At 68.9% G+C, this 54,983-nt stretch carries 58 protein-coding genes and 3 tRNA genes (2 of these 61 running past the window's edge); 20 read left to right on the forward strand and 41 right to left on the reverse strand.

What is annotated here, in order from left to right; translation table 11 throughout:
* On the reverse strand, positions 1–658 hold the 5' portion of the coding sequence (locus EHW97_RS04655) for an LLM class flavin-dependent oxidoreductase (protein ID WP_124236000.1). The gene continues 434 nt to the left of window position 1, outside the view; the window shows 658 of its 1,092 coding nt (coding positions 1–658); its start codon is at positions 656–658; its stop codon lies off the left edge, out of view.
* Between the two features lie 405 nt (positions 659–1,063).
* On the opposite strand from EHW97_RS04655, the gene EHW97_RS04660 reads away from it, so the two are divergent.
* Complete coding sequence (locus tag EHW97_RS04660; RefSeq protein ID WP_124236001.1) at positions 1,064–3,595, forward strand: glycosyl hydrolase family 95 catalytic domain-containing protein; 2,532 nt, start codon at positions 1,064–1,066, stop codon at positions 3,593–3,595.
* Positions 3,596–3,641: 46 nt separating this feature from the next.
* Here EHW97_RS04660 and EHW97_RS04665 read toward each other — a convergent pair whose 3' ends face one another.
* From EHW97_RS04665 to EHW97_RS04735, 15 genes are all read right to left on the reverse strand, one after another.
* The gene (locus EHW97_RS04665; protein WP_243696303.1) at positions 3,642–3,947 is read right to left on the reverse strand and encodes a muconolactone Delta-isomerase family protein; all 306 of its coding nucleotides are present in this window, start codon (positions 3,945–3,947) and stop codon (positions 3,642–3,644) included.
* A complete protein-coding gene (locus EHW97_RS04670; protein WP_124236002.1) occupies positions 3,944–4,936 on the reverse strand; it encodes a LacI family DNA-binding transcriptional regulator in 993 nt (330 codons plus the stop codon). Before EHW97_RS04670 ends, EHW97_RS04665 begins: the two co-directional genes overlap by 4 nt.
* A 21-nt stretch (positions 4,937–4,957) precedes the next feature.
* Positions 4,958–5,416 (reverse strand): VOC family protein, encoded by a 459-nt coding sequence (locus tag EHW97_RS04675; RefSeq protein WP_124236003.1) that lies wholly within the window; start codon positions 5,414–5,416, stop codon positions 4,958–4,960.
* Complete coding sequence (locus EHW97_RS04680) at positions 5,413–6,396, reverse strand: alpha-ketoacid dehydrogenase subunit beta (RefSeq protein ID WP_124236004.1); 984 nt, start codon at positions 6,394–6,396, stop codon at positions 5,413–5,415. Before EHW97_RS04680 ends, EHW97_RS04675 begins: the two co-directional genes overlap by 4 nt.
* Complete coding sequence (locus tag EHW97_RS04685; protein WP_124236005.1) at positions 6,389–7,345, reverse strand: thiamine pyrophosphate-dependent dehydrogenase E1 component subunit alpha; 957 nt, start codon at positions 7,343–7,345, stop codon at positions 6,389–6,391. The genes EHW97_RS04680 and EHW97_RS04685 overlap by 8 nt, the downstream gene beginning before the upstream one ends.
* On the reverse strand, positions 7,342–8,727 hold the full coding sequence (locus tag EHW97_RS04690; protein WP_124236006.1) for a lyase family protein: 1,386 nt from the start codon (positions 8,725–8,727) through the stop codon (positions 7,342–7,344). Before EHW97_RS04690 ends, EHW97_RS04685 begins: the two co-directional genes overlap by 4 nt.
* On the reverse strand, positions 8,727–9,509 hold the full coding sequence (locus EHW97_RS04695) for an SDR family NAD(P)-dependent oxidoreductase (protein ID WP_124236007.1): 783 nt from the start codon (positions 9,507–9,509) through the stop codon (positions 8,727–8,729). Before EHW97_RS04695 ends, EHW97_RS04690 begins: the two co-directional genes overlap by 1 nt.
* On the reverse strand, positions 9,506–10,594 hold the full coding sequence (locus EHW97_RS04700) for a Gfo/Idh/MocA family protein (RefSeq protein WP_124236008.1): 1,089 nt from the start codon (positions 10,592–10,594) through the stop codon (positions 9,506–9,508). The genes EHW97_RS04695 and EHW97_RS04700 overlap by 4 nt, the downstream gene beginning before the upstream one ends.
* A complete protein-coding gene (locus EHW97_RS04705) occupies positions 10,591–11,454 on the reverse strand; it encodes an amidohydrolase family protein (protein ID WP_124236009.1) in 864 nt (287 codons plus the stop codon). Before EHW97_RS04705 ends, EHW97_RS04700 begins: the two co-directional genes overlap by 4 nt.
* Positions 11,451–11,783: an L-rhamnose mutarotase gene (locus EHW97_RS04710; protein WP_124236010.1), complete on the reverse strand. Its 333-nt coding sequence runs from the start codon at positions 11,781–11,783 to the stop codon at positions 11,451–11,453. Before EHW97_RS04710 ends, EHW97_RS04705 begins: the two co-directional genes overlap by 4 nt.
* Positions 11,780–13,042, reverse strand: coding sequence for an ABC transporter permease (locus EHW97_RS04715; protein WP_124236011.1), 1,263 nt, complete (start codon positions 13,040–13,042; stop codon positions 11,780–11,782). The genes EHW97_RS04710 and EHW97_RS04715 overlap by 4 nt, the downstream gene beginning before the upstream one ends.
* On the reverse strand, positions 13,035–14,564 hold the full coding sequence (locus tag EHW97_RS04720; protein ID WP_124236012.1) for a sugar ABC transporter ATP-binding protein: 1,530 nt from the start codon (positions 14,562–14,564) through the stop codon (positions 13,035–13,037). Before EHW97_RS04720 ends, EHW97_RS04715 begins: the two co-directional genes overlap by 8 nt.
* Before the next feature lie 47 nt (positions 14,565–14,611).
* On the reverse strand, positions 14,612–15,589 hold the full coding sequence (locus tag EHW97_RS04725) for a sugar ABC transporter substrate-binding protein (RefSeq protein ID WP_166367389.1): 978 nt from the start codon (positions 15,587–15,589) through the stop codon (positions 14,612–14,614).
* Positions 15,590–15,819: 230 nt separating this feature from the next.
* Positions 15,820–16,272 carry a tRNA adenosine(34) deaminase TadA gene (tadA, locus tag EHW97_RS04730; protein WP_279432300.1) on the reverse strand — a complete coding sequence of 151 codons (453 nt, stop codon included), beginning with the start codon at positions 16,270–16,272 and terminating at the stop codon, positions 15,820–15,822.
* On the reverse strand, positions 16,269–16,736 hold the full coding sequence (locus EHW97_RS04735) for a tRNA adenosine deaminase-associated protein (RefSeq protein WP_124236014.1): 468 nt from the start codon (positions 16,734–16,736) through the stop codon (positions 16,269–16,271). The genes tadA and EHW97_RS04735 overlap by 4 nt, the downstream gene beginning before the upstream one ends.
* A 115-nt stretch (positions 16,737–16,851) precedes the next feature.
* On the opposite strand from EHW97_RS04735, the gene upp reads away from it, so the two are divergent.
* From upp to EHW97_RS04750, 3 genes are all read left to right on the forward strand, one after another.
* Entirely contained in the window at positions 16,852–17,490 is a 639-nt protein-coding gene (gene upp, locus EHW97_RS04740) for a uracil phosphoribosyltransferase (RefSeq protein WP_124236015.1), read from the forward strand.
* Positions 17,491–17,559: 69 nt separating this feature from the next.
* Positions 17,560–17,910, forward strand: coding sequence for an ArsR/SmtB family transcription factor (locus EHW97_RS04745; protein WP_124236016.1), 351 nt, complete (start codon positions 17,560–17,562; stop codon positions 17,908–17,910).
* Complete coding sequence (locus EHW97_RS04750) at positions 17,907–18,434, forward strand: SRPBCC family protein (protein ID WP_124236017.1); 528 nt, start codon at positions 17,907–17,909, stop codon at positions 18,432–18,434. Before EHW97_RS04745 ends, EHW97_RS04750 begins: the two co-directional genes overlap by 4 nt.
* 118 nt (positions 18,435–18,552) lie before the next feature.
* Here EHW97_RS04750 and pntB read toward each other — a convergent pair whose 3' ends face one another.
* Complete coding sequence (gene pntB, locus EHW97_RS04755) at positions 18,553–19,941, reverse strand: Re/Si-specific NAD(P)(+) transhydrogenase subunit beta (RefSeq protein WP_124236018.1); 1,389 nt, start codon at positions 19,939–19,941, stop codon at positions 18,553–18,555.
* A gap of 7 nt (positions 19,942–19,948) precedes the next feature.
* Positions 19,949–21,487 (reverse strand): Re/Si-specific NAD(P)(+) transhydrogenase subunit alpha, encoded by a 1,539-nt coding sequence (locus tag EHW97_RS04760; protein ID WP_124236019.1) that lies wholly within the window; start codon positions 21,485–21,487, stop codon positions 19,949–19,951.
* 143 nt (positions 21,488–21,630) lie between these two features.
* Between EHW97_RS04760 and EHW97_RS04765 the strand changes: the two genes are divergently transcribed.
* Positions 21,631–22,527: an SDR family oxidoreductase gene (locus EHW97_RS04765; RefSeq protein WP_124236020.1), complete on the forward strand. Its 897-nt coding sequence runs from the start codon at positions 21,631–21,633 to the stop codon at positions 22,525–22,527.
* 1 nt (position 22,528) lies between these two features.
* Here the strand turns inward: EHW97_RS04765 and EHW97_RS04770 are convergent, their stop codons facing one another.
* Positions 22,529–23,188 (reverse strand): ACT domain-containing protein, encoded by a 660-nt coding sequence (locus tag EHW97_RS04770; protein ID WP_124236021.1) that lies wholly within the window; start codon positions 23,186–23,188, stop codon positions 22,529–22,531.
* Positions 23,189–23,328: 140 nt separating this feature from the next.
* On the opposite strand from EHW97_RS04770, the gene EHW97_RS04775 reads away from it, so the two are divergent.
* The 3 genes from EHW97_RS04775 (at position 23,329) to ku (ending at position 25,104) form a co-directional block, all read left to right on the forward strand.
* Entirely contained in the window at positions 23,329–23,802 is a 474-nt protein-coding gene (locus EHW97_RS04775; RefSeq protein ID WP_124236022.1) for a hypothetical protein, read from the forward strand.
* A 63-nt stretch (positions 23,803–23,865) separates the two neighbouring features.
* Complete coding sequence (locus EHW97_RS04780) at positions 23,866–24,198, forward strand: DUF3817 domain-containing protein (protein WP_243696304.1); 333 nt, start codon at positions 23,866–23,868, stop codon at positions 24,196–24,198.
* Between the two features lie 60 nt (positions 24,199–24,258).
* A complete protein-coding gene (gene ku, locus EHW97_RS04785) occupies positions 24,259–25,104 on the forward strand; it encodes a non-homologous end joining protein Ku (protein WP_124236023.1) in 846 nt (281 codons plus the stop codon).
* 4 nt (positions 25,105–25,108) lie between these two features.
* Here ku and EHW97_RS04790 read toward each other — a convergent pair whose 3' ends face one another.
* Positions 25,109–25,732, reverse strand: coding sequence for a GAF and ANTAR domain-containing protein (locus EHW97_RS04790; protein WP_124236024.1), 624 nt, complete (start codon positions 25,730–25,732; stop codon positions 25,109–25,111).
* A 151-nt stretch (positions 25,733–25,883) separates the two neighbouring features.
* On the opposite strand from EHW97_RS04790, the gene EHW97_RS04795 reads away from it, so the two are divergent.
* Together EHW97_RS04795 and EHW97_RS04800 are read left to right on the forward strand one after the other, a co-directional pair.
* Positions 25,884–28,217: an ATP-dependent DNA ligase gene (locus tag EHW97_RS04795; RefSeq protein ID WP_124236025.1), complete on the forward strand. Its 2,334-nt coding sequence runs from the start codon at positions 25,884–25,886 to the stop codon at positions 28,215–28,217.
* 3 nt (positions 28,218–28,220) lie between these two features.
* On the forward strand, positions 28,221–28,589 hold the full coding sequence (locus EHW97_RS04800) for a hypothetical protein (RefSeq protein ID WP_124236026.1): 369 nt from the start codon (positions 28,221–28,223) through the stop codon (positions 28,587–28,589).
* A gap of 116 nt (positions 28,590–28,705) precedes the next feature.
* Here the strand turns inward: EHW97_RS04800 and EHW97_RS04805 are convergent, their stop codons facing one another.
* The 3 genes from EHW97_RS04805 to zwf all read right to left on the reverse strand — a co-directional run bounded on the left by EHW97_RS04805 (position 28,706) and on the right by zwf (position 32,188).
* Positions 28,706–28,879: a CsbD family protein gene (locus EHW97_RS04805; protein ID WP_124236027.1), complete on the reverse strand. Its 174-nt coding sequence runs from the start codon at positions 28,877–28,879 to the stop codon at positions 28,706–28,708.
* Between the two features lie 77 nt (positions 28,880–28,956).
* Positions 28,957–30,777 (reverse strand): glycoside hydrolase family 15 protein, encoded by a 1,821-nt coding sequence (locus tag EHW97_RS04810; protein ID WP_124236028.1) that lies wholly within the window; start codon positions 30,775–30,777, stop codon positions 28,957–28,959.
* Positions 30,770–32,188, reverse strand: coding sequence for a glucose-6-phosphate dehydrogenase (zwf, locus tag EHW97_RS04815; protein ID WP_124236029.1), 1,419 nt, complete (start codon positions 32,186–32,188; stop codon positions 30,770–30,772). Before zwf ends, EHW97_RS04810 begins: the two co-directional genes overlap by 8 nt.
* A 221-nt stretch (positions 32,189–32,409) precedes the next feature.
* On the opposite strand from zwf, the gene EHW97_RS04820 reads away from it, so the two are divergent.
* A complete protein-coding gene (locus EHW97_RS04820) occupies positions 32,410–32,874 on the forward strand; it encodes an alpha amylase C-terminal domain-containing protein (RefSeq protein ID WP_208001891.1) in 465 nt (154 codons plus the stop codon).
* Positions 32,875–32,890: 16 nt separating this feature from the next.
* Complete coding sequence (locus tag EHW97_RS04825; RefSeq protein WP_124236031.1) at positions 32,891–33,475, forward strand: dihydrofolate reductase family protein; 585 nt, start codon at positions 32,891–32,893, stop codon at positions 33,473–33,475.
* A gap of 44 nt (positions 33,476–33,519) precedes the next feature.
* Here the strand turns inward: EHW97_RS04825 and EHW97_RS04830 are convergent.
* Positions 33,520–33,592 (reverse strand) — tRNA-Arg (locus tag EHW97_RS04830).
* A gap of 199 nt (positions 33,593–33,791) precedes the next feature.
* Here EHW97_RS04830 and EHW97_RS04835 point away from each other — a divergent pair.
* Together EHW97_RS04835 and EHW97_RS04840 are read left to right on the forward strand one after the other, a co-directional pair.
* Positions 33,792–34,442 (forward strand): TetR/AcrR family transcriptional regulator, encoded by a 651-nt coding sequence (locus tag EHW97_RS04835; protein ID WP_124236032.1) that lies wholly within the window; start codon positions 33,792–33,794, stop codon positions 34,440–34,442.
* An 84-nt stretch (positions 34,443–34,526) separates the two neighbouring features.
* Positions 34,527–34,613, forward strand: a tRNA-Ser gene (locus tag EHW97_RS04840).
* A gap of 426 nt (positions 34,614–35,039) precedes the next feature.
* Here the strand turns inward: EHW97_RS04840 and EHW97_RS04845 are convergent.
* The 4 genes from EHW97_RS04845 to EHW97_RS04860 all read right to left on the reverse strand — a co-directional run bounded on the left by EHW97_RS04845 (position 35,040) and on the right by EHW97_RS04860 (position 37,472).
* Positions 35,040–35,453, reverse strand: coding sequence for a hypothetical protein (locus EHW97_RS04845; protein WP_124236033.1), 414 nt, complete (start codon positions 35,451–35,453; stop codon positions 35,040–35,042).
* Positions 35,454–35,487: 34 nt separating this feature from the next.
* Positions 35,488–35,576 (reverse strand) — tRNA-Ser (locus EHW97_RS04850).
* Positions 35,577–35,634: 58 nt separating this feature from the next.
* The gene (locus EHW97_RS04855) at positions 35,635–36,690 is read right to left on the reverse strand and encodes a hypothetical protein (protein WP_124236034.1); all 1,056 of its coding nucleotides are present in this window, start codon (positions 36,688–36,690) and stop codon (positions 35,635–35,637) included.
* Positions 36,687–37,472, reverse strand: coding sequence for a carbon-nitrogen hydrolase family protein (locus EHW97_RS04860; protein ID WP_124236035.1), 786 nt, complete (start codon positions 37,470–37,472; stop codon positions 36,687–36,689). Before EHW97_RS04860 ends, EHW97_RS04855 begins: the two co-directional genes overlap by 4 nt.
* A 32-nt stretch (positions 37,473–37,504) precedes the next feature.
* On the opposite strand from EHW97_RS04860, the gene EHW97_RS04865 reads away from it, so the two are divergent.
* Together EHW97_RS04865 and EHW97_RS04870 are read left to right on the forward strand one after the other, a co-directional pair.
* On the forward strand, positions 37,505–38,488 hold the full coding sequence (locus EHW97_RS04865) for an NAD(P)H-quinone oxidoreductase (protein ID WP_124236036.1): 984 nt from the start codon (positions 37,505–37,507) through the stop codon (positions 38,486–38,488).
* Positions 38,489–38,505: 17 nt separating this feature from the next.
* Entirely contained in the window at positions 38,506–39,036 is a 531-nt protein-coding gene (locus EHW97_RS04870) for a bacterial proteasome activator family protein (RefSeq protein WP_124236037.1), read from the forward strand.
* A gap of 1 nt (position 39,037) precedes the next feature.
* Here the strand turns inward: EHW97_RS04870 and EHW97_RS04875 are convergent, their stop codons facing one another.
* The 3 genes from EHW97_RS04875 to serS are packed head-to-tail and all read right to left on the reverse strand — an operon-like array spanning position 39,038 to position 41,708.
* Complete coding sequence (locus EHW97_RS04875; RefSeq protein WP_124236038.1) at positions 39,038–39,625, reverse strand: TIGR03086 family metal-binding protein; 588 nt, start codon at positions 39,623–39,625, stop codon at positions 39,038–39,040.
* A 32-nt stretch (positions 39,626–39,657) separates the two neighbouring features.
* Positions 39,658–40,443 carry an HAD family hydrolase gene (locus EHW97_RS04880; RefSeq protein ID WP_124236039.1) on the reverse strand — a complete coding sequence of 262 codons (786 nt, stop codon included), beginning with the start codon at positions 40,441–40,443 and terminating at the stop codon, positions 39,658–39,660.
* Positions 40,440–41,708 (reverse strand): serine--tRNA ligase, encoded by a 1,269-nt coding sequence (gene serS / locus EHW97_RS04885; protein WP_124236040.1) that lies wholly within the window; start codon positions 41,706–41,708, stop codon positions 40,440–40,442. Before serS ends, EHW97_RS04880 begins: the two co-directional genes overlap by 4 nt.
* A 93-nt stretch (positions 41,709–41,801) precedes the next feature.
* Here serS and EHW97_RS04890 point away from each other — a divergent pair, with 93 nt between their 5' ends.
* A complete protein-coding gene (locus EHW97_RS04890; RefSeq protein WP_124236041.1) occupies positions 41,802–43,412 on the forward strand; it encodes a bifunctional phosphatase PAP2/diacylglycerol kinase family protein in 1,611 nt (536 codons plus the stop codon).
* A gap of 23 nt (positions 43,413–43,435) precedes the next feature.
* Here the strand turns inward: EHW97_RS04890 and EHW97_RS04895 are convergent, their stop codons facing one another.
* Positions 43,436–45,940 (reverse strand): glycoside hydrolase family 65 protein, encoded by a 2,505-nt coding sequence (locus tag EHW97_RS04895; RefSeq protein WP_124236042.1) that lies wholly within the window; start codon positions 45,938–45,940, stop codon positions 43,436–43,438.
* A complete protein-coding gene (locus tag EHW97_RS04900; RefSeq protein WP_124236043.1) occupies positions 45,937–46,647 on the reverse strand; it encodes an HAD family hydrolase in 711 nt (236 codons plus the stop codon). The genes EHW97_RS04895 and EHW97_RS04900 overlap by 4 nt, the downstream gene beginning before the upstream one ends.
* A 95-nt stretch (positions 46,648–46,742) precedes the next feature.
* On the opposite strand from EHW97_RS04900, the gene EHW97_RS04905 reads away from it, so the two are divergent.
* Positions 46,743–47,936 (forward strand): arginine deiminase, encoded by a 1,194-nt coding sequence (locus EHW97_RS04905; protein ID WP_124236044.1) that lies wholly within the window; start codon positions 46,743–46,745, stop codon positions 47,934–47,936.
* Here the strand turns inward: EHW97_RS04905 and EHW97_RS04910 are convergent.
* Both EHW97_RS04910 and EHW97_RS04915 read right to left on the reverse strand, forming a co-directional pair.
* Positions 47,923–48,759 (reverse strand): DUF5926 family protein, encoded by an 837-nt coding sequence (locus EHW97_RS04910; protein WP_243696305.1) that lies wholly within the window; start codon positions 48,757–48,759, stop codon positions 47,923–47,925. The two genes, EHW97_RS04905 and EHW97_RS04910, sit on opposite strands and share 14 nt — an antisense overlap.
* Positions 48,760–48,826: 67 nt before the next feature.
* Positions 48,827–49,219, reverse strand: coding sequence for an ATP-binding protein (locus EHW97_RS04915; protein WP_124236046.1), 393 nt, complete (start codon positions 49,217–49,219; stop codon positions 48,827–48,829).
* A 129-nt stretch (positions 49,220–49,348) separates the two neighbouring features.
* Between EHW97_RS04915 and EHW97_RS04920 the strand changes: the two genes are divergently transcribed.
* Entirely contained in the window at positions 49,349–49,669 is a 321-nt protein-coding gene (locus EHW97_RS04920; RefSeq protein WP_124236047.1) for a rhodanese-like domain-containing protein, read from the forward strand.
* Between the two features lies 1 nt (position 49,670).
* On the opposite strand, the gene EHW97_RS04925 is transcribed toward EHW97_RS04920, so the two are convergent.
* From EHW97_RS04925 to EHW97_RS04940, 4 genes are all read right to left on the reverse strand, one after another.
* On the reverse strand, positions 49,671–50,786 hold the full coding sequence (locus tag EHW97_RS04925; protein WP_124236048.1) for a CPBP family intramembrane glutamic endopeptidase: 1,116 nt from the start codon (positions 50,784–50,786) through the stop codon (positions 49,671–49,673).
* 78 nt (positions 50,787–50,864) lie between these two features.
* Complete coding sequence (locus EHW97_RS04930) at positions 50,865–51,143, reverse strand: HU family DNA-binding protein (protein WP_124236049.1); 279 nt, start codon at positions 51,141–51,143, stop codon at positions 50,865–50,867.
* A gap of 90 nt (positions 51,144–51,233) precedes the next feature.
* Positions 51,234–51,917: a leucyl/phenylalanyl-tRNA--protein transferase gene (gene aat, locus EHW97_RS04935; protein ID WP_124236050.1), complete on the reverse strand. Its 684-nt coding sequence runs from the start codon at positions 51,915–51,917 to the stop codon at positions 51,234–51,236.
* On the reverse strand, positions 51,914–52,894 hold the full coding sequence (locus tag EHW97_RS04940; protein WP_124236051.1) for a phosphotransferase: 981 nt from the start codon (positions 52,892–52,894) through the stop codon (positions 51,914–51,916). The genes aat and EHW97_RS04940 overlap by 4 nt, the downstream gene beginning before the upstream one ends.
* Positions 52,895–52,972: 78 nt before the next feature.
* Here EHW97_RS04940 and EHW97_RS04945 point away from each other — a divergent pair, with 78 nt between their 5' ends.
* The gene (locus tag EHW97_RS04945; RefSeq protein ID WP_124236052.1) at positions 52,973–53,647 is read left to right on the forward strand and encodes an EcsC family protein; all 675 of its coding nucleotides are present in this window, start codon (positions 52,973–52,975) and stop codon (positions 53,645–53,647) included.
* Positions 53,648–53,700: 53 nt separating this feature from the next.
* Here the strand turns inward: EHW97_RS04945 and EHW97_RS04950 are convergent, their stop codons facing one another.
* Entirely contained in the window at positions 53,701–54,642 is a 942-nt protein-coding gene (locus tag EHW97_RS04950; protein WP_124236053.1) for a hydroxymethylglutaryl-CoA lyase, read from the reverse strand.
* Positions 54,639–54,983, reverse strand: the final stretch of a protein-coding gene (locus EHW97_RS04955; protein WP_124236054.1) for an acetyl/propionyl/methylcrotonyl-CoA carboxylase subunit alpha. 1,503 nt of this gene lie beyond the right edge of the window; the window shows 345 of its 1,848 coding nt (coding positions 1,504–1,848); its start codon lies off the right edge, out of view; its stop codon occupies positions 54,639–54,641. The genes EHW97_RS04950 and EHW97_RS04955 overlap by 4 nt, the downstream gene beginning before the upstream one ends.

Genomic DNA, 54,983 nt, shown 5'->3' on the forward strand with positions numbered 1-54,983 from the left:
AGCGCTGCCGGTAGAAGTTGATCAGCCGGATGTAGTGCTCCTTGGGCCAGAAGATGTTGTTCGCGAAGTAGCCGTCACCGTAGTAGGCGGCCAGCTCCGCGACCTCGGGCGTGCGGATCGAGCCGTGCCACACGAACGGCGCGACGCCGTCGAGCGGCGCGGGCGTCGACGTGAAGCCCTGCAGCGGAGTGCGGAACTTGCCCTCCCAGTTGACGACCGGCTCATCCCAGAGCTTGCGCAGCAACTGGTAGTTCTCGATCGTCAGCTCGACGCCCTTGCTGATGTCCTTGCCGAACCACGGGTACACCGGGGCGGTGTTGCCGCGGCCGAGCATGAGGTCCATGCGGCCATCGACGAGGTGCTGCAGCGTCGCGTAGTCCTCGGCGATCTTCACCGGGTCGTTGGTCGTGATGAGCGTGGTCGACGTCGACAAGATGAGGTTCTTCGTCTGCGCGCCGATGTACGCCAGCGTCGTGGTGGGGCTCGACGGCACGAACGGCGGGTTGTGGTGCTCGCCGGTCGCAAAGACGTCCAGACCGATCTCGTCGGCCTTCTTGGCGATCTCGACGGTCGCCTTGATGCGCTCGTGCTCGGTGGGCGTCGTGCCGTTCACCGGATCGGGAGTGACATCACCGACGGTGAAGATGCCGATCTGCATGGCGTGCTCCTCAGTAGTTGAATCTTTAACTACTCTACCACGGTCTCGCCTGATCTCATTCCCCTTTCGCCCGTCGAGGACGCGCAGCCATTGACGCGGGCGTGGTGCACGTCACAGAATGTGCTGGTCAAACGTTTGATCACAGCGAGGAGCGCACATGAAGAGGGTTCGGGGGTTCAGACAGCCGTCCTGACCGCGGCCGGTGCAGTGGTCTGGGCGTTATGCCCAGCGGCCGCGAGCGGGGCACCAACGGACGCGACACCAGGGACGACGACCGCGTGGCGAGACGGATCCCTATCCGTCGACACCGCGGCACTGGTGAGTCGGTCGGATCTGGTCTTACAGAAGGCGCCGTGGCGCACGGACCAAGCCGTCCCTCTCGGCACCGGTTCCGTCGGCGCAGCCGTGTGGAGCCAGGACGGCTTCACGGCTCAACTCAACCGCGGAGACGTCTATCCAGACATGCAGTCGGCCGGACAGCTCGTCATCCCAGGCCTGTTCACCATGGCCGAAGCCGACGACTACTCCGGCCGGTTGTCGATGCATGACGCGACGCTGACGCAGAGCGGCGCGGGTATCACTGCGCGCACGTGGATGCCCGCCGGAAGCGAGCAATTGATCGTCGAGGTCAGCGGCGTCGATCCTCGCGAGACGCAAGAGGTCATGCTGAGACTGTGGGACGGCCGGTTCCCACAAGCGGTCGCCCGCGGGAACGTGGCTGCGCTCGCCGAGACGTTCCAGGACGAACGGAACGGTCGCGTGACCGGACAGGTCGCGGCAGTGAAGGCCGACGCCCGCGATCCGCGCGCCACGGTGGTCGACGACCGCGAGGTCAAGCTCGAGTTCTGCCCGCGCCAGGACGGAACGTTCCGTCTCGTGGTGGGCATCCCGTCCTGGGATGGCTCCAAGCTGGAGCGCACGTTGGCTCACGCGGTCCAGGAACGCGGCAACCCTCGCCAGGCGCATGAGAAGTGGTGGCGTGACTTCTGGCAGAACGCAGCCCCCATGCGCTGGGACTCCGAGGACGGCACCGCCCGGTATTTCGAGACCCTGCGAGTTCAGCAGCTCTACATGGGCGCCTCGTCACAGCGAGCGGCTGTTCCGACGAGCCACGGTGGCGTGACGAGCATCTTCTCCTCGACCCGCGACAGCATCCACTGGTCCGCCGACAGCTGGTGGCACTTCAACCTGCGGCAGCCCGTGTGGACGAACTTCGGCGCGGGTACGGCCGAACTCAACGAGTCCTACGTCAATCTCTACCTCGACCGCCTCGAGGACATGGAGGCCTGGACGCGGCAGCACTGGCCCGCGGCCGAGGGCATCTGCGTTCCCGAGTTCCTGCGTTACGACGGCACCGCCGAGGCGTGCCGTGCCGACGACGAGCCCTCTCACGTCAACCGCATCCTCAGCACCGGCGCCGAGGTGTCGCACAACCTGTGGCTGCAGTACCGGCACACCGGTGACGAGAAGCTTTTGAAGCGCAGCTACCCGCTCATGGCTCAGGTCGCACGTTTCTATCTGTCGGTGCTGGAGCCGGACGCCGACGGCATCCTTCACCTCCACCACGCGAACGCGCTGGAGGTCCAGTGGGACACCACCGACCCCACGCCGGACGTCGCCGGCATGCGAACGATGTTCCCGATCGTCGCCGATCTTGCGCAGAAGTACGGCGACCACGATCTCGCCCGCCAACTCCATGACGCCATCGAGAAGCTCCCGGAGTTGCCGACGACCGAGCGGAACGGGCAGCAGGTGATCGCGTGGTCCGCGACCGACGAACCGGCGCACAACACCCAGAATCCCGATCTGGAGGCCGTGTGGCCGTGGGGCGTTGCAGGCGCAGCGGACGAGATCGCGCACGCCACGTTCGAGAACCGCGTGCACGACCAGACGCGGGAGTGGGCGTCGGACGCTCAGTGGGCGGCCCGGCTCGGCCGCGCGGACGACATGCGCGAGCTCCTCGTGCGCGGAACCACCGACTTCCAGGCCTTCGCGAACGGCTTCAGCGCCCACAACCGTCGGGCCGACCCGCTGCGCGGCGGAGAGTTCTACGACGGTTGGAACGCGGTCGTGGCCTCCACGCTGCAGGACGCACTGGTCCGCGAGGACGACGGGACCATCACCGTCGCAGGATCGTTGCCGCAAGACTGGGACGTCACCGGGGCCGTCGAGGTTCCCGGCGGCCACCGGATCAGCGTCGAGGCCCACGACGGCCGAGCCACCCTGGTCGGAATCGAGGCCGGCAGTTCCGAGAAGGTGACGCTGGCGAACCCGTGGCCCGGCGAGGAGATCCAGCTGACCGACGGACGCGGCCGCCGTGTGCTGGCTGAGACGACCGGCCCGTCGCTCGAGCTCCAGGCGAAGGAGGGACAGTCCTACGTCGTGCAGCGATCGAGTGCGCCGCTGAGCCAGTTCCGCTTCGCAGCGCTCGGCGGTGCGAAGGCCGAGCAGGTCCAGCACCTCGGCAATCGCTCCTACGGCGTGGACTCGGGAGTGCCGCAGATCATGAGCGACGTCGTTCGGGTCCTGCAGCCGTGGGACGTGCGTCCGTTGCTTCGTGCGGCGAACGGCGCGCTCACCTACACCGATCGCAGTTACACGATCACGTCGCTGCCTGAGGCGTTGGAAGGTTCGGCCCTCATCCGCGGCATCAACGGCGACGGCAAGGTGACGTCCGCGGATTACCTCTCGCTGCAGATCGAGCGTCCTGCCACGGTGTTCGTGGCATTCGCGGCGAACGGCGAAGGAGTGTGGTGGCCCGCGTGGCTGGAGACCGACGGCTGGCAACGGACCGGGGACGTGGTGGCGACGACCGACCGGCCGATGGTGGTGTTCCGCAAGGACGTGGAGCCCGGTCGTGTGACCCTCGGCGGTAACTCCGGCGTGGAGGGGCAGGGCGGCAGCAGCTACATCACGTTCGTGTCAGCCCGGGACTGACGCCCCATCACTGAGCCCCCGCCGAGCCGGCGGGGGCTCAGTGGTGTCAGGGGCGAGCGAGGGGATCGTTGCCGTGAGGATTCAAGGCCGTCACTGTGGCCGTGATCCACGGCCACAGCGGCAGGCTCGACAGGGCGTGCTGCAACTCGGCCTCGTCGGCCGCGCGCCACAGACCGATGTTGCGCCATCCGCCCGCGGGCGGGCGCCAGAGCCGCACGAGGAAACCCTCGCTGGCGAGCTCCGTGGCTCGTCGCGCCTCAGCAGCGCGCAACGCCTCGAACTCGGCCGATCCGATATCAGCGGGGAGGTCGAGTTCCATCTCGACGAGGAACTCCCGTGGCCCGGTCGTCATCGCGGGGCAGGGCCGGTCGACGCCCGGATGGTCAGCTCCATCGGCTGCGCGACCACCTCTTCGATGGGCTCGTCGGCGGGTGTGCGTGCGAGCAGGTCGATCGCGCGCGCACCGAGCTCGTGCAACGGCATCTTGACGGTGGTGAGCGCGGGGGACACGTACTCCGCGATCTCCGCGTCGTGCACCGCGATGAGCGAGACGTCCGCCGGAATCTCGACCCCGGCTTCGCGGAGGGCCTCCATCGCGCCCAAGGCCGACGGGACGTTGGCGGCCACGACAGCGGTGAAGGCGGGTCCCGCACGCAGCGCCGACGCCATGGCCTCCCGGCCGCCCGCCGCGCTGTAGTCGCCGTTCAAGCGCACCTCGGGCACGTCCAGGCCGGCGTCGCGGAGCGCCGCCTCGAATCCCGCGCGCCGGCGCTGGGCGGTGTCCGCGTCGTCCGGTCCGCCGAGGAACACGATGCGGCTGTGGCCGAGCCCGATCAGGTGGTCGACGGCCATCCGCGACGCGCGTGCGTCGTCGAGGACGACGTATCGCCGGCCACCGGGAACGGCGCGGTTCACCAGGACATAGGGCACGGCGAGGCGGGACATGTCGAGCGTGGGGCCGCCGGCCACCAGCAGTCCGTCCACCCGGCCGCCGTCGACGGCGTCGTACCACGCCGCCGGGTCCCAGCCCGAGCCCGTCGACGTCATGACGACGCTGCCGCGGGCTGCCGCGGCCTCCTCGGCCCCGGAGATGATGTGGGCGTAGACGGGGTTGGTGAAGTCCGGGATCACGAGCCCGTACGCGCCCGCGCGCGCCGACCGCAGGCTTCGGGCGATCGCGTTCGGCCGGTAGCCGAGCATGGACGCCTGCTCGAGGATCCGCTGGCGGGTCTCTTCACGGACCCGCACCGACTCACCGCGTAGCACGCGCGAGACCAGCGAGACGTCGACCTGAGCCGCTTTGGCCACGTCAGCCAACGTGACCCGCGCTGAGGTAGCCATCGTCTCCTCCCCTCCTCGATCTCAGGCCGGGGGTGGCTGAACCAGCTCGAGCGTGATGTCGTCCGGGTCAAGAAAGTAGCACGTATAACCCCCGCGGTTACGCCCCTCGGTGATCGCCTGCGGCGGCGACACGAACCGCACGCCGCGCGCCTCGAGCCGTTCGTGTTCGGCGAGGGCATCCTCGACGCAGAACGCCATGTGCGAAGCCCCCGGCCGATGGCGGCCGGGGCCGAACGGCTCACCCTGGGGCGTCACGTACTGCACCAGCTCGAGGTCGTGCGTGGACGCGGCGCGGGGCTGCCCGGGAACGGCGAGCTGCGCGATCCGCAGCGACGCGTCCTCGTACCCGACTAGTGCCCGCGTGTACGCGTTGTCCTGGTCCTGCTGATGGACGAGTTCGAGACCGAGAACGTCGGTGTAGAAGGCGACGGAGCGGTCGATGTCCGCCACGGTGAAGCTGAAATGCCACACGCCCTTCATGACCGCACCACCTCGCGCAACGCCGTCTCGATCTCGTCCGTCTGCGGCAGGAGCGCTGCCGCGAGCTGGGGTGCGGACGGGATCCGCGAGTCCTTCAACGCGACGCGGCGCGGCGGCACGGCCAGCTGGGCACCGGATTCGACGACCCGGCTCACCACCTCGGCACCGAACCCGCCGGTCCGCGCGGCCTCGTGGACGACGACGAGTCGTCCCGTGCGCCCCACGCTCTCGAGAACCGCCTCGTCGTCGAAGGGGTTGAGCCAGACCGCCTCGATCACATCGACCCCGACCCCGTCGGCTTCGAGTCGATCAGCCGCATCGAGGACCTTCTGCGTGATGGCACCCCACGTCACGACGGTGACGTCGTCACCGCTGCGCGGACGGCGATGGCCGCCGATCGGCGCGATCGGCTGACCGACGGTGACTTCCTGCTTCGTGCCGGCGTACAGCGTGCGGTTCTCGATCACGACCGTCGGGTCATCGCATGCGATGGCCGAGAGCAGCAGGTCGTAGGAGTCCTGCGCGGTCCGCGGCATGCAGACGCGAATGCCGGGAACGTGCAGCAGCAGCGCCTCGAGATTCTGGGAGTGCTGCGCGCACGCCGCCGGTGCGGTGCCCTGCTGGGTGCGGATCGTCAGCGGCGCAGCGGTGCGCCCCTCCGAGACGTAGCGGACGTTGGCCGCCTGGTTGACGATCTGATCGAACGCCACGAGCGAGAAGTCGATCCACATGATCTCGACGATCGGCCGGCGCCCGAAGCTGGCGGCACCCACGGCGGCGCCGAGCATCGCGGTCTCGCTGATCGGGGTATCGAACACCCGGTCACCGAACCTTTTCTGCAGGCCGCGAGACACGCCGAAGACGCCTCCCGGCTTCCCGACGTCCTCGCCGTACAGCAGCGTCTCGGGCATCTCCTCGAGGGCGCGCGCGAGGGCGGCGTTCACGGCACCGCCCACGTTGAGCTTGACGATCTCAGGCATACAGGTGCTCCTTGGCGGTAGCGGGGTCGACGAGGGGGTCGGCGAGAGCGGCCGCGGCGGCACGGTCCATCTCCTCACGCGCGCGGCGCTCGCACCGGTCGAGCGTCTCCTGCCCCACGCCCGAGGCGAGGAGCGTGCGCGTCAGCGCGGCGATGGGTTCCACCTCGCGGTCGGCGTCGAGCTCACCCGCCGGCCGGTACTGCTCGGCGTCGCCGATGTAGTGGCCGACGAGGCGCTGCGTGTGCGCCTCGATGAAGGAGGGGCCGCGTCCTGCGACGGCCGACTCGACCGAGAGACGGACCGCCGTCCGGACCTGCGCGAGGTCGTTGCCGTCTACGCGGACGGCCGGGATACCGAGCGCCGTCGCGCGCTGCGACAGGTCCGGGTTGGCGACCATGTCATTGATCGGCGTCAGCTCGGAGTAGCGGTTGTTCTCGCAGATGAAGATCACGCCGAGACCGAAGGCGGCCGCGAAGTTCATCGCCTCGGTGACCGCGCCCTGATTCATGGCACCGTCGCCGAACACGGTCATCGCGATGCGGCCGCTGCCGTCGTACCGGGCGGCGAGTGCGGCGCCGACGGCGATGGGGGCGCCGGCCCCGACGATCGAGTTCTCGCCGTGGAACCCGTGCTGGGGTGCCGAGAAGTGGGCCGATCCGCCGCGTCCACCGTTGACGCCGCTGACCCGCCCCAGCACCTCGCCGAAGATCTCGCGCGGCGGCACGCCTCGGGCGACGGCCCAGCCGTGCCCCCGGTAGGTGGCGTAGAGCGCGTCGTGGGCGCGCAGTTCGCTACAGGCTCCGACCGCGACAGACTCCTGCCCGATCGCGAGGTGGACCGATCCGACCACCTGGTCGGCGAGGCGGAGCTCGCGGATCTTCTCTTCCAACGCGCGGATGCGCCACATCGCGGACAAGTCGTCGAGACCGCGGGTGATGATGTCGTTCATGCGGGGTCCTTCCAGGGTCGGGGGTGGGTCGCGAGCTCGCTTCGCCACGCGCCCACGGCGGCAGCCGCGATCTGCGACGCGTCGCCCGTCGCTGTCGTCGCGTCGAGTTCGATGGAGGGCAGGTGCGGATGATCGGCGAGCCACGCGGTCAAGACCTGCTGCAGCGTGACGCACTCCCGCCTCGCCTGCTGAGCGAGGGCGTAGACGGCGTCGTGAGCCTCTTCTCGTCCCAAGTGCGGTGCGAGGGCGATCATCGCCGACTCGCTCATGATGAGGCCGCCGTCGGCGTCGAGGTTGGCGCGCATCCGGTCCGGGTGCACCGCCAGGGTCTCGACCAGTTCGGCGGCCAGGGCGAGGGCAGAGGCCGTGTCGACGAACAGCGCCGGGATGAGGGACCACTCGATCTGCCACTCACCGGCCGACCGCTCGTGGCCGACCTCCGCCGCCCGGGACAGACCCGTGAAGGCCGTCCGGGCCGACACCGCGAAGCCGATGATCGATTCGCTGAAGATGGGGTTCGACTTCTGCGGCATCGTCGACGAAGCGCCGCGGTGGTGCCCCACCGCTTCGGTCACCTCGCCGATCTCCGTCCGCGACAGGTCTGTCACCTCCCGGGCGAGTCGAGAGGCGCTGGTGGCGCTGCCGACACACACCGCGGCCACATGGACGATCGCATCGCGCGAAGCGTGCCAGGGGACCGTCGCGTCGACGAGCCCGAGACGCTCGGCGACGATCGTGCGGATCTTCGCGGCTCGGTCACCCAGCGCGTCCGACGTTCCCCCGGCCCCGAACAGCGAGACCCGACGAACGTCGTCCCGGCACTCGAGGAGGCGAGAACGGTGGCGCGTCACCTCAGCGAGATAGACGCCGAGCTTGGCTCCCAACGTCGTCGGAACCGCCTGCTGACCGTGGGTCCGGCCGGCCATCACCGTCTCGGCATGCTCGGCCGTGAGAGCGGCGAGGGCGTCGCCGAGGCTCCTGAGCCGACGCTCGAGCACCGCCAACGCAGCGTCGAGCTGCAGCGCCAGACCGCTGTCCATGATGTCCTGCGTGGTGGCGCCGAGGTGAACGCTGCCGCGGTGCTGCGGCGCCAACGCCGCATCGAGCTGTCGGACCAGGCCGAGGATCGGGTAGCCGACGTTGCGGGCACTCTCCCAGAGGGCGTCCTCGTCGATGCTCGCCGGATCGGCGCACACCTGCTCGATCGCAGCGGCCCGTTCCGGGTCGATGATCCCGAGCCGGCCTTGCGCGTGTGCCAGTGCGGCCTCGACCTTCTTCCAGCCGTCGATCGTGTTCGAGGCGGAGAAGACGGCGGCCATCTCACGGTCGCCGTACAGCTCGGCCAGCAGGTCCAGCCCGCGGGCGGGCATGGGTGTCGTCATCAGTGCATCTCCAGTCCGCCGTCGACGTTGATCGCCTGTCCGGTCACGAAAGCCGACCCCTCGCCGGCGAGAAAAGCCACCACGCGGGCGAGTTCGTCGGGATCACCGACGCGCCCGAGTGCCGTTCGAGCGGCCAGCTCCGACAGGTACTGCTCCCCGGCACCGGGACCGAACTGCTCGTCGCGATCGCGGATGATGCCGGCCCACATGTCGGTGAGGAAGACGCCGGGGCACACGGCATTCACCCGAGCCCTCGGCCCGTACGCCAGGGCAGCGGACTTGGTGAACGACAGCAGGGCCGCCTTCGAAGCCGCATAATCGGCGGCGTTCGGGCGCCCGGAGCGTCCGGCGACCGAGGAGATCAGCACGATGCTCCCGTTCTCCATCAGATCGGCCGCTCCTTGAACCGTTGCCACCACACCGCCGAGATTGACATCCAAGGTGCGGTCCCACTGCTCCGCGGAGATCTGTGACAGCGGCGTGGTGCGCATGATGCCGACCGCGCTGACGAGCACGTTGAGCCGGGACGCGCCCGCCGCGGCCAGTGCCTTCTCGGGGAGAGCCCGGCACTGCTCACGCTCGGAGAGATCGACGCCGAGGGCGTGGACGGTGCAGCTCTCGGAGGTCACGGCCTCGGACAGTTCCGCCGCGGCCCGGTCGAGTCGCTCGGACGGCAGATCCGCCAGCACGATGTCCGTCGCATCCTCCGCGAGACGGGCGGCGCACGCGCGTCCCAGGCCACCGGCTCCGCCGGTGATGAGAACGGTGCGGGGCGCGCTCATGCGTCGACCTTCTGAGCCTCGTGGGTGGACATCGACGTGTAGAGCGCCTCGACGAGCGCGAGGGTGCCGAGGTTGTCGGCCGCCGCGGTGGGCGCCTCCGTTCCGTCGGCGATCGCGCGGAGCAACCCGGCCATCGGCCCGACGAAGGCGTCCGGGATCCAACGGCGGGTCACCGGGTACGGCAACCAACCGTCGGTGGGAAGCACGCGGCTGAACAGTTCGAGGGTGTCGGGCCTGCCGTGCGGGTAGTCATAGAGCAGTCCGAGGGTGCCGCGCACGGAGCCCTCCGACCCGTCGATCCGGAACTCGGCGCGGAAGTCCCCGGCGATGTTCTCGTGGTTGACGTGCAGCACCGCGCTGACCCCGTCGGGATAGACGAGGGTCGACATCGTGCGGGTCTCACCGCGTGCCGCCTGACCTGGCCGGGATCCGCCCACGCAGAAGACCCGTTCGGGGTCTCCGAGAATGGAGCGGATCGAATCCAGGTAGTGGATCGAGTGGTAGCTGATCTCGAGGCGATCGGAGGTCAGCAGCCAGGGCCAGTCCGACCAGTCCGTGACGATATCGGTGCGGAACTCGATGGCCGTGGGACGTCCGATCCAACCGCGCTGCACGATCGAGCGCGCCGCTGCGATGCCCTCCTCGAAACGCATCTGCTGGTTGACCGCGACGTGGACGCCGGCTGCACGCGCCAGCTCAACGAGTTCACGACCGGTCTCCAGGTCCGGGGCGAACGGCTTCTGGCAGAGCATGTGCTTGCCCCGCGCGACCGCTTGCCGCACGATCTGCGGCTGGGCGCTGGCGACCACAGCGATGTCGACGATCTCGACTGCCGGGTCGTCGAGCAGGTCCTCCAGCGACGTATGGATGGTCGGGATGCCGTGGCGAGACGCGACATCGGCCGCTCGCTCGGTGTCGAGGTCATAGATCGCGACGACCTCCAGACCGGCCGCCGCATAGGCGGGCAGGTGCGCATTGTCGACGATGGCTCCGGCGCCGATCACGCCGATCCGACGGCGTAGTTCCGGTGGCACGGCGAGGTCGACGTCGTGGGCGACGTCCGACCAGATCTCGGGTCCGCTCATGCGGGCACCTCCTGCGTGATGCGGTAGACAGCGGCTGCGGTGTCGGCCAGGATCGCGGCTCGTTCCTCGGTGGTCAGCGGCTCCAGGAGCTCACACAGAACCTCCCACCAGCGGGCGTAACCGCCGCCGAGGACGCTCACCGGCCAGTCGGTCCCGAACATCAACCGCTCGGCGCCGAAGCACTCGAGCGCGATGTCGAGGGCGGGCCGAAGATCTGCCGCGGTGTACCCCGGCGCGGCGGCGGTATCCAGGCCGGAGACCTTGGCGGTGACCTGGGGGTACGCCGCGGCGCGGCGCAGCGATGCCTCCCACTCGCGGAGATCACCTGCTGCCAGCGGCGGCTTGGCCAGGTGATCGATGACCAGTCGGAGCTCAGGAAAACGCTCAGCGAGCACGGGGACGAGCTCCAGATGACGCGGGACCACGGCGATCACGTCGTACGAGAGACCGGCCTGCTCCACTCGGGCCAGACCACGTGCCACGTCGGCTCGCACGAGCCAGTCCGGGTCCGGCTCGTCGTGGTTCTGATGACGGACTCCGACGATGCGCCGGTCGGTGGCGTACTCCTCGAGGACCTGCGCAGTCGCCGCTTCGTCGGTCAGCGGGGCCCAGGCCACGATGCCCACGACCCGCTCCCACCGGTCTGCCGCGCCGATCATCGCGCGGGTGTCGGCCAGGTTCCCGGCCGCCTGGACGAGCACGATGTCGTCCACGCCGCTGGCGGCGACCAGCGGTTCGGCGTCCTCCACCTGGAAGCTGCGGTAGATGGCTCCGGCCTCGGGCGTGAGCCAGGAGTACTCGCCGGTCTCCAGGTCCCACAGGTGTTGATGCGCGTCGATGACACGCAGACCGTCGATCATCGCTCCTCCTGTTCTCGCATCGACCAGACCAGCCGCGGCGCGCGCAGCGGCGGGATGGCGTCGACCTCCCTGAACCCCTCGACGAGTTCGGCCATCTGCTCCTGCCAGCGCACATCAGCCGGATGACCCGCGATGCGTTCCGCGACCGCCTCGTAGTCGTCGGTGTCGATGACGTGGAGCAGGTCGCGCCCATCGCGCCAGATCGCCCAGTCCCGGACTCCCGCGCTGCGCAGCAGGGCGAGGAGATCGGCGGGGATCTCCCGATGCTCCCGGTCGTAGTCCTCCTCGCGCCCCGAGATCAGCACGCTGTGCAATACCGCGGCCCTCATCGCTGCTCGCTGGAGCCCGTCGCCACGAGGTCGGCTTCGCGTTCCGCGGCCGACCCGGACGGACGGTCATTCGGCGCCGGTGCCACAGTTCGCAACTTCACACGCTGCCGCCGGCGGAGCGCGATCGTGTACATGCCGGCCGCGACGATCAGCACGACACCTTGAATGAGGCCCTGGTAGTTCGCCCCGAGGTTGAGGATGTTGAAGCCGTTGGCGAGCGTGATGAGGATCAGCGCCCCGATCAACGACTTCACGACACTGCCCAGTCCGCCGAACAGCGAGGTGCCGCCGAGGATCGCCGCCGCCAGGGCGGTCAGCTCGAACCCGTTGAGGCCCGTGGGGTTGATCGAGGTGAGCCGGGACGCGTAGAGGACACCGACGAACGCGGCGGCGACGCCGTTGAGCACGAACGGGACGACGCGATAGCGGTTGACGGCGATGCCCGACAGCCGCGCGGCCTCCGCGTTCCCGCCCGTGGCGTAGAGCCGGCGGCCGATCGTCGTGAACCGCAACACCCAGGCGGCGACTGCGACGATGACCAGCATGTAGATGGCGCGCTGGCTGAGCTCGATGGTCAGGATGAGCACTGGCGAGAGTGCGACCAGCAGAACGCCGGCACCGAGGGGTACGAGCACGTTCAGTTGCGTCACCGGTCGACCTGCGCGACGCGTGCTCCACCAGCGCCACGCGCCCCACAGCAGCAGCGCCACTCCGGCGATCAGGTACAGGTTCGGGGTCACCCAGCGAGACGCGTCCAGGGCCCGCAAGCTGTCCCGCGCGGCTCCCGTCTCAGCGGTGATCGTGCGGCCGTCGGTGAGGATGAGGACCAGACCTCGCACAGCCGTCATCGTTCCCAACGTCACGATGAAGGCGTTGATGCCGATGTATTGGACCACCACCCCGTTGAACAGGCCGACGCCGGCTCCGACGAGGAGTGCGGCCACGAAGGCCCCCCAGAAACCGAGCGACGGCATCAGGACGAGGCAGGTCGCGGCTCCGAGCGCCGCCACGGAGCCGACCGACAGGTCGAAGTTGCCCGAGATCAGCACGATCGTGGTCGTCACCGCGATGATCCCCAGCAACGCGGCCTGATCCATCACATTGGAGATGTTGTTGGGTGAGACGTAGCTCGGCCGCCCGGACATCGCGGTGGCCACGCTGAGCACGGCGACGAGCACACAGAAGGCGTAGACGACGCCGGCGTTGCTCAGCTGCAGCCAGGACGGCAGCGAGCGCCCGGCGGTACGGAGTTCAGGCATGAGTGACCTCTCGTGGGGTGGACCCCAGCCCATGCGCCAGGGTGATGAGTTCTTCCTCGGTGGTGCGATGCGCCTCGACGTCGGCGACGATCCGGCCGCCCCGGACGACGAGGACCCGTGTCGCGACCGAGAGCAGCTCCTCGAAGTCGCTGCACGCGACCACGACGGCCTGCCCTTGGGCGGCGAGCTGAGCGACGACGCCCAGCAGATCGGCCTTGGCGCCGACGTCGATACCCGCGGTGGGCTCGTCGAGCAGCCAGACCCGCGTCGGCGCGTGCATCCATTTGGCGAAGACGACCTTCTGGGCATTGCCGCCCGACAGCTCGCTCGGCAGTGCATCGGGGCCCGAGGCGACGATGCCCAGCTCCTCGATCGCCCGCTGCGCTCGTTCGCGCTCGTGACGCTCTCGCGGCAGTAGCCGGCGCAGCGAGAACCGGTCGAGGTACGGGATGCTGATGTTCTTCCACAGCGGCTGATCGACGAACAGCCCCTGCGACACGCGGTCCTCCGGCACGTAGGCGATCCCGGCGTGCACCGCCGCCCGCGGGTTGGCGGCCACCGCGTGACCGTCGACACGGACCGTGCCGGTACGAGTGGAGTCCGCCCCGAACACGGCGTTGAGGATCTCGGACCGGCCCGAGCCGAGGAGGCCGGCGAGACCGACCACCTCCCCGGCGCGGACCGTGAACGACACCTCGCTGACGCCGACCTCGGCCCCCAGCTGCTCGACCTCCAGCACGGTCTCCCGCCCCTCGCTCGCCTCAGCGACGTGGCGCTGTGCAGCCAGGAGTTCACGGCCCGCGATGGCCTGGACGAGTTCGCTCTCGTCCAGGTCGGCCGTCGGACGGTCGAGGATCGCCCGACCGTCGCGCAGCACCGTCACGTGGTCGGTGATCTCGAGGATCTCGTCGAGGAAGTGCGAGATGAAGATGAAGGTCGTGCCGTCGGCCGCGAGGCGGCGCACCGCATCGAGAACGATCAGCCGCTCCGACGCCGACAAGGAGGCGGTCGGCTCGTCCATGATCACGAGCTCGGCCCCCAGGGCGAGCGCCTGGAGGATCGCCACCATCTGCCGCGAGCCGATGGGCATCGTGCCCACCTGCTGATCAGGGTCGATCTCATAGCCGAGCCGCTCGACGAGCGCGGAGAAGCGCTCTCGCATCGAGAGGGTCATCCGGTGCGGTCCGCCTTCGGACAGGAAGACGTTCTCCAGTGCGCTGAGGGTCGGCACCAAGGGAACGTGCTGGTGGATCGTCGCCAGCCCTGAGGCGACGACCTCACCGGGGTTCCTCCACTGCACCGGCCGGCCCTTCCAGCGGATCTCCCCTTCGCTCGGCGGCTGGACGCCGCTCACGCACTTGATCAGCGTGGACTTGCCCGCGCCGTTCGCCCCGACGAGCCCGTGCACCGAACCGGCGGTGACGGCCAGATCGACGCCGCGGAGGGCGCGGGTGCCGTTGGGGAAGGTCTTGGTCAAGTCGACGAGCTCCAAGACTGGCGTGGCCGAGTCCGTGCTGCTCATGGCGATCTCCTGTCGGTCAGAGGGGTGGCGTCAGCGAAGCTCGCGCCTCACCACTGCGGGACGCACTCGTCGACGTTGCTCTGATCGATGGCGGGCGTCTCGTAGGTGACGAACTGCGCCTCCTCGGTCGTCTCACCGGTCAGGTAGTCGTACATCGTCTGCATGGCGAGCTCACCGAGATCGCGGGGCTTGAAGCACACCGTGCCGAAGATCTTGCCGCTGGTCACGCCGTCGACGCCCAGCTTCGATCCGCCGATCCCGACGACCTTGGCGTCGCTGCCCGCCGACTCGACAGCGTTGGCGCAACCGACCGCCATGTCGTCGCTCTCGGCGTAGAACAGGTCGATGTCGGGGTCGCTGGCGAGCATGTTCTGGCACGCCGACTGCGCACCCTCCGCGGTCCAGTCACCAGGCTGGCTGGCCACCACGTCGAAGTTGACACCGGCCTCCTTCGCCGGATCGAGGAAACGGGCGAACCGGAGCTCGACCTCGGCGAAACCGGCTGCTCCCTCGACGACCGCGAGCTTTCCGCCCTCGGGGGCGGCCTTCAACGCCAGCTCACCCGCGGTCGCTCCCGCGTCGAGCTCCTGCTGCGTCACGAGCGCGGCGAGCGTGGGGTACACATCATCGAGTTCACGCTCCTTCGGGTCGCCCACCTGCGAGGCGACGGCCACCGTCGGGATGCCGGCCGCGTCGAGTTGATCGGCGAGCCCGACTGCGACGCCGGAGTCGACCGGGAGCAGCAGCACGCCGTCAGGCTGCTGGTTGATCAGGTCCTGAACGTCGTTGGCCTGCTTCTCGGTCTTCCCCTGACCGTCGAGTTCGACGAGCTCGACGCCGAGTTCGTCGGCCTTCGCCCGGATTCCCTCGCCGATGGACGAGGGGAACGGGAAGCTGAGTCCGAGGTTGGCGACGCCGACCGTGAGGTCCTCGCTCGACGACGACTCCTCGCCGCCGGCTTGGCCGCAGGCGGACAGAGCGAGGACCGCCGCCGTAAGAGCGGTCGCAGTGATGGGCTTGCGCATGTGATTCTCCATTCGGTGAGCCGAGTGGTGGGCGAGGAGCCCCCTCCCAGCGACCGGGGTCTCCGTGGACGACGCCGAACCGCGGGCCGCATCTCCCCCCCCGGAGAGTGTTCGGTCCGTGGTCAAACGTTTGATCATGGACATTACGTGACCGTCGTCACCATGGCAAGGGTTTTGTCCAAACTCGTTCGACGCGACGTTCGTAGCGCGCCGACGAAGGACCGCGAGGGTCAGCGCCGGTCGGCGAAGAACTGCTGAAGCAGCGCGGTGGATTCGGCGGCGAGCACCCCGGCGTGCACCTCGGGGCGATGATTCAGGCGACGGTCGCGGACGACGTCCCACAAGGACCCGACGGCGCCGGCCTTGTCGTCGAAGGCGCCGAACACCAGGCGAGCGACCCGGGCCGAGACGAGCGCGCCCGCGCACATCGTGCAGGGCTCCAACGTGACGACGAGGGTGCAGCCCTCGAGCCGCCACTCGCCGACCGCGCGAGCAGCCTGGCGCATTGCGTCGATCTCGGCGTGGCCGGTCGGGTCGGCGTCGCGTTCGCGCGTGTTACGACCCTCGCCGAGGATCTGACCGTCGGCCGAGACGACGATCGCACCGACGGGGACGTCGCCTTCGGCGCCCGCGGCCGCCGCCAGCTCCAAAGCCCGGCGCATCCAGGCCTCGTCCGGCGTCACCCGACGATCGTCTCCATCTGCTCGCGGAAGCCCAGACGCTGGGCGATGTCGAGCAGCACCTCGTCCGGGTAGAGGTCGTCGTCCTCGCACAGCAACGAGAGTTCGACCGATGCGAGCCCGAGGTCGCTGAGAATGTCGAGGTCGCCGATCGGCTCGACGGTGTCGTCATCCTCTGGGTCCGGTGCATCGAGCACCTCGGCTACGTCCGCCGCGAGCGGATAATCGAGCGCGGCCGTGTTGTCCGAGAGCAGCACGCGCACCTGAGTGCCGCTGCGGCGGACGATGACGAAGAAGTCATCCTTGACCGAGACCATGCCGAGCACACCGACCTCGGACGGGAAGCGGCGCAGCGACTCGCTCAGCCCTGCGAAGTCCTCACCGAGGCTCGGGGGAAGTTCCATGACGGACCAGTCGCCGTCGTCGCGATAGGCGGCGACCACGAAGTCCACATCGTCCTCGGCCACGATCCCTCCTCGGGCTCACCGCTGTTCCGTCCGCCATCGTGACAGACCACGGGGTACCGCCGCTAGTCGAGGACAAGTGAACCGGACCGGGGCAACGGACCGCTACCCTCGGACCATGCAGGTTCACGTCGTCGACCACCCGCTCGTCGCTCACAAGCTCACGGTGTTGCGCGAGGCGACCACCGACTCACCCACCTTCCGGCGACTGACCGAGGAACTCGTGACGCTCCTGGCGTACGAGGCGACCCGCGAAGTCCGCGTCGAACCTGCCGACATCACCACGCCCGTCGCGCCGACCAAGGGCGTCCGGCTCACGTCCCCGGCGCCGCTCGTCGTCCCGATCCTGCGGGCCGGTCTGGGAATGCTCGAGGGGATGCAGCGCCTGCTGCCCACTGCCGAGGTCGGCTTCCTCGGCATGATCCGCAACGAGGAGACCCTCAAGGCCGAGACCTACGCCGAGCGCCTTCCCGAGGACCTCTCCGGCCGGCAGTGCTACCTGCTCGACCCGATGCTCGCCACCGGCGGGACGCTCGCGATGGCGATCGACTTCCTCGTCCGCCGCGGCATCGACCACATCACCGCCATCACGCTCCTCGCGGCTCCCGAGGGCGTCCGCCGGCTCGAGAAGGAACTCGAGCACGTCGACGTCCCGGTCACGATCGTGACGGCTGCGCTCGACGAGCGTCTGGACGAGAACGGTTACATCGTCCCGGGCCTCGGCGACGCCGGCGACCGTCTCTACGGCGTCGTCTGAGAGTCCACCCCGCACCAACCCGGGCGTCAGCCCTTGGCAGATTGGTAACCATTCGGTTACGTTTCCTCCATGGATGTGTTCGACGCTCTCGCCGACCCGTTGCGCCGCGAGCTTTTGACGCAGCTTTCGTGCGGGCCGGCACGGGTGGTCGACCTCGCCGACGCGCACCCCGTCTCGCGGCCGGCCATCAGTCGGCACTTGCGCGTGCTGTCTGAGGCCGGGCTCGTCGAGGCCGACGAGCTGGGGCGCGAGCGGCACTATCGGCTGCGCACCGAGCCGCTCGCCGAGGTGCGCAGCTTCGTCACCGGACTGATGCGACAGCCGCGGCTGCCCGAACACACCCTCGACGCTCTCGCCACCGAGGTGCGCCGTACCACCCGAGACCGCCGCCGCGCCGCGGCCGCGGAGGACACCGCATGACCACCACCCCCACCGGCCGCCGCGAGCGGCGCGACGACGCCGATGCCCTCGTCTGGGAGCGCACCTTCCGCGCGCCCGTTCACGACGTGTGGGCCGCCGTCACCGAATCCGATCGGTTCGAGCGCTGGATCGGCACGTGGACCGGGGATCCGGCCGACGGCTTCGTCACCTTCACGATGAACGCCGAGGACGAGGACATTCCGCCGTCGCGCTACGACATCCGCGCATGCGAGCCGCCGCACCTCCTGCGGATCGACGCCGTGGACGATTTCGGTGCCTGGTATCTCACCCTCGAGCTCCGCGAGGAGGACGGCGTCACCACGCTCACGATGTCGCAGGTCATCGACGACGTCTCGACGATCGAGAGCACCGGCCCCGGCTGGGAGTACTACCTCGACCGGCTCGTCGCCGCCGAGTCGGGTCGCGATGCCGACACCGTCGAGTGGGACGATTACTACCCCGCCCTCCGCGACCACTACGTCGCCATCGCCGCCGCCCTCGCACCGCCCAACCCGACCAAATAGGAGGCTGCGGCCGGCTGGTCTCGATACGGCCCTCGTTCCTCGCGCCAACTCGACCACCTACAAAGCGCCGCGATGGCGCGAGAGCACGTTGCGTGACCGGTCTCGAATCGCCTCGGGATCAGAGGGCGCGGATGATGTCTTCGACGCGTTCTTTGGCGTCGCCGAAGAGCATCTGCGTGTTCTCGCGGAAGAACAGCGGGTTCTGCACACCGGCGTAACCGGCCGCCATCGACCGTTTGAACACCACGACGTTCTCGGCTTCCCACACGTGCAGCACCGGCATGCCCGCGATCGGGCTGCTCGGGTCCTCCGAGGCAGCCGGGTTCACCGTGTCGTTGGCACCGATCACGAGCACGACGGACGTCTCGGCGAAGTCGTCGTTGATCTCGTCCATCTCGAGGACGATGTCGTACGGGACCTTCGCCTCGGCGAGCAGGACGTTCATGTGGCCCGGGAGCCGCCCGGCGACCGGGTGGATGCCGAAGCGCACCTCGACGCCCTTCTCCCGCAAGCGCCGGACGAGATCGGCGACCGGGTACTGCGCCTGTGCGACGGCCATCCCGTAGCCCGGCGTGATGATCACGGACGAGGCGTTCCGCAGCAGTTCGGCGGTCTCCTCCGCGTTGACCTCGCGGTGCTCGCCGTAATCGGTGTCGTCACCGGTCGCGGCCTCGATGCCGAAGCCGCCTGCGATCACGGAGATGAACGAGCGGTTCATCGCCTTGCACATGATGTAGGAGAGGTACGCACCCGAGGAGCCGACGAGCGCGCCGGTGACGATGAGCAGGTCGTTGCTGAGCAGGAAGCCCGACGCGGCCGCGGCCCAGCCCGAGTAGCTGTTGAGCATCGACACGACGACCGGCATGTCGCCGCCGCCGATCGAGGCCACCAGGTGCCAGCCGAGCGCGAGCGCGACGATCGTGACGAGGATGAGCAGCCACAGCGCCGGATCGATGACGAACCAGATCGTCAGCAGGACGAAGGCGGCGAGCGCCCCGATGTTGAGCCAGTTCTTGCCCGGCAGCATGAGCGGCGCGGACTTGATGCGGGCCGAGAGCTTGAGGAATGCCACGATCGATCCGGTGAACGTCACCGCACCGATGAAGACGCCGATGAACACCTCGGCACTGTGGATGCGCTCGAGCGACTCCAGCCCGTAGGACGGGTGCTGCAGATAGCCGTTCCAACCCACGAGCACGGCGGCCAGACCCACGAAGCTGTGCAGCAGCGCGATGAGCTCGGGCATCCCGGTCATCTCGACCTTCGACGCCCTGGCGAGTCCGATGACCGCACCGATCGCCATGGCGGCGAGCAGCAGCACCACGCCGAGGGTGTCCGAGACGTCGACGACGAGGATGAACGTGGCCACGAGGGCGATCACCATGCCGGCGATGCCGTACGTGACACCTTGGCGGGCCGTCTCGTGCTTGGACAGTCCGGCGAGGCTCAGGATGAAGAGCAGGGCAGCGACGATGTAGGCCGCAGTGGCCACGCTGAAAGCGGTCATCAACCGATCAGTCCTTCGAGAACATGCTGAGCATGCGTCGGGTCACGGCGAAGCCGCCGAAGACGTTGATACTGGCCACGAGCACGGCGATGAACGCGAGCGTGCGGATCACCGGGTCGTCGACGGAGAGCTGGAGCATCGCACCGACGACGATGATGCCGCTGATCGCGTTCGTGACGCTCATGAGCGGCGTGTGCAGCGCATGGTGCACCTTGCCGATCACGTAGTAGCCGATGACGACCGCGAGCGTCAGCACGGTGAAGTGCTGCGGCAGCGGGGCGGGCGCGAACGCGTTCACGAGGAACAGCGCGGCGACGCCGAGCGCCACGAGAGCGTACTTGCCCTGCTGGGTGAGCGCGGGCTTCTCCGGCTTGGGCTCGGCCGGTACGGCAGCAGCCGGCGCCGCGGCGGGAGCGGCGGAGACTTGGACGGGCGGCGGTGGCCAGAGCTTCTCCCCGTCGCGCGCCACCGTCACGGCGCGCTGCACGACGTCGTCGAAGTCGAGGACGAGCTGCCCGTCCTTGCCCGGCGTCAGCAGTTTGAGGAGGTTGACGAGGTTGGTGCCGTAGAGCTGGGAGGCCTGCGTGGGCAGTCGACCGGCGAGGTCGGTGTACCCGAGGATCGTGACGCCGTTGGCGGTCACGACCTTCTCGCCGGGGACCGACCCTTCGACGTTGCCGCCCTGCGCCGCGGCCATGTCGACGATGACGCTGCCGGGCTTCATCGAGGCGACGTCCGCCGCGGTGATGAGGCGCGGAGCGGCCCGGCCCGGGATCAGCGCGGTGGTGATGATGATGTCGACGTCCTTCGCCTGCTCGGAGTAGATCTCCGCGGCGCGCCGGTCGTACGCCTCGCTGGTCGCCTTGGCGTACCCGTCGGAGGACTCCATCTGCTCCTCGACCTCGACGGCGAGGTATTCGCCGCCGATCGACTTCACCTGATCGGCGACCTCTGGCCGCGGGTCGGTAGCGCGCACGATCGCGCCGAGGCTGCTCGCGGCACCGATGGCCGCGAGGCCCGCGACACCGGCACCGGCGACGAGCACCTTCGCGGGCGGGACCTTGCCGGCCGCGGTGACCTGGCCCGTGAAGAAGCGGCCGAACTCATGGGCGGCCTCGACGACGGCGCGGTAGCCGGCGATGTTCGCCATGGAGCTGAGCACGTCCATCGACTGGGCGCGCGAGATGCGCGGCACCGCGTCCATCGCCAGCGCAGTGATCGGGCGCGCGGCGAGCTTGTCGACGAGGTCCGGGTTCAGCGCCGGGCTCAGCAGGCTGATCAGCGTCGCGCCCTCGCGGACCCGAGCGATCTCGGCGTCGTTGGGAGCGTTGACTTTGAGCACCACGTCACTCGCCCACGCCTCGTCCGTGCCGACGACGACGGCACCGGCCTCTGCGTAGGCGTCGTCGGTGAAGCTGGCACGCGCGCCGGCTCCGGACTCGACGACGACGTCGTACCCCAGCTTGAGGAGTTGGGCCACGGTCGCCGGGGTCGCGGACACGCGTGTCTCGCCGGCGGCCGACTCGGTGACGATTCCGATCTTCACCCGGCGAACGATAGCGGCGAAGCCGGATACTGACCACTCCCTGAGATTGCCGTCTCACAACGTGGCGCACCCGGCGACCGCGTGCAGCGTGAATGTGACATTGCCAGTGGCAGATTTCACATACCAACGGTATCTTGATCGCCATGGCTTCACTGACCCCCTCGTCCTTCGACGGCAAAGTCGCCCTGATCACCGGCGCGGCCCGCGGAATCGGCGCCCACACTGCCCGCGGTTTCGTGGCGTACGGGGGTCGCGTCGCCCTTGTCGGGCTGGAAGCGGACCGGCTCGCCGAGCTCGCCGACGAACTCGGCGACGCCGCCGCCTGGTGGGAGGCCGACGTCCGCGACAGCGCCGCCGTCAAAGCCGCGATCGACGCCGCGGCCCAGCACTTCGGCCGCATCGACTACGTGCTCGCCAACGCCGGCATCGCGTCCTACGGGACGGTGCGTCAGATCGACGACGCGGCCTTCGAACGAGTCGTCGACATCAACCTCAACGGCGTCTTCCGCACGTTGAAGCACAGCATCCCGCACCTGCAGAAGACCCGGGGGTACGCGCTCGCCGTCTCTTCGCTCGCCGGATTCACCAGCATCGCGGGCCTCGCGCCCTACGCGGCGAGCAAGGCCGGCTGCGAGTCGCTCGCCCTGGCCACCCGCCAGGAGGTCGCGCACCTCGGCATCAAGGTCGGCGTCTGCCACCCCTCGTGGATCGACACCGACATCGTGCGCGGCGCCGAAGCGGACCTCCCGACCTTCAAGGCCATCCGCGGGAAGCTCCCCTACCCCGCGAACAGCACGACGACCGTCGGGGAGTGCGTAGAGCACATCTTGCGCGGCTTCCTCAAGCGCAAGTCGCGCGTCTACGTGCCCAAGGGCGTGCTGGTGGCCAACTGGTCGAAGGCGTTCGTCAACTCCCCGGCCACCTGGCCCTACATCCGTCGACTCACCAGCCGCACCGTGCCGCGGCTTGAGGCCGAGGTCGACGCGCTCGGCCGGTACCACCACAGTCACGTACCGGTGACCAAACCGGCCGGCGACTGAGTCACCAGTCGACGGTCTCGTTGTCCTGCACCGAGGCCGCGAGCGAGGTCATGTGGCCGAGCCGCGCGACCTCCGACGGCAGGAACTCCGGACCGCCGTGCCGCCCCACCACGACCACGAATCGCTGTCCGCGTCGCAGCCGTCCTGGCGCACCCGCCAGCACCATCGAGTCCCACTCGGGAACGTCGTCCAGCTGGCGGGCGGCGTCGAGATCGAGCCAGTCGTCGGCGGCGGGCACGAGCTCCGGCGCGGACGCCGAGGCGTAGACGGTACGGGCTCGTCCCATGTCGCGGACGAGAGCCATAGCCCAGTCGGTGCGGAAGGTCGCGGGGACGAAGTCGATGAACTGCTTGAGCGCTTTGGCCGGCTCCGAGGTGAAGGCCTCCACCGCCTCCAGGTCCATGCTGAGGTTGACCCCGGCCGCATAGCGGGAGATCCAGTGCACCCGCACGCCGTCGAGGGCGTGACAGGCGGTGATGAGCGCGTCCGGCATGACGCTGGGCGGTAGTTCGAGGAGCACGTCGTCCACCGCGAAGCCGTCCTGGCGGTGTTCGACGATCTCGATGGCCTCGATGTCGGCGCCCGCACTACCGAGTGCGGTCGCCAAGGCGCCGAGGGATCCCGGGACGTCCGGGAGTTCGACGCGCAAGTGGAATGCCATGCCCCCATTGTGACGAACCCACGTTTCAAGTACGTGAAGCACACAACCGGGACGAACCCGTAGAACTACGGGTGGACTGCTTCCGGGCCGGAGCGCGAGAGTGTTGTCGTCTCTGTTTTCTGAATCACCGGGAGAACATCATGGGAGTTCTTTCCATCGCCGTGCGTGGGATGGCGGTAGCCGGGCTCGTCGGTAGCGGCCTGGTGCTGACCGCCCCCGCCGCATCGGCCCAGAACTGCTCGAGCGTTCCGGGCTACGCCAAACGACCCACCACCGTCGGCGTCGAATACTACGAGGATGCGCGCTGCGGGGTCGACCAGAACCGGATCACCCGTCCACCGGCCACGCGGCCGGTGTCGAGCCAGCCCACAGGCTGGGGCTGCCGGCAGTATCCGGACGGAGAACTCTGCGGCGTGGGCATCGGCCCCCGACCCACCGTCTCGCTCTCGCACGAGACCTGGAGGCGCCTCTACGGCACCGTCCGCGTCGGCGCCCCCGTGACCGTGCGCGGAGGCGGCGGTACCGGTACTGGCGGCGGAGGTGGCGGCACGGTCTCCATCGGGGCGCTGAGCAACCCTGACAAGGACAAGAAAGTCAACTACAACACCAAGTAGTCCGAGCCTCGGCGAGGCGGGCCGGTCCAGTCCGGATTGGTCCGCCTCCGTAGGCTCATATGCGTGAACCCCGTGGTCGTCCGCCGCCTTTTCCGTACTGTCGCGATCGCCGAGGCGATCTCCTGGACCGGTCTGCTGATCGGCATGTACCTCAAGTACGTGCCCGAGACCACCGAACTCGGCGTGCAGATCTTCGGTCCGATCCACGGCGGGCTGTTCGTCCTCTACTGCCTGGCGACGCTCATCGCATGGCGCATCTTCAACTGGTCCGTCCCGGCGCTGCTGTGGGGACTGTTCGCCGCCATCCCGCCGTTGTTCACGATCGTGTTCGACGTATGGGCGGAGCGCCGGGGCCTGCTCGATCCCGAGCGCGCCGAACTCGCCCCCACGGCCTGAGAATCCGCCGCGCACTGCTGGTCTGTGGCGCCGCAGCGTCCGGGAGCCGATACTGAGGCCATGCGTGCGATCTGGAAGGGCGCCATCAGCTTCGGTCTGGTGAACGTGCCGGTCAAGCTGTACTCGGCCACGGGCAGTCACGACCTCTCCCTCCACCAGGTCCACGCCGAGGACGGCGGCCGCATCCGCTACGAACGCCGCTGCGAGGTCTGCAAGAAGGTCGTCGCCTACAGGGATATCGACAAGGCGTACGACGACGGCACCCACACGGTCGTCCTCACCAAGGACGACATCGGGGCGCTGCCGGCCGAGAAGAGCCGTGAGATCGAGGTCGTGGAGTTCGTTCCGTCCGACCAGATCGATCCGCTGCGCCTCGACAACAGCTACTACCTCGAACCGGAGGAGCGCGCGGTCAAGCCGTACACGCTGCTGCGGCGAACGCTCGAGGAGACCGACCGCGTGGCCATCGTGCAGTTCGCCCTGCGTCAGCGAACCCGCCTCGCCGCGCTGCGCGTGCGCGACAAGGCCATGGTGCTGCAGACGCTGCTGTGGGACGACGAGGTGCGCGCCCCGGAGTTCGACATCCTCGACAAGAACACCAAGATCAGCGACAAGGAACTGAAGATGGCCGGGCAGCTCGTCGAGTCGCTGTCCGGCGACCTCGACACCTCGGAGTTCGAGGACGAGTACCAGGTCCAGCTCCGCGCCCTCGTCGACGCCAAGCTCGAGCAGGGCGACACGCTCGATACCGAGAAGACCTTCGGCGTGACCGAGGAGGACGAGGACGAGGGCGGCGAGGTCGTCGACCTGATGGAGGCGCTCAAGCGCAGCGTCGACGCCCGCAAGAAGAAGACCGACGGCGCGAAGAAGAAGTCGTCGAGCCCGAAGAAGCGCGCGTCCGGCTGACCGGTCAGGCGTCCGGCGGGAACTCCGACAGCGGGGTGCGCCGGTACGTGACGACCCACTCGGCCACCTCGCGGAGCTTGCGGTTGTGGTGCTGGGAGTAGCGCCGCAACACGTCGAACGCGCGGTCGGCGTCGATGTCGAACCGCTCCATGAGGATGCCCTGAGCCTGGCCGATGAGCTTGCGCGCGTCGATCGCGATCCGCAGGCCCTCCTCGCTCTGCGCAGAAGCGACCGCCACCGACGCGTGGCGGGCGAAGATCGCCGCGACGGCCAGATCATCGTCGTCGAACGCCTTGGGGTGCTCGGAGAAGAGGTTCCGCGAGCCGTACCGACGCTCGGGCGTCTCCAGGCGCACACTCACGACGCTGCGAATACCGAGCTCGGCCACCGCGGGGCCCCACGCCGGCCAGCGCTCGTCGACGCTGATGTCATCCGAGACGGCTGATGTCATCCGAGACGTAAATGCCCCCGCCCTCGAGTGCGTCGAGGCACGGGCCCTCGTCGTGGGTGAGCTGGAGCTCGTGGGACGTCCGCACCCGCTGCGAGGTGGCGGCGGCCGTCTCCACCCGCGAGCGGGCGTGGACCAACAGCAAGCCGGCGTCGTCGCAGCCGATCGCGGACTTGGCATACCGCGTGACGAGCTCGACCGTCTTCTCGGTGCTGTCCTGCGTGTGCAGGTCGAGCGCCATCTGAGAGAAGAACTCCGGAATGTCCACTGGCCCTCCGCGTCATATCGTGGGCCACCAGAGTAGAGGACGAGTCGGACGGGAAGGCCCGGTATGGCACAGACGCCACAGACGGTATCGATCGACGGCCGCCTGCTGCGTCTGACCAATCCCGACAAGGTGCTCTACCCCGCCACGGGCACCACCAAGGCGGACGTCATCGCCTACTACGTGCAGATCGCACCGGTCATGCTGCCGCACCTCGCCGGCCGTCCGGTGACGCGCAAGCGGTGGGTCGAGGGTGTCGGTACGGACAAGAAGCCCGGTGAAGTGTTCTTCGAGAAGAACCTGCCGGACTCGGCACCGTCGTGGATCCGCCGCGTCTCCCTGCAGCACACCTCACACCGCAACGAGTATCCGGTCTTCAGCAGTCCCGCCGACCTCGCCTGGGCCGGCCAGGTCGCCGCCCTCGAACTGCACGTGCCGCAGTGGCGCGTCGACCAACTCGGCACGATGCAGAACCCCGACCGGCTGGTGCTCGACCTCGACCCTGGACCCGGCGCCGGCCTGGCGGAGTGCATCGAGGTCGCCCACGAAGCGCGCGACCTGCTCTCGGGGATCGGCCTGGACCCCGTCCCCGTGACTTCGGGCAGCAAAGGCCTGCACCTCTACTGCGCGATGGACGGCGTGCGCGACGCCGACTACCTCAACGCCTTCGCGAAGCAGCTGGCGGTGTCGCTGGAGGAATCGATGCCCGACCTCGTCGTCAGTTCGATGGCGAAGTCGAAGCGCCAGGGCAAGGTGCTCGTGGACTGGAGCCAGAACAACCGCAACAAGACGACGATCTGCCCGTACTCGCTGCGCGGGCGAGCGCGGCCGACCGTCGCCCTCCCGCGAACCTGGGACGAGCTGGACGGCGACCTCGAACAGTTGGAGTTGGACGCGGTTCTCGAACGCATGGAGGACCTGTCCGATCCGATGGCCGCGCTGGGCCACTCGGGGCCGGACCGGCTCGAGCGCTACCGCTCGATGCGCGACGCGTCCGCGACCCCCGAGCCGGTGCCCGCGGACCGTCCCGCCGACCGACGCGGGGAGGAACCGATCTTCGTCATCCAGGAGCACCACGCGCGCCGGCTGCACTGGGACTTCCGACTCGAGCACGACGGCGTGCTGGTGTCGTGGGCGTTGCCCAAGGGGGTGCCCACGTCGCCGAAGGAGAACCATCTCGCGGTGCAGACCGAGGATCATCCGATGGAGTACGCCACCTTCGCCGGGGAGATCCCGAAGGGGCAGTACGGCGCCGGGTCCGTGGAGATCTGGGACACGGGGACGTTCACCGCGAGCAAGTGGCGCGACGACGAGGTCATCGCGACGTTGCGCGGCCAGGACGACGGCGGCCTGGGCGGTGAGCCTCGCACGTACGCGCTCATCCGGACCGGCGAGAACTGGTTGATCCACCTCATGAAAGACCAGCAGGCCGACCCTCCGGCAGAGCTGGGAGCGGTCTCCCCGATGCTCGCCACTCTCGCCGACGCGCGCTCGCTAGGTGATGAGAGCGAGTGGGCGTTCGAGATGAAGTGGGACGGGGTCCGCACGATCGCCGTGGTGAACGACGACGGCGTCCGCCTCTACAGCCGGTCCGGACGCGTCACGACGGCCACCTATCCCGAGGTCGCCGAGGAACTGGCCGGCCTTCCGGCGGGCACGGTGCTGGACGGCGAGATCGTCGCCCTCAACGAGCAGGCGGTCCCGAGCTTCGGGCTGCTCCAGCAGCGCATGGGGCTGGAGAAGCAGCGCGAGATCACAGCCGCCCGCGAGCGCGTCCCGGTGACGTTCCTGGCGTTCGACGTACTGGCGCACGAAGGGCGATCCTCGACGGGACGTACCTACGAGCAGCGCCGCGCGGCGCTCGCCGAGCTCGACATCGACGGGGTCGCAGCCATCACGCCGCCGGCGTTCACCGGGTCACTGCGCGAAGCCGTGGCCGCGAGCCGCCGCTGGAAGCTGGAGGGGGTCGTGGCCAAGCGCCGCGACAGCACCTACGCCGTCGGCAAGCGGTCGACCGCGTGGCTCAAGATCAAACACCAGGAGATGCAGTCGGTCGTCATCGGCGGTTGGCGACCGGGCGCCTCGTCCGGGTTCGGTTCGCTCCTGCTCGGCATCCCGAGCGAGGAGGGCCTGCGGTACGTGGGCCGCGTCGGGACGGGATTCACCGACGCCCAGCGACGCGAACTCGGCGCGCAGCTGCGCCGACTCGAGCGGAAGACCTCGCCGTTCGTGGAGGTTCCGCGCGACGTGAGCGCAGACGCACACTGGACGACACCCCGATTAGTGGGTGAAGTCGTCTACGGTGGCTGGACAGGCTCGGGGATCCTTCGGCATGCGAGCTGGCGTGGTTTACGGAAGGATCTAGAGCCAGACGATGTCCACGTCGAATCGAAGGAGTGAGCGATGGGAAAGCGCAAGAAGGGCATGCGCGATCAAGTCGAGGATCTGGCGGGACATCTGCCGGACAAGAAGGAACTGCTCGATCTGCGCGGTGAGGTGATGGACCGTCTCCCCGACAAGGCCGAGATTCTGGCCCTGCGTGATCAGCTGATCGATCGCCTGCCCGACGATGTGAGCGACCGCCTCCCCGTCGAGACCAAGAAGAAGAAGCGTTTCGCCGGCGTCCGGAAGGTCGCGATGGTCGGCCTCCTCGCCGCCGCCGTCGGAGGCGTCGTGGCGTTCCTCAAGGCCAAGGCCGACGACGCCCAGGTTCCGCCGTACACCCCGCCGCCGGCCCCGAGCCCCTCGGAGCCGCCGCAGCCGATGGCCTGACGGTCGTACGCGAAAGCCCCTGGACCCTGCGGTCCGGGGGCTTCGTCGTGTCGGCGCCGAGAACGACGAACGGCGGCCACCCGGAGCGTATCCAGGGGCCGCCGCTCGGGTTCGGATCAGTTCTTGAAGGCGTCCTTCACGTTCTCACCGGCCTGCTTGAAGCTCGACTTGGTCTGGTCGCCCTTGCCTTCGGCTTCCATCTCCTTGTCGTCGGTGGCCTTGCCGGAACCCTCCTTGACCTTGCCCTTGAGGTCCTCGGCCGCGTTCTTGATCTTGTCGTCCAGTCCCATGGGTACTCAGTCCTTCCGTTGGAGCCTTGATATCTCCAGTCGAACACCGATCGGCCGCGCTCGCATCTCGAACGGGCTCATCCCAGCGCCCGGTCGAGATTGAGCGCGGCGCTGATGAGCGACAGATGCGTGAAGGCCTGCGGGAAGTTGCCGAGATGATCACCAGTGGCGCCGATCTGCTCGGCGTACAGGCCCAGATGGTTGGCGTAGGTGAACATCTTCTCGAGCGCGATCTCCGCCTCCGCCAGCCGTCCCGCACGCGTCAGCGCCTCCACATACCAGAACGAACAGAGGCTGAAGGTCCCCTCATCGCCGTGGACGCCGTCCGGAGCGTGGTCGACGTCGTAGCGGAAGACGAGGCTGTCGGAGACCAGATGCTCCTCGATCACGTCGAGTGTCGACAGGAACTTCGGGTCCACCGGCGAGATGAACTTGACCATGGGCATGAGCAGGACCCCGGCGTCGACGGCCTTCCGACCGGCGGATTGGACGAACGCCCCGAGCCCGTCGTCCCAGGCGTCGCGGAGGATGCGCGCGTGGATGTCGTCGCGCAGGCGCGTCCACACCACGAGGTCGCCGGGAAGTCCGCGCTGTCGGGCCATGCGGATCATCCGTTCCACGGCGACCCAGCACATGAGCCACGAGGTCGTGTGGTGCCGGTTCTCGGTGCGGATCTCCCACATTCCCGCATCGGGGTCGTCCCAGTGATCCTCGAGCCACTCGAGGATCCGGGTCAGACCGCTCCAGGCGTCCTGGCTGATGCCGGCACCGTATTTGTTGAACAGGTAGATCGAGTCGATGATCTCGCCGTAGATGTCGAGCTGCAGTTGCTCGACCGCGCCGTTGCCCGACCGCACGGGCCGCGAGTCGCGATACCCGCGCAGATGGTCCAACTCCCGCTCCGGCAGCGGCACGTCGCCGTCGATGTCGTACATGACGCGGAGTGGCCCCAGGTCGTGGTCGGCGTTCTTCTCGTCGGCGAGCCGCTGTGAGAGCCATCCGACGAACGCTCCGGCCTCGTCCATGAACCCGAGACGCAGCAGTGCGTACAAGGTGAAGCCCGCGTCGCGGATCCAGACGAAGCGGTAGTCCCAGTTGCGCTCGCCGCCGATCTCCTCGGGAAGGCTCGCGGTGGGTGCCGCGATGACCGCGCCGCTCGGCTCATGGGTGAGGAGCTTGAGGGTGATGGCGGAACGTTCGACGTTCTCGCGCCACCGGCCCCGGTAGTTCGACGTGGAGAGCCAGTCGTGCCAGAACGTCGACGTGGCCTCGAAGAGGGCCGACGTGTCCTCACCGCACGCGTGCGGGACGTCGTCGTCCTCGAGGACCTCGAGCACGAACAGCGCCCGCTCGCCGCTCTCGAGGTGGAACTCCCCGATCACGTCGTCGTTGTCGACCTCGACATCGACCGTCGCGCTGATCCCCAGCCGTACGCCGTCGCCCGCGATCAGGACACCGTCGTCGGTCCGCTCGACGTTGGGCCGGCCGCGGCCGTAGTCGGGGCGCGCCGCGAGCCTGGTCCTGACGTCCGCGCTTCCGCGCACGACCTGCACGCGCCGGACGAGCCGCTGGCGGTGGTCGGCGTCGTGCGGCCGGAGCACGGGCATGAAGTCGTGGACCTCGATGACGCCGTCCTCGGTGAGGAACCGCGTGGCGAGGATCGCGGTGTTCGGGAAGTAGAACTGCTGGGTGCGCACCGCGCCCCCGACCGGCCCGATCGTCCAGCCGCCGGCCTCGGGGTCCAGCAACGACGCGAAGACGCTCGGCGCGTCGAACCGTCCGGGGCAGAACCAGGAGATGGTGCCGTCCGTGCCGACGAGTGCGGCCGTGCGCAGGTCGCCGATGAGACCGTGGTCGGCGATCGGCAGGAACTCCTCGCCGCTCCCGGCCTCAGTCATCGGCGTCTCCCAGGTGCCAGCCGTACGGCTGAGGCAGATCGAGCGCGGTCTGCGGTCCCCACGAGCCCTTCGCGTACGGCTCGGGGGCCGGCGGGTCCTCCAGCACCGGCGTGACGACCTGCCACAACCGGTCCACCTCGTCGGCACGCGTGAACAGCGTCTGGTCGCCCCGCATCGCGTCGAGCAGCAGCCGCTCGTACGCCTCCAGCGGGTCAGCCTCCGCGTCGTCGCCGGGGACCTCGATCGTCGCCGACGTGCGCGACAGGGCCAGTTCGGGCCCGGGTCGCTTGGCCCACATCTCGATCCCGATCCGCGGGGTGTCGGTGAGTTCGAGCACGAGCTTGTCCGGCTCGTCGATCTGGTCCCCGAAGCGGCGGCCGGGCGGCGTGTGGAAGGTCAGTGTGATCGTGCGACGACTCTCGGCCATCGCCTTTCCCGTCCGCAGATAGAACGGCACGCCCGCCCATCGCTCGTTGTCGACGTAGGCCTCCACCGCGACGAACGTCTCGGTCGACGAGTCCTCGTCCACGCCCTCCTCGTCCCGGTACCCCTCGTACTGCCCGTAGACGACGCGCGACGGATCGAAGGGCCGCATCGCCTCGAACACCTTGGCCTTCTCGTTCCGCAACGACAGCGCATCGAGGTGCACGGGCGGTTCCATCGCCATGAAGCCGAGCAACTGGCACAGGTGCGTGACCACCATGTCGCGCAGGCACCCGACGGACTCGTAGAAGGACGCTCGCCCCTCCATCTCGAGCTCCTCGGGAATGTCGATCTGCACCGAGGCGATGTGGTGGCGGTTCCAGGCGGGTTCGAGCAGGCCGTTCGCGAACCGCAGCGCCAGGATGTTCTGCACCGCCTCCTTGCCGAGGAAGTGGTCGATGCGGAAGACCTGGTCCTCGGCCACCACGTCCTTGAGAGCGGCATCGATCTCACGCGAGGACTCGAGATCCGAGCCGAATGGCTTCTCGACGATCGAACGGGCGTCGTCGGCGACGCCGGTGCGTCCGAGCATCGCGATGAGACCTTGCATCGCCGACGGCGGCACCGACAGATAGACGAGCGTCTTGGCCTCGTCGCCGAGTTCGTCACGGGCATCCTCGACGGCCTTCGCGAGTTCGTCCCCGCTCTCGTCGTCGGAGACGACGAAGCTCGTCCTGGCGATCAGATCGTCCAGGGTCGCCTCGTCGGTCTCATCACCGAACTCGTCGAGCGACTCGCGCACGATCTGCTCGATGCCGTCCTCCGGCTCGTGACGGCCCGTGCCGACGATGCGGTAATCGGGCGGCATCCATCCGGACGCGGCCAACGTGTACAGACCGGGGAACAGCTTGCGGCGCGCGAGGTCACCGGTGGCGCCGAACAGGACGAAGACGTGAGGGTCGAGACGATCGGTCGGGGCGGTCTCCACGGGCAACTCCTCGATCGCGGTTCGGGGTTTCCACGCTACGTAAGCTCACCGGTCACTGCATGACGAGCGGCTGCGGTGGCGACGGGACCCGCCTCCCCCGATGCTGGACACCATGACCTCCGAGAATCGGGACCCGCTGAGCCGGCTGGCCGCGGCCTACGGCGTCGCGACCGCCTACGAGGGATCCGACCGCGCCGCACCCAGGCGAGCAGATGCTGTTCATGGGCGGCGAATTCGGCCAGGAGCGTGAGTGGACCGAGTCCGGCTCCCTGTCGTGGGACGAGCTCGACGACCCGTTGCACGCGGGGGTTCAGCACGTCGTCCGCGACCTCAACCGGCTTTACCGGTCGACACCGGCGCTCTACACGCAGGACAGCTTCCGCTGGATCGACGCGTCGGATACGGCAGGCAATGTCATCTGCTTCCTGCGCATCGGCGCGGACGGCTCGCAGCTCGCATGCCTCGCGAACTTCTCCGGCGCGCCGCACCACGACTACCGCGTCGGGCTTCCCGTCGAGGGCACGTGGCGCGAGGTACTGAACACCGACGCTCAGCTGTACGGCGGCTCGGGCGTCGGCAACCTCGGGGCAGTTCACGCCGAAGGCGTGCCGTGGCACGGGCTGCCGGCCTCGGCCGAGGTCCAACTACCGCCGGCGGGTGTCCTCTGGCTGGTTCCGGAGGACTGAGACAGGAGCACGAACGATGGGCCGTCTGCACGTCAACATGAACATCACCCTCGACGGCGTGATCCAAGCCAACGGCGGCCCCACGATCCAGGACGGCGATTTCGCCTACGCCGAGTGGGAGCAGCCCTTCTGGGACGCGGAGGCCGGCGCGCAGATCGACGAGGACGTGCAGGCCTGCGACGCCCTGCTGCTCGGGCGGATCACGTACGACATCTTCCGCGCGTACTGGCCCGGCAAGACCGACACGATCGGGCACGTCTTCGACCGTGTGCCCAAGTACGTGGCGTCGCGCGGCGACGCGGACCTGTCCTGGGAGACCAGCACGCAGCTCAGCGACGTGGCGACCGAGGTTCGGGCGCTGCGCGAGCAACACGAGCAGATTCACACGTGGGGCAGCGCGGATCTGCTGCAGACGCTGTTCCGGGAGGATCTGGTCGATCAGGTCAACTTATGGATGTGTCCCGTCGTCCTCGGCGAGGGCAAGAGGCTCTTCCCCGAAGGGACGACACCGAGCCGCTTCGAGCCGCTCGAGCCGCCGCGCTCGTATCCGGCTGGGGTCACGTTGTTGCGCTACCGGCGCCTCGGCCGCCTCGATCGGTAGCGGCACGCACAAACGCCCCCGCTGCGAGCAGCGAGGGCGTGGAGCGCGCCCGTAGGGATTCGAACCCCAAACCTTCTGATCCGTAGTCAGATGCTCTATCCGTTGAGCTACGGGCGCTTGCCGTTGAAGGCCTCGACCACTCTACCGGGTCATTTCGGATGAGCGAAATCGGGGCCGGTGATGTGGCACACGCTACTATGCCGAGGCTGGCGGATGGCCGTTCCGGACCGCCAGCGCATGGCCCGCGTTAACCATTGGAATTTCAGACGTTTGTTCTGATAACCGAAATGACCAGAAGGCTCGTAGAGTGGTGCTTATGACCAAGCCCGAACGACGCTTGCCCACGCGTAAGGACGCTGTCGCGAATCGCGAGCGTCTCCTGGTGGGCGCTGAGGAGTATTTCGCCGAACTCGGCATCGATGCTCCGCTGCACGGACTTGCCGATCGCGTAGGGGTGGGCATCGGCACCGTGTATCGCAACTTCCCCGCCCACGCCGACCTGATCCGTGCGCTCTACGACCGGATCGTGGATCGATTCGACAAGATTGCCGCGCAGTGCGCCGATCAGCCTTCGGGCTGGGATGCGATCGAGACGCTGATCCGGCGCAGTGTCCAGATGCTCGTGGAGAACCCCGCGACGGCCGCCGTGATGCGCCGCCAGGATCAGAACGACCCGGAGTACCAGCCGGGCAACAAGTGGGGCGGCCCGATTCTCGACTACGTCGAGCGCGCCAAGGCCGAGGGCATGCTGCGCGACGACGTGACGCCGGCGGACATCGCGAGCATCCCGTTCGCGCTGTCGAGCGTGCAGAACCTGCCGTTCGAGAAGCGCCGCGAGGTGGCCGAGCGGCTGACGACGTTGATGCTCGACGGACTGCGGGTGCATCCGCACGACCCGGCGCCGTTGGACTCGTCGCCGATCACGGCGCGCGAGCAGCGCGACCTCGTTCAGGCGATCAAGGTCTGATCGCGCCCCGATTCGATTCGGCTCGGGATGACTCGCTATCCTGAACCGGTTGCTGCGATCCGCCCGCCGGGCCGTCGGCAACGAGGAGATGTCGCATAGTGGCCTAGTGCGCCCGCCTGCTAAGCGGGTTGAGGTTGATTCCTCTCGCGGGTTCAAATCCCGCCATCTCCGCTGCCACGCAAGGAACAGCAGCGAAGGGGACCAGCCACGCAACGTGGTTGGTCCCCTTGCTTATTGCCCCTAGAGGAGCTCGCTCCGCTGAAAAGCGAGAAACAGCAGCGAAAGAGACCAGCCACGCAACGTGGTTGGTCTCTTCGCATCTCAGCCACAGAGGAGCCCGCTCCGCTGCCACGCCCTTACGCTCACGCACCTTCTCGCCGCAACGCGCAAGCACATCCCTGGAGGAGCCCGCTCCGCTGCCACGCTCCCGCGGCCACGTAAGCCCTCACCGCGACCATTCCCGCTCGCTCGGCGGTGAGCTGTCCCGCAGTTCGCGCCCTCAGATGCGTACTAGCTCACCGCCCACGGCGAGCGGTGCACATTTCTCCGCGAGCGCAGGGACCTCGGCACCGTCCGGGCCAGCGGTCCCGCGGCCAGTTACTCGAAGGTGAAGCGGGTGTAACCGTGCGCGGTGTTGAGGCGGTCGTAGACCTCGCGCACCATCGCGACACGCTCGCGGGCGTCGATCGTCTGCAGCGGGAAGCTCTGCACCTCGTTGGTGACGGTCGTGATGCGCAGTTCGCGCGAGCCCAACTGAACGTCGCGCACGTCCTTCCAGCGGCCCTCGAACAACTGCTTGGTGGCGCGCACGCGACCGTGGTAGCCCTGCTCGTTGAGGGTGAGGACCACCGGCGGCCGCACGGCGAGGCGCGCTCCGAGCAGCAGCGCCAGCACGGCCACGACACCGCCGACGATCGCCACGACGCGCCCCCACGTCCCGAACTGGGCCGTCCAGAAGGCGACGAGCACGGCGACCGCCGCCACCAGCAGGTACACGCCGATGCTGAGCATCGCGTGCGCACGGTCAAGTCGGTATCGCGTCACGCAGAGGGGGCGGGATTCGAACCCGCGGCTGACATTTCTGCCAGCGACCGCTTTCAAGGCGGTTCCGATCGGCCACTCCGGCACCCCTCCTGGGCCGCCGCGCACGCGCGACGACACCGCCTCGATTCTCGCACTTGGCGAGCGGAGGTCACTTCAAGGGGCTGAAACGGCCGGGCTCCACGCGGCTCGGCGGCGCCACCGCGCGGGCGGCGCGGGCCGAACGCTGCGACATGAAGACACGTCGCAACAGCAGCCCGATCGGCACACCGAGCACGGCCGAGTACAGCGTCGACAGCGCGAAGTAGGACGGATAGGCGCCCGGATCGATGAGCGACGTCGTGATGACCGCCGTACCGAGGACGGCGAAGACGCACACCCACCAGCCTTCGCGGTACCGCGACCGCAGGGACGTACCGAAGATGATCGCCGGGAAGCCGATGAGCACCTCGAACGGTCTCGGGACACCGCCGATGTGCTGGCGCAGCCAGATGATGCTGTCGTCGAGGAGCTCCTTCAGACCCGGGCTGCCATAGAGCCGCACGATCCCGCCGTAGACGAACAGCAACACCGCGACGACGGCGACACCGACCAGGATCCACAGATGCTGGCGGGTGAGACCGTGGAGCCCCGCGCCGAGGCTCGACATGATGGCCAGACCGACGGCTACCGATGCGGCCAAGGTCAGTCCGCTGAAGATCTGGATCTGCGCCGGGGCGTTCCATGCCGCCACCCCCATCGCACCGCTCACGGTGAGCAGCAGCGAAATGCCGTACTCACGCAGCGAGGCCCGGGTCGAGGCGGCCGGCAGCGTGAACATGACGGCGTTCACTGCCGCGAGGACCGCCGATGCGCCCGCCGCGGTGACGAGCAGGAGGTTCAGATCCGTCAGGAGCGCCGAACCGGCCAGGAGCGCGGTCAGCGTGACCCAGACGCGCATGTGCCCGCCCACGCGGTGCGTGAGCATCATGGCCGAGACCACGAGCAGCAGTGCCGCGCTCGGGCGCCACAACCACGCCGGCGAGCCGATCGCGACGACGCTCGTCGCCGAGCCGAGGGTGCCGAGCAGCCATCCGAGGCCGGTCAGGATCTCGAAGGTGCGAGCCGTCCGGCGCGACTCGAAGCGAGGGCCGCGGGTGGGCCGCTCGTAGACCGGGGCGACCGAGGCGTCGAGGCGACGGCGGCGTCCGGGCTGAGTCGTGCTCACGTCGAGCGCATCCTTCGGTTGGCGAGGGAGGGGTTGACCTCGCGGGAACGGGCGACGACCTGGGGGTCGAGGTCGGCGCGCACCACGGCATCGGCGTCGTGGGCCTCGTCAACGATAGAACCCCAGGGGTCGACGACCAAGGAATGACCGGTGTAACGGTCACCGCCCTGGGCGGCCGCCGCGACGTACACGGTGTTCTCGACCGCCCGCGCGCTCAGCAACGTGCGCCAATGGTCGAGCTTGCGCTCGCCGGCAACCCACGCTGCCGGTACGAGAAGGACGTCCGGGGTCGGCGTCCCCTCCATGAGCGAGCGGGCGAGCTCGGGGAAGCGCAGGTCGTAGCAGGTCATGAGCCCGACGCTGGTGTCGCCGACGGTGAACGTCGCCGGGGCGATCTCCCCCGGGCGCAGCCGCTCGGACTCCCGATACCCGAACGAGTCGTAGAGGTGGATCTTGCGGTACGTCGCCACCAGGCTCCCCTCAGGGCTCAGGACGACGAGCGTGTTGTAGGGCAGTCCGTCCGTGCGCTCGAACATGCCGGCGACGATCGTCGCACCGAGCCGACGTGCGTGCTCAGCAAGGAACGTGACGAAGGGCCCGTCCAGCGGTTCCGCGGCGGCGGCGAGATCGTGGTCGGGGGACCCGAAGTCGTGCATGGCGGCTTCGGGGAGGACGACGAGATCGACCGACCCGCCGTCGACGTCCTCGAGGGCGGTCGCGATCGTGCGTCGGTTCGCTGCCGCGTCGACATCGGACGCGAACTGGACCAAGGCGATGCGCATGTCCTCCAGTCTGGCATCGCTACGGTGGGGACATGCGTGCTGTCGTGGTGAACGAGCCCGGAGGACCCGAGGCCCTGGAGGTCGTCGACGTACCCATCCCCCAACCCGGACCCGGCGAGGTGCTGCTCCGGGTCGCGTCGGCCGGCGTGAACCGGGCGGACGTCCTCCAACGCCAGGGCCACTACGATCCGCCCGAGGGCGCCACGCGTGTGCTCGGCCTCGAGTGCGCCGGCGAGGTCGTCGCGGTCGGTGAGGGGGTGGGCGATCAGGAGATCGGCACCCAGGTCTGCGCTCTGCTCACCGGCGGCGGATACGCGGACTACGTGGCCGTGCCGATCGGGCAGATCGCTCCGATCCCGGAGGGCGTCGACCTCGTGACCGCCGGCGGCCTCATGGAGACCTACGCGACCGTCTGGTCGAACGTCTTCATGATTGGCCGGCTGCAACCCGGTGAGACGCTCCTGGTCCACGGTGGCGCCAGCGGCATCGGAACGACGGCGATCCAGGTCGCCAAGGCCTTCGGCGCCCGCGTCGTCACGACGGTCGGTTCGCCGGAGAAGGCCGAGTTCTGCCGCGAACTGGGGGCGGACCTCGTGATCGACTACCGCCAGGAGGACTTCGTCGAGGTCATGCGTGACGCGGGGGTGCGCGCCGACGTCATCCTCGACATCATCGGCGCCAAGTACCTGGCGCGGAACATCGCCGCGTTGAACACGTCCGGACGCCTCGTCGTGATCGGGCTGCAGGGCGGCATCAAGGGCGAACTCAACCTCGGTGCCCTCCTCGCCAAGCGCGCCGCCGTGACGGCCACGTCGCTGCGCGCCCGGCCGTCCGGGGAGAAGACCACCATCGTCCAGCAGATGACCGGCCAGGTCTGGCCGCTCATCGCCGACAAGGTCGTGCGGCCGATCGTGCATGCGACGATGCCGCTCGAGGACGTCGCCCGCGCACACCAGGTGATGGAGGAGTCCAGCCACCGCGGCAAGCTGATCCTCACCCTGAACGGCGAGGACTGAGCGCCTAGTCTGGGGGCATGAGCGACGACCACGTGATCGACCCCAGCGGCCAGCCGATCGCCGTGCCGGAGGACACCGACAACTCCCGCACCGCTCTGAGCGATCTGGTCGAGCAGCCGGCCAAGGTCATGCGCATCGGCGGCATGATCCGGCAGCTTCTCGACGAGGTGAAGTCGGCTCCGCTGGACGAGGCGAGCCGCTCGCGACTGCGCGAGATCTACGAGCAGTCGATCGCCGAGCTGAAGGACGGACTCGCTCCCGAACTGGTGGACGAGCTCGAACGACTCAGCCTCCCCTTCGACGCCGACTCTCCCACCGAGGCAGAGCTGCGCATCGCTCAGGCCCAGCTGGTCGGCTGGCTCGAGGGACTTTTCCATGGCATTCAGGCCGCCCTCTACGCGCAGCAGGTGCAGGCCCAGACGCAGTTCGCCAACATGCGGCTCGCACTACCGGCTGAGGGCGCGCGGCCGGGACAGCAGCCCGCGGCGCGCGGCGAGTCGCAGCCGGACCGGTCGGACGTCGCCGGTTCCGGCGGCATGTACCTCTGACTCACTGAGGCGCGGTCCACCGCGGGTCGCGTCCGGCCAGGCCGAGCACCCGGTCGAACAGCGGAGCGTCGTCCGCGACGGGCACCACCGGGCCGAAGAGCCCCTCGCGTCCACGCCCTTCGGGGTCCTCCGCGTCCGGGCTCACGATCGGCACTATCGCCTCGGCCTCGTCTTCGGAGACCTGATAGTCCTGACCCGTGGCGCGCGCGAGGTCCCAGCCATGCAGCAGCACCTCGTCGAGTGCCACGAGACCGCAGACATGCGCGGGAAGCTCCACTCCCCCGGCCATCGTCATGCCGTCCCAGGCGGCAGGGTCCTCCCACGCGGCGGCCAGCTCGACGAGCCGCTCGTGCAGCAGGGCGCGCCACTCGTCGGGCAGCGGAGCGTCGACCGGCTCCGGCGGTGTAGCCGTGGTCGGCCCTCGCACCTTGCGGGCGGCGTCGCGGAACGCGATCGACAACCCGAGCAGATGATGAATGAGCCGCGTGACGTCGACTTCTGGGGAGGGCGTCGGCGCGTTCAGCTGCTCGTCCGCCACCGCGCACGCGACCGCTGAGGTCCGGCTGACGGCGAGGCGCAGATCGTTCATCTCCTCACATCAGCAGACCCGATGGGTGGTGTCTAGCCCAGATAGCGGGAGAGTTCGGCGGCGAGGCCGTCCTCGTCGATGCTTCCCGTGACGTCGTCGGCGACATCGCGCACCTCGTCGGGCGCCTGGCCCATCGCGACGCCCCGCCCGGCCCACTGCAGCATCTCGATGTCGTTGCGCCCGTCGCCGACCGCGAGGACATCCTCGGCCGTGTAGCCGCGGACCTCGCACACGTACTCCAGGCCCGACGCCTTGGAGACCCCGACCGGGGCGAGGTCGAGCCAGGCGCTGTAGCCGATGAAGTAGTTCGTGTCCTCGAGACCCAGATCGGCCACGAGGGCGTGGAACTCCTCGGCGTCGTGCTCGGGTGCCCGGATGATGACGCGGCTGACAGGCTCGCTGACGAGGGCGTCGACGTCCTCGACGACGATGCGTCCGTTGATCTCGCCCTCGGGGAAGGGCTGCGAGACGCGGAAGCCGACACCGACCTCCTCGACGGCGACGAGCGCGTCCGGCATCTTGTCCAGGACGCGCGCGACCGCCTCACGAGCGTCGAAGGTCACCGAGTGCACGACCCGGAACGGGTCGACCTCGAACACGACCGAGCCGTTGCTGGCGACGGCGAGACCATCGTTGATGCCGAGCTTGCCGAGGACGTCGTACACGCCCGGTGCCGAGCGCCCCGTCGCGATGACGATCTCGGAGCCGGCGTCGCGCATGGCCAAGATGGCCTTGCCGACGCCCTCGGTCATGAAGTTCTGGCCGTCGACGATGGTGCCGTCGACGTCGAGGGCGACGAGCTTGGGAACCCAGGTCATGAGCGCGGCTCCAGCACCTCGCCGAGCAGCGGGTGCAGTACCGCGGGCAGACGGACCGAACCGTCGGCCTGCTGGCCGTTCTCGAGCAGGGCCACGATCGTGCGGGTCATCGCGCACAGCGTGCCGTTGAGCGTCGCAGCCGGCACGGTGCCCTCCTCGCCTCGGACGCGGATGTCGAGGCGCCGGGACTGGAACTGGGTGCAGTTGGAGGCCGAGGACACCTCGCGGTACTTGCCCTGCGTCGGGATCCACGCCTCGCAGTCGAATTTGCGGATGGCCGAGAGCCCGAGGTCACCGGCGGCGACGTCGATGACGCGGTACGGCAGCTCCAGGGCGTCGAGCCACGCCTTCTCCCACCCGAGGAGACGCTCGTGCTCGGCGTAGGACTCCTCCTCGGTCGTGTAGACGAACATCTCGACCTTGTCGAACCAGTGGACGCGGAAGATGCCGCGCGTGTCCTTGCCGTAGGAGCCTGCCTCCCGGCGGAAACACGGGCTGAAGGCGGCGTAGCGGCGCGGCAGCGACTCGGGATCGAGGATCTCGTCGCTGTGGTACGCCGCGAGCGGCACCTCCGACGTGCCGACGAGGTAGAGGTCGTCCTTCTCGAGGTGGTAGACGTCGTCGGCCGCCTGACCGAGGAAGCCGGTGCCCTCCATCGCCTCGGGCTTGACCAGCGCCGGTGGGATGACGGGGGTGAAGCCCCACTCGGCGGCCTTGCTCATCGCCAGCTGCGTCAGGGCGAGTTCGAGCTGCGCACCGAGACCGGTGAGGAAGTAGAACCGCGAGCCGCTGACCTTCGCGCCACGCTCCACGTCGATCGCGCCGAGCATCTCGCCGAGCTCGAGGTGGTCGCGCGGCTCGAAGCCCTCGGCCGCGAAGTCGCGCGGCGTGCCGTGGGTCTCGAGCACGACGAAGTCGTCCTCCCCGCCCTCCGGCGCCTGCTCGGACGCGAGGTTCGGGACCGACTTCATGAGCTGGGTGAAGTGGGCCGCGGCCTCGTTCTGGGCGGCTTCGGCGCTCTTGACCTGGGTGCTGAGCTCCTTGGTGCGGGTCAACAACGCCTGCTTCTCCTCGCCCTGGGCCTTGGCGACCTGCTTGCCCAGCCCCTTCTGCTCCGATCGCAGCGCCTCGAACTCGGCGATCGAGGACCGACGACGCTCGTCCGCAGCGATCAGCTCATCGACGATCGCATCGGACTCGCCGCGACGCCGCTGGGCGGCGCGGAGGAGGTCGGGCTGGTCACGAAGCACGCGGGGATCGATCACCCGCCCAGCCTATCGGCCGGGCCAGCGCGGCGAGCCCTGCTGGGTCTGGTCGTTTACGCTGTTCGGGCACTGCTCGCAGCAGGAAGGAGAACCGTGGCGATCGACGTTCGCCGTGCCGACCCCGACCGCGGATGGCAGATCCCGGTCTTCCTCGGCGTCCTGGGCGTCCTCTTCGCGGTCCCCGCACTCGGCCTCGCGTCCGGCTGGGACGCCCAACTCGACCTCGACGCCAGCGTCGCCGACGCGGCGTACCGGTTCAGCAGCGACCGCCCCTGGTTCGTCGACGTCCTCGAGGTCGTGGCCGCCCTGTTCAGCACGGTCGGCATCGCCGTCGTCCTCGCCCTGCTCCTGGTCTGGATGCTCGTCCGGCGCGAGGGTGCGGTGGCTGCCTGGATCGTCGTCACCGGCCTCGTCGTCCTGGCCGGCAATCCGCTGCTCAAGCTCGTCTTCGACCGCGACCGACCGTTCTGGGTCGAGCCTCTCCACGAGATCGGCGGCCATTCGTTCCCCAGCGGCCACGCCTCGGGCTCCGGCATGCTCTTCACCGTCATCTCGCTGCTGACCATCATCAGCACCGGACGAGGGTGGAAGCGACGGCTGCTGCTGACGGTGTGGACACTCCTGGCGCTGGGCGTGGCGGCGAGCCGCGTCTTCCTCGGGGTCCACTACCTCAGCGATGTCGTGGCCGGCCTGGCGATCGGCTCGTTCGCGGCCTGTGTCGCGTGGTTGCTCATCGTGCGAGGCAAAGGCCGGCTCCCGTCCGAACAGGCGATCGCCACCGGGTCGGGCGCCCACACGTCCGCGGTGATCCTCAACCCCTCCAAGGTCGGCGACGTCGCGGAGTTCCGCGCCAAGGTCAGCCAGGTCGCGGCCGCACACGGCTGGAACGAGCCGCGATGGTACGAGACGACCGTGGAGGACCCAGGCCACGGGCAGACCCGCGCTGCCATCGCCGCGGGTGTCGACCTCGTCGTCGCGGCGGGCGGAGACGGCACCGTGCGCGCCGTGTGCGAGGAGGCGGCGCGGACCGGGGTCGCGGTGGGCATCCTGCCGCACGGCACCGGCAACCTGCTCGCACGCAACCTCGACATCCCGGTCAACACGCGCGACGCTCTCGACGTCGTCTTCGGCGGCCAGGACCGCGCCATCGACCTCGCGACCTTCCGCACCGACGGCGAGACCGACTCGGTCTTCCTCGTGATGGCCGGCCTCGGCATGGACGCGATGATCATGTCCGGCGTCAACGACGAGCTGAAGAAGAAGGTCGGCTTCCTCGCCTACTTCGTCTCCGGCATGAAGGCGCTGGCGTTCCCACGGACGAAGGTGACGATCACCATCGACGACGAGGAGCCCGTGACCTTCAAGGCGCGCACGGTCGTCGTGGGCAACGTCGGCTTCCTCCAGGGCGGCATCCCACTCCTCCCCCAGGCCGAGATCGACGACGGCATGCTCGACGTCGTGGTCGTCGCCCCCAAGCGCTTCCTCGGCTGGCTCGCCATCGTCGCCCGCGTCATGACCCGCCGCCCGACCAACGACAAGCGTCTGAGCCGCCTGTGCGGCGAACGTGTGCACATCGTCGCCGAGCGCACGGTGCCGATGCAGCTCGACGGCGACGGCGTCGGCGAGGCCAGCGAGATCACCGCCGAGGTGCACCAGGGGGTCGTGCTCGTGCGCGTTCCCGTCGACCTCGCGCCCGTGCGCTGACCGACTGCTTCCCGACGCAGCCGTCAGTGGCCGGGGACGATGGCCGAGATGACGGTGCCGTCGGCGCGGCGGCGACCGGCGACCGGCGGCGGGTTGCCCTCCAGGCGCGGGCCCTGACCGTCGAGCGGCACGATGACCGGGTCGCCCGACGGGACCTCGATCTCCTTGCCCCGCACCACGATGGTGGGTGTCACCACGACTCCGTCCGCGTCCGCGCCCTCCTCCTCGAGGAACAGCTCGAGCTCGTCGTGACGCACGGTCACCCGGACACGCTGCCCCCGCAGGGTCAGGCGGAAGACCAGTTGCTCCCAGCCGTCCGGCAGGCGCGGATCCAGGGTGAAGACGCCGTTGTGGTCCCGGAAGCCGCCGAAGCCGCCCACGAGCGCGCTCCAGACGCCACCGGTCGAGGCGACGTGGACGCCGTCGCTGGCGTTGCGGTGCCGGTCGGCGAGATCGACGAAGAGCGCGCCGAGGAAGTACCGCAGCGCCAGGTCGTGGTAGCCGACCTCCGCAGCGATGATCGACTGCACGACGCCCGACAGGGTGGAGTCGCCGGTCGTGATCGGGTCGTAGTACTCGAAATTCGCGCGCTTCTGCTCGGCGGTGAAGTGGTCGCCCTGCAGGTAGAGCGCGAGCACCACGTCGGCCTGCTTGATGACCTGGAAACGGTAGATCACCAGCGGGTGGAAGTTCAGCAGCAGAGGGCGCTGATCGAGCGGCGTGTGGTCGAGGTCCCACACCTCCCGCTCGAGAAAGTGCTGATCCTGCGGGTGGATGCCCATGTGCTCGTCGAACGGGATGGCCATGTCACGCGCGGCGCGCTCCCAGTCCTCGACTTCGGTCTCGTCGAGCTTGAGCCGGGTGACGAGCCGGGTGTAGCTGTCCCCGTCGCGCTCGGCCAGTTCGCGCACCGCTCGGGCGGCCGCTTGCAGGTTGAAGCGGGCCATGACGTTGGTGAAGAGGTTGTCGTTGACGACCGTGGTGTACTCGTCGGGCCCGGTGACGCTGTGGATGTGGAAGGTGCCTTCCTCCTCGTCACGCCAGAAGCCGAGATCGACCCACATGCGCGCCGTCTCGACGAGCACGTCGATGCCCGCACGGTTGAGGAAGTCGGTGTCGCCGGTGGCCCCGAGATACTGCGTCAGCGCGTACGCGACGTCGGCGTCGATGTGGTACTGCGCCGTGCCCGCCGCGTAGTACGCCGACGCTTCCTCGCCGTTGATGGTGCGCCACGGGAACAGCGCCCCACGCTGCGACATCTCGCGCGCCCTCCGCCGCGCGGCGTCGAGCAGTGAGTACCGGAATCGCAGGGCGTTTCTGGCCCATTGCGGCGATGTGTAGGTGAGGAACGGCAGGACGTAGATCTCGGTGTCCCAGAAGTAGTGGCCGCTGTAGCCGGAGCCGGTGACGCCCTTGGCGGGGATGCCCTGGCCTTCAGCGCGAGCCGCAGCCTGCGCGACCTGGAACAGGTTCCACCGCACCGCCTGCTGGACGGCGGGCTGTCCGCTGATCTCGACGTCGGAACGTGCCCAGAAATCGTCGAGCCAGGCACGCTGCGCCTCGAACTGCCGCTGCAGCCCCTCGCTCTTGGCGCGGTCCAGGGTGCGTCGGCAGCGGTCCACCAGTTCGCGCGGCGGAACGCCCCGCGACGTGTGGTAGGCGACGTACTTGACCAACCGGATCGGCTTGCCGGGCTGCGCGTTGACCCGGTAGGTGATCTTGGCGAGGTCGTCGTCGACCTGGACGCTCTGGTCCCACTCGTTGTCGGTCTCGAAGAGATGATCGGCGGCGACACCCAGGGTCATCCCGCTGTCGACGCACCGGTAGCCCAGCACGACGCGACCGTCGGCCGCGCTGCCCCAGCTGTACTTCGGTTCGAGGACGCGACGGCTGAAGGTGTCGGACTTGCGTGGATCGTGTCCTTCGCCCATCGCCTTGGAGCGCACGTGGTACTCGTCCTCGCCGTCCTGGCGGTTCAGCACCTGCGACGAGATGGCGATCGGCGCGCTCTCGTCGAGCAGCTCGACGTCGAACGTCATGACCGCGAGGTGGCGCTGGGTGAACGACACCATCCGCTGCGTCGACACCCGGACGCGCTTGCCGCTGGGGGTGCGCCACAGGATGTCGCGCTGGAGCACACCGCTGCGGAAGTCCAGGAAGCGCTCGTATTCGAGCAGGTCGGCGATGCTCAACAGCAACGGCTCGTCGTCGACATAGAGCCGGATGATCTTGGCATCGGGGACGTTCACGATCGTCTGCCCGACCCGCGCGAAGCCGAACGCCTCCTCCGCGTGCTGGATCGGCCAGGTCTCGTGGAAGCCGTTGATGAACGTGCCGTGCGTATGCGAATCACGCCCCTCGACGACGTTGCCGCGCATGCCGAGGTAGCCGTTGCCGACCGCGAACAGCGTCTCGGTGACGCCGAGGTCCTCGTGCCGCGGGTAGGTCTCGACGAGGCGCCAGTCGTCGAGCGGGAAACGTCCGCGGTCGAGGAAGTCGTGGATCTGGGGCGCCTCGTGCGATGTCATGCGAGCTCCTCGAGGTCCTGCACGACGACATCGGCGCCGTTCTCCAGCAGTGCTTCGCGGCCCGCGCCGCGATCGACGCCGACGACGAGACCGAACGCACCCGAGCGCCCGGCCTGGACGCCGGACACGGCGTCCTCGAGCACGACGGCACGGTCCTTGCTGACCCCGAGTTTCTTTGCGGCGTCCAGGAAGGTGTCCGGCTGCGGTTTGCCGGCGAGCTCCTCAGCCTCGGCGACGTTGCCGTCGACGATGACGGGGAAGAAATCGAGCATGCCTGCGGCGTCGAGCACCTTGCGAGCGTTACGCGAGCTGGAGACCACCGCGAGCTTGAGGCCACGCTCGGCCAACTGCTCGACGAGAAGCTTCGAACCGGGGTACACCTCGACACCCTCGGTCGCGAGCACCTTCTCGAAGGCGTCGTTCTTCCGGTTGCCCAGACCGCACACCGTGGTCGCGGACGGGGCGTCGGAAGGATCACCGAAGGGCAACTCGATTCCCCGCGATGCGAGGAAGGACTGCACGCCCTCGTACCGCGGCTTGCCGTCGACGTAACGGAAGTAGTCATCGTCGGTGTACGGCGACTGGTCGTCGTAGCCGGCCAGGAAGTCGTTGAACATCCGATCCCAGGCGTGCATGTGGACCACGGCGGTCGGGGTGATCACTCCGTCGAGGTCAAACAATGCGGCGTCGAAGTCGCTCCAGTTCACTCCACCAAGCGTACGGCCCGAGCGCCGACGGCGAAGCAGGAGCGCGGTGAGTCCGACCACCTTCCGTCACGAACTTTCGCGGGTAGATTGCGGACATGACGCCGCGGGGAGCCGACAGCGAGACCGGACCACTGCAGACGGTGATCGTCCACCGTCCCGGACCCGAGCTCGGCCGGCTCACGCCGCGCAACAACGACCAGCTGCTGTTCGACGCGATCCCGTGGGTCGCACGGGCGCAGGAGGAGCACGACGCGTTCACCGAGGCGCTTCGCGCGCGCGACGTCGAGGTGCTCTACCTGGTCGACCTCCTGACCGAGACACTCCACGGTGACGAGGCGCGATGCCAGATCGTGGAGGAGACCACGGCGGATCTACGGCTGGGCGTGGGATTGCGCGCCTACCTGCGCGACGCCCTCGCCGACCACGATCCGGAGCAGCTGGCCGGCGTGCTCACCGCGGGCGTACGCAACGACGAACTCACCGGCATGTCGAGCATCGTCACGAGCCTGCTGGATCACGAGGACTTCCTCGTCGACCCGCTGCCGAATCTGCTGTTCACCCGCGACTCGTCGGTCTGGCTGCCGGGGCACGTCGCGGTCACCAGCCTCGCGATGCCGGCGAGGGCGCGTGAGACGCAGTTGACCGGGCTGATCTACGCCCACCACCCACGTTTCGCCGACGCTCCCCGCTTGCATGGCCCGCAGCTGGAACATCTCGAGGGCGGCGACGTCCTCCTCCTCGGACCGGGCGTCATCGCCGTGGGGGTGGGCGAACGCACCACTCCGGCCGGTTGCGAGCGGTTCGCCGATCAGGTGCTGCGCAGAGGCTTGGCGCACACGGTGCTCGCGGTCCCGATCGCCCAGGACCGCGCGACCATGCACCTGGACACGATCCTGACGATGCTCGACGTCGACACCGTCGTCGTCTACCCCAACGCGGCGGAGGGACTCCAGGCCTACGCGATCACACGCTCCGACGACGACCTGCACGTGGCGTCACCGCGGTCGTTCTTCGACGCCGCGGCAGACGCCCTGGGAATCGAGGCGCTGCATCGGATCGACACCGGCCTCGATCCCGTCACCGCGGAGCGAGAGCAGTGGGACGACGGCAACAACACCCTCGCGATCGCACCCCGCGTCGCGATCGCCTATGAGCGCAACGAGCAGACGAACACCCGGCTCGTCGACCACAGCATCGACGTCATCACGATCCCCGGGTCCGAACTCGGATCGGGTCGCGGCGGCCCCAGGTGCATGTCCTGCCCGGTGCAGCGGGTCAGCGGATCGTGAGCTGACGCGTCGACAGGCCCTGGCGAGCCGAGCGGATCGCGGCGGTGAGGTCGCTGTCGTCCGCGAGCGCCTCGTCGAGGCGTTCGACGAAGCCGGGCATGAGCGCGTCGAGCGCGGCGGCCTTGACGCCCTGCAGCTCCCAGACCGGGACGAGGAGGCCGTGGGCGCGGAACATGCCGATGAGCTTGGTCTCGTCGCCGATCGTGTCCGTGCCCGCCACGTGCAGCCGGGCCAGCGCGGTGAGCAGCGCCGACTCGTCGTGCGGAAGGATCCACCGCAGGTAGGTGCGCTCCCCCATCTGCGTGACGTACGCGGACTCGACGTTCTCCAGCTTGGTCGTGGGCGCGATGTTCTGATTCGCCGCCTCGAGAGCCGCGAGGGTCGCCGGATCGGCACTGGTCTCCCACGTGTCGGGTTCGGAGAGGTCGCTCGTGTCGTCGGAGTCGATCCAGTAGAAGAAGCTGTCCTCTACCGTCACGTCGAAGGACGTGTCAGGAGCCAGCAGGTCCTGCAGTCGAGGGCCCACGCCCGGATCGGTCATCGCGATGGGTCGACCGGGTTCCGCCTCGAGCGCGAGTTCGATGACGTGGGCGATGTCACGGCTGATGTCGCCGTAGTTGTGCTGCACCTGGAGCCCCACGAGGATCTCGCCGTCCTCGCGGACGAGACCCGCGCCAGCGCCGGGAAGCAGCGAGCAGATGCGGACCTGACGATCACTGTCGCGCAGGGTCACGACGGCGTGAGCGGCGGGGACGAACTCGCGCAGGGCGATCCAGTCGCCTTCGTGCGGCAGGCCTTCGAAGGTCCTGGCGACGAAGGGCATGCGAGCGTTCTTCGGCTTGACGCGGCGTGACTTCCTACCCATGGGGCGCCACTCTACAAGCGCTGGGTCAGGCGATGGGGAGCTCGGCACTCACGCGGGTGCCCTGAGACATGTCGACCCACCACCGGTCGGCGACCCGGTTGATGATCGACAGGCCGCGGCCGCTCAGTGAATCCTCGTCGAAGTCGACGGGCTTGAGCGTCGCTCCGGTGCCGGCGTCGAGAACGCTCAGCTCGAGCAGGTCCCCCGCGATCGACCAGGTGATCTCCATCTGGCCCGAGGAGTCCGGGCTGCCGTGCGACACCGCATTGGCGATCATTTCGCTGAGCACGATGAGCCCGTTGTCGATGACTTCCGCGTCGACCTCATGACGGGTCAGAAACGCTGCCAGCTTGGTACGGGCGATGCTCGGCGTGGAGGACTCAAAGGGGAGCCTGATGGACGCCGACGTCTCGATCATGGACACCTCCTGACTCCCATCTTTGCCCACGGAGTAGACGCGCTCAACTTGAGGGGGCCCCTGCGGACCACCGACTAGGAAACACCCTCGTCATTCAAAAGGCAACTATCGGGGCGGCACAATGGGACCATGAACGACTTCGGCGTGCCCTCCGTCACCGTCTCCGACCTGCCCGATCCCCTGCCGGAGAACGTCGTCGTCCTCGACGTTCGCGAGCCCGATGAGTGGGCCGCCGGACACCTCGAGGGAGCCGTGCACATACCGCTCGGATCGCTCGCGCAGCGCGTCGGCGAGCTCGACCCCCAGGCCGAGACCGTGGTGATGTGCCACCTCGGCGGACGTTCCGCGCGAGCCACCGCGTGGCTGGCGTCGCAAGGGCATCACGTCGTCAATCTCCAGGGCGGAATCGAGGCCTGGGAAGCGGCGGGACGGCCGGTGGTCCAGGACTGACTCAGCGCCAGCCGTCGGTCAGCTCGCCGGGATACTCCGGCGCGTTCGGGGGAACGTGCACGCGCGGACGCGGCGGTGCTGGCCACGGCGGCGGAGGCGCCCACCCCGGCGGAGGCAACTGACCGGGCGGCGGAGCCCACGCTCGCGGCGGTGCCATCGGCCGAGGCAACGGGGGGTACGTCGGCACGGCGGGTCGCGGAGGTTGCGGCGCGCGCGTGGTGATCAGATTCACGCTGCCGGCCTGCCAGGTCACTACGAGAACGAGCAGCACCATCGAGATCGCGGTGGGCAGGACGTCCAACGGACCGACGGACTCGCCCCCGGTCGGGTCGATGAGGCCGACGATGCCGAGCAGGAACAGCAGCACGTTGTTGACGACGTGTGCAGCGATGGCCGCTTCGAGGCCACCCGTACGGATCGTCAACCAGGCGGCCGCCAGCCCGAACAAGGCGACGTCGACCAGCCCCCAGAAGTCGTAGAGGTGGCCGGCGGCGAACACCACCGTGGTGGCGACGATGGGCAGGATCGGCGAACGGACCCACGACCCCACCAGTTGGAGCCCCGCACCACGGAACACGTACTCCTCGGCCGCCGACTGCAGGGGCGTCAGCAGCAGCACGAGCACGACCATGAGCCCCGAGCGCGCCGTGAACGGCGCCCACTCGACCGTTCCGGACTCCGCCACCCCCACGCCCACGGCGGCGCCGATGGCCGTGCCGATGACGAGAAGGCTGATCACCGTGCAGCGCAGCAACCAGCGCCACCGCAGTCGGCCTTCGACCGACAGCAGATACCGCGTGTGCTCGCGCCAGAGGATGCGCACCGGCAGCCACGCGCTCGGCGCCATGACGATGACGGAGACCATGAGGAAGGCGAAGAGGGCAGGATCGGTCAGATCGATGAGCGCCAGGCGCTCCATCACCGCGTCGACCGCGTCGAACGAATCGGCCTCGATCGCCACCACGATGATCAGCACGATCGCGAGCGCGACGGACACGACCCCGTAGGTCACGGCCGCCAGCACCGCCGCGACCGGTAACCGCCAATGCTCGAACGTCGTGGACTCGCGGGCGAGCCGATGAAACGGCGTGCGCGACTCGTCGCTCGTGGTCGTCACGGCCCCTCCTGTGGTCGACTGCGCCAAAGGCGACGCCCCCGGCCCGGTGCGGGACGGGGGCGTGGCCAGTGAGACGTCTTACTTGGCCGCGGCCTTGAGGCGCGAGCCGGCGCTCACCTTGACGCCGAAGCCGGCGGGGATGTCGATCGTCTCGCCGGTGGCAGGGTTGCGGCCGGTGCGGGCGGCGCGCTCGACACGCTCCACCGAGAGGATGCCCGGGATCGAGACCTTCTCACCCTTGGAGACGGAGTCGAGCACGACGTCGCTGAACGCCGAGAGCACCTTGTCGGCATCGGTCTTGGTCACGCCGGCCTTCTCAGCGAGGGCGGCGACGAGGTCGTTGCGGGAGAGAGCCACGAAAACTCCTTGAGCTGATTGATGTTGGCGTCCGCCAGTCTATGAATACTCCGCGGAATTCCAACCCTCCACCCGCCCGTGTCGCCAGGATTATCCGGTGATAGAGGACGGCCATCGCAAGGGTGGCGCGTCGACCAGGTCGGCGATCCGCCGCCGGTAGGCGGCTCGCGTCATGGTGCTGGCGCCCAGACTCGCCAAGTGCGGCGTCAGCCACTGCGTGTCGACGAGATAGTCGTCTTCTGCCTGCGATTGCAGGAATTCGACGAGACTGACGAGGGCCACTTTCGAGGCGTCTGTGGCGCGGTGGAACATCGATTCACCGGCGAACAACCGCCCCACAGCCAGCCCGTAGAGCCCTCCGACCAGCGCCCCCTCGTCGTTCCAGACCTCCACCGAGTGCGCCCAGCCGAGATCGTGCAACCGCCCGTACGCCTCGCGAATCCGCGCATCGATCCAGCCACCGGGACGACGCGGATCGGCGCAGCCGCGGATGACCGCGGGGAAGTCGCGGTCGATCGTCACCGAGAAGCGGCGTGCCGAACGGCGCAGCGAACGCGAGACGCGCAGGTCCCCCGGTCGCAGTACGCCGCGCTCGACCGGCGACCACCACAGCAACTCGCCGTCGTGCGGCATCGGGAAGAGCCCGTGGCGGTAGGCCTCGACGATCGTCGCGGGCTCGAGGTCGGCGCCCGCCGCGACGCAGTCGTCGTCCTCGGGCCAGGGCGCTGACACGAAGTCCCACGGCGACGGGGGCAAGGGGACGGGACCGGTCATGGGCGCATCATCTCGCGCAGGTGCGCGAGCGGCGCGTCCCCCCACTGCTGCCATTCCTCCTCGGTGGCCGACTGCAGGCTCCGCCACCACGTGAAGGCCCGGTTGACCGAGTGCGTGAAGTGGGAGGCGTTCCAGGCGATACCGAAGGCCGTGTGGTCGAGGTCCCAGGCGCCGAGATACTCCGCGACCAGTTCGCTCCACGAAGGCCCGTCCTGGCCCTGGCTCGCGATCGCGTGCGGAACGGCGAGCACCTCGACCGCTGCTGCCCACTGCGCATCGCCGAAGTCGAAGAGCCGGATCGTCTCGCTGGACCGGTAGGCGTTCTTGAGGTGGAGATCGCCGTGTTGGAACGTCACCGGGAACTGGGACTCCTCCATCGCGGCGCACGCGTCGACCAGCTCGGAGCGACGGGAGCGGAAGCGGTCCGCCTCCGCGGCCTCGAGGTGCGAGGGCAGCTGTGGCGGAAGGGAGGCGAGCGCGTCGAGGAGTTGGTCGAAGCGCTCGGGGATGGTCGAGGGCGAGCAGTCCGGCAGCCCGGTCGCGAGCAGTTCCTCTCGGTGGGCGACGAGTTCGCGTTGCGCCCGCGCCGCCACTCCGATCAGATCGCGAAGGTCGTCCCCCGCTGCCGCGTCATCGTCGGCGAGTAATCGCCCGTGGTCGGCCGTCAGCATCCAACCGCGCACGACGTCGACGGCCACCGGTGCGGCGACGAGTCCTGGGAGCAGCCGAGCCAGGAGCTGCTGCAGCGCGGGCTCGAAGCGCATCGGGGCGCAGGGCGCCTTGAACCAGAGGGTGCCGTGGTCGGTGGGCACGACGAGCTGCGTGGACCACGGCCGGATCCGAGGTTGCGTCACCGGCCCGCGGACCCGGTACCCGAGCCGGTCGACCGTGTCCTCGATCCACTCCGTGGCCTCCTGCCGCCACTCGTCGGACGCGACGAGCTGCGAGTAGGAGGGGGTCGCGGGCGACAGCGACATGGGCGGGCTCCTTCGCTCGCGCCCTATCCTGGCGCAGTTCCGGGCGCTTCGGTAGGTTCCGCTGCCTATGCTGTGCCCATGGGTCTGGGCAGCAGCGTGGCCGTCGGCGCCGGGTCGAAACTCGTCCCCAAGGTCGCCTCCGGGTACGTTCGCGCCTTGCTCGACAAGGCCATCGACGGCATCGGCCCGCTCAAACCGGTCGTCGAGACGGCCGGTGCCAAGCTCGCGAGTCACGGCGGCGACGTCGAGAAGGCCGTCGCCGCACTGGTGCGGTCGCACACGAGCCTCGCCGGACTTCAGGGCTTCGTCACCAACCTCGGCGGCTTGTCCGTCGCGGCAGCGACGCTCCCGGCCAATGTCGTGGGCGTGACGCTCGTGCAGTGCCACCTCGTGGCGAGCATCGCGTATCTGCGCGGCTACGACATCGAGGACCCGCGGGTGCGCAACGCCATCCTCACCGTGATGCTCGGCGAGGACGTGGTCACCGACATGATCCGCGACCATCGCCTCCCGTCCTCCCCCATGGCGATGGCCACCTCGCCGGTGCACGATCCGAGTCTCGACGACCGCATCGCACGGGAGGTGACGAGTGAGCTGGTGGGCCGCACGATCGGACGCCGCGCGGTGATGCTCGTCGGCCGCCGCGTGCCCCTGCTCGGCGGTGCGGTGGGCGCCGGAGCCGACGGCGTCGCGACGTGGCAGGTCGGTCGCTATGCCCAGACCGAGCTGCGCGACCGTCGCCTGCGCTCCTGACTCACCCCGTCGGGCGGTGAGCTATCCCGCACGACAGCGCGCCACGTGCGTGCTCAGTCACCGCTCTGACCGAGGGCGCGCACGACGGCCGAGGGACTCGTCCGACCCAGGAGATCGGCCATCCACACGCTCGTGCTGACCAGCGCATCGAGGTCGACTCCGTGTTCGATCCCGAGTCCGTCGAGCATCCAGACGAGATCCTCGGTCGCGAGGTTGCCGGTCGCGCTCTTCGCATAGGGGCAGCCGCCGAGGCCGCCGGCCGACGCGTCGAATGTCGTGATGCCGCGGCGCAGTGCCGCGTGAGTGTTGGCGAGCGCTTGCCCGTACGTGTCGTGGAAGTGCATCGCGAGCCGCTCGACGCCGACCCCCGCCCCGGTGAAGGCATCGACCAGCGAACCGACGTGTCCGACGGTGCCGACGCCGATCGTGTCGCCGAGGGAGAGCTGTGAGACGCCGAGGGAGAGGAGCCGGGTGCCGACCCGGACCACCTGCTCAGGAGCGACGGGCCCCTCCCACGGGTCGCCGAAGCACATCGAGACGTACCCCCGCACGTCCATGCCGGCGTCGATCGCGCGACGGATCGTGGGTTCGAACATCGCGAACTGGCTCTCCAGTCCGCTGTTGAGGTTCTTCGCGGCGAAGGCCTCGGTGGCACTCGCGAAGACCGCGATGTGACGGCACCCTGCGTCGATGGCGCGGTCCAAGCCTCGCTCGTTCGGGACCAGCACCGGCAGAGGCGTCGGGCCGTCGAGGTCGAGTCGCGTCACGAGGTTGGCGGCGTCGGCCAGCTGAGGCACCCATCGCGGATGGACGAAGCTCGTCGCCTCGACGATCGGCAGCCCCGCGGCCACCAGGCGGGAGACGAGCTCCGCCTTCACGTCCAGGGGCACGATGGTGGACTCGTTCTGCAGCCCGTCGCGGGGTCCGACCTCGTAGATCGTCACCCGCTCGGGCAGCCCGTCCTCGCGGATCGTCATGGGCAGTGAGCCGGTCATGACTGCTCCGCGGGCTCGACGTGAACGAGCAGTTGACCGATCGCCACCTGCTGCCCCGGCTCGACGGCGACCTGCGTGACGACGCCGTCGTGCGGCGCTGCGAGCGTGAGCTCCATCTTCATCGCCTCCACGGTGCCGAGTCGTTGGCCTGCCACGACGCGGTCGCCCTCGCTCACCTCGACCGTCACGACAGCACCCGGCATCGGCGCGGTGACCTCCGCCGCGCCGGCGAGCGCGGCGTGCGCCCGCCGCACCCCGTCCGGAGCGTGGAACTCCCAGGAATGTCCCTCGACCGCGGCCAGGACGCGCGGCCCGATCCGGACGCCGATGATGTCGGCCGT

It is taken from the genome of Aeromicrobium camelliae, from assembly GCF_003850045.1.
Taxonomy (GTDB): Bacteria; Actinomycetota; Actinomycetes; order Propionibacteriales; family Nocardioidaceae; genus Aeromicrobium; species Aeromicrobium camelliae.

Excerpts from the sequence above, each read along its gene's own strand:
- EHW97_RS04665 (WP_243696303.1), bottom strand. The coding sequence starts at position 3,947 with ATGACGACCGGGCCACGGGAGTTCCTCGTCGAGATGGAACTCGACCTC.
- EHW97_RS04670 (WP_124236002.1), bottom strand. The coding sequence starts at position 4,936 with ATGGCTACCTCAGCGCGGGTCACGTTGGCTGACGTGGCCAAAGCGGCT.
- EHW97_RS04675 (WP_124236003.1), bottom strand. The coding sequence starts at position 5,416 with ATGAAGGGCGTGTGGCATTTCAGCTTCACCGTGGCGGACATCGACCGC.
- EHW97_RS04680 (WP_124236004.1), bottom strand. The coding sequence starts at position 6,396 with ATGCCTGAGATCGTCAAGCTCAACGTGGGCGGTGCCGTGAACGCCGCC.
- EHW97_RS04685 (WP_124236005.1), bottom strand. The coding sequence starts at position 7,345 with ATGAACGACATCATCACCCGCGGTCTCGACGACTTGTCCGCGATGTGG.
- EHW97_RS04690 (WP_124236006.1), bottom strand. The coding sequence starts at position 8,727 with ATGACGACACCCATGCCCGCCCGCGGGCTGGACCTGCTGGCCGAGCTG.
- EHW97_RS04695 (WP_124236007.1), bottom strand. The coding sequence starts at position 9,509 with ATGAGCGCGCCCCGCACCGTTCTCATCACCGGCGGAGCCGGTGGCCTG.
- EHW97_RS04700 (WP_124236008.1), bottom strand. The coding sequence starts at position 10,594 with ATGAGCGGACCCGAGATCTGGTCGGACGTCGCCCACGACGTCGACCTC.
- EHW97_RS04705 (WP_124236009.1), bottom strand. The coding sequence starts at position 11,454 with ATGATCGACGGTCTGCGTGTCATCGACGCGCATCAACACCTGTGGGAC.
- EHW97_RS04710 (WP_124236010.1), bottom strand. The coding sequence starts at position 11,783 with ATGAGGGCCGCGGTATTGCACAGCGTGCTGATCTCGGGGCGCGAGGAG.
- EHW97_RS04715 (WP_124236011.1), bottom strand. The coding sequence starts at position 13,042 with ATGCCTGAACTCCGTACCGCCGGGCGCTCGCTGCCGTCCTGGCTGCAG.
- EHW97_RS04720 (WP_124236012.1), bottom strand. The coding sequence starts at position 14,564 with ATGAGCAGCACGGACTCGGCCACGCCAGTCTTGGAGCTCGTCGACTTG.
- EHW97_RS04725 (WP_166367389.1), bottom strand. The coding sequence starts at position 15,589 with ATGCGCAAGCCCATCACTGCGACCGCTCTTACGGCGGCGGTCCTCGCT.
- upp (WP_124236015.1), top strand. The coding sequence starts at position 16,852 with ATGCAGGTTCACGTCGTCGACCACCCGCTCGTCGCTCACAAGCTCACG.
- EHW97_RS04745 (WP_124236016.1), top strand. The coding sequence starts at position 17,560 with ATGGATGTGTTCGACGCTCTCGCCGACCCGTTGCGCCGCGAGCTTTTG.
- EHW97_RS04750 (WP_124236017.1), top strand. The coding sequence starts at position 17,907 with ATGACCACCACCCCCACCGGCCGCCGCGAGCGGCGCGACGACGCCGAT.
- pntB (WP_124236018.1), bottom strand. The coding sequence starts at position 19,941 with ATGACCGCTTTCAGCGTGGCCACTGCGGCCTACATCGTCGCTGCCCTG.
- EHW97_RS04765 (WP_124236020.1), top strand. The coding sequence starts at position 21,631 with ATGGCTTCACTGACCCCCTCGTCCTTCGACGGCAAAGTCGCCCTGATC.
- EHW97_RS04770 (WP_124236021.1), bottom strand. The coding sequence starts at position 23,188 with ATGGCATTCCACTTGCGCGTCGAACTCCCGGACGTCCCGGGATCCCTC.
- EHW97_RS04775 (WP_124236022.1), top strand. The coding sequence starts at position 23,329 with ATGGGAGTTCTTTCCATCGCCGTGCGTGGGATGGCGGTAGCCGGGCTC.
- ku (WP_124236023.1), top strand. The coding sequence starts at position 24,259 with ATGCGTGCGATCTGGAAGGGCGCCATCAGCTTCGGTCTGGTGAACGTG.
- EHW97_RS04790 (WP_124236024.1), bottom strand. The coding sequence starts at position 25,732 with ATGCCAAGTCCGCGATCGGCTGCGACGACGCCGGCTTGCTGTTGGTCC.
- EHW97_RS04795 (WP_124236025.1), top strand. The coding sequence starts at position 25,884 with ATGGCACAGACGCCACAGACGGTATCGATCGACGGCCGCCTGCTGCGT.
- EHW97_RS04800 (WP_124236026.1), top strand. The coding sequence starts at position 28,221 with ATGGGAAAGCGCAAGAAGGGCATGCGCGATCAAGTCGAGGATCTGGCG.
- EHW97_RS04805 (WP_124236027.1), bottom strand. The coding sequence starts at position 28,879 with ATGGGACTGGACGACAAGATCAAGAACGCGGCCGAGGACCTCAAGGGC.
- EHW97_RS04810 (WP_124236028.1), bottom strand. The coding sequence starts at position 30,777 with ATGACTGAGGCCGGGAGCGGCGAGGAGTTCCTGCCGATCGCCGACCAC.
- EHW97_RS04820 (WP_208001891.1), top strand. The coding sequence starts at position 32,410 with ATGGGCGGCGAATTCGGCCAGGAGCGTGAGTGGACCGAGTCCGGCTCC.
- EHW97_RS04825 (WP_124236031.1), top strand. The coding sequence starts at position 32,891 with ATGGGCCGTCTGCACGTCAACATGAACATCACCCTCGACGGCGTGATC.
- EHW97_RS04835 (WP_124236032.1), top strand. The coding sequence starts at position 33,792 with ATGACCAAGCCCGAACGACGCTTGCCCACGCGTAAGGACGCTGTCGCG.
- EHW97_RS04845 (WP_124236033.1), bottom strand. The coding sequence starts at position 35,453 with ATGCTCAGCATCGGCGTGTACCTGCTGGTGGCGGCGGTCGCCGTGCTC.
- EHW97_RS04860 (WP_124236035.1), bottom strand. The coding sequence starts at position 37,472 with ATGCGCATCGCCTTGGTCCAGTTCGCGTCCGATGTCGACGCGGCAGCG.
- EHW97_RS04865 (WP_124236036.1), top strand. The coding sequence starts at position 37,505 with ATGCGTGCTGTCGTGGTGAACGAGCCCGGAGGACCCGAGGCCCTGGAG.
- EHW97_RS04870 (WP_124236037.1), top strand. The coding sequence starts at position 38,506 with ATGAGCGACGACCACGTGATCGACCCCAGCGGCCAGCCGATCGCCGTG.
- EHW97_RS04875 (WP_124236038.1), bottom strand. The coding sequence starts at position 39,625 with ATGAACGATCTGCGCCTCGCCGTCAGCCGGACCTCAGCGGTCGCGTGC.
- EHW97_RS04880 (WP_124236039.1), bottom strand. The coding sequence starts at position 40,443 with ATGACCTGGGTTCCCAAGCTCGTCGCCCTCGACGTCGACGGCACCATC.
- EHW97_RS04895 (WP_124236042.1), bottom strand. The coding sequence starts at position 45,940 with ATGACATCGCACGAGGCGCCCCAGATCCACGACTTCCTCGACCGCGGA.
- EHW97_RS04905 (WP_124236044.1), top strand. The coding sequence starts at position 46,743 with ATGACGCCGCGGGGAGCCGACAGCGAGACCGGACCACTGCAGACGGTG.
- EHW97_RS04910 (WP_243696305.1), bottom strand. The coding sequence starts at position 48,759 with ATGCCCTTCGTCGCCAGGACCTTCGAAGGCCTGCCGCACGAAGGCGAC.
- EHW97_RS04915 (WP_124236046.1), bottom strand. The coding sequence starts at position 49,219 with ATGATCGAGACGTCGGCGTCCATCAGGCTCCCCTTTGAGTCCTCCACG.
- EHW97_RS04920 (WP_124236047.1), top strand. The coding sequence starts at position 49,349 with ATGAACGACTTCGGCGTGCCCTCCGTCACCGTCTCCGACCTGCCCGAT.
- aat (WP_124236050.1), bottom strand. The coding sequence starts at position 51,917 with ATGACCGGTCCCGTCCCCTTGCCCCCGTCGCCGTGGGACTTCGTGTCA.
- EHW97_RS04940 (WP_124236051.1), bottom strand. The coding sequence starts at position 52,894 with ATGTCGCTGTCGCCCGCGACCCCCTCCTACTCGCAGCTCGTCGCGTCC.
- EHW97_RS04945 (WP_124236052.1), top strand. The coding sequence starts at position 52,973 with ATGGGTCTGGGCAGCAGCGTGGCCGTCGGCGCCGGGTCGAAACTCGTC.
- EHW97_RS04950 (WP_124236053.1), bottom strand. The coding sequence starts at position 54,642 with ATGACCGGCTCACTGCCCATGACGATCCGCGAGGACGGGCTGCCCGAG.